This is a genomic window from Devosia sp. Root413D1 (assembly GCF_001425235.1).
GTDB lineage: Bacteria > Pseudomonadota > Alphaproteobacteria > Rhizobiales > Devosiaceae > Devosia_A.
In genome coordinates this window covers 276,038-333,044 of the sequence record NZ_LMEA01000011.1, presented here as the reverse complement: position 1 = coordinate 333,044, position 57,007 = coordinate 276,038, and the positions used below count along the sequence as shown (strand labels likewise).

Sequence of the window (57,007 nt, the reverse complement as noted above, 5' to 3'; positions counted from 1 at the left end):
CGCCGATCGACGGCGTGACGCACGAAGAGCTGGTCGCCCGCATCCGGGCCCGCGGTCACCGCGATGCGCGGGTCATCGACCGGCCGGAAGCCCTGGCGCCGCTGATCGCTTCGCGCGCCGCCGAGGGCGACTATGTCGTGCTGCTCGGCGCCGGAAACATCACGCAGTGGGCGGCCTCGCTGCCCGCCGAACTTGGCGCCCTGATCGGCAAGGAGCCTGAGCTCACATGAACGTTCATGTCCCCCAGTGGCCTGACCTGCTTCCGACGCTCGGCAGCTGGACCTCCGAGGTCCGCGGCCAGCTGATCGCCAACCAGCCGCTCGACGAGATGACGACACTCAGGGTAGGGGGGCCGGCGCAGCTGTTCTTCCGCCCGGTCGATGAAGCCGACCTGGCGTTCTTCCTCAAGCACCTGCCGGCGGAAATCCGCGTCACCGTGGTCGGGCTCGGCTCGAACCTCCTGATCCGCGATGGCGGTCTCGATGGCGTGGTGATCCGGCTGCCGGCCAAGGGCTTTGGCGCCATCGATATCCTCGATGGCCACCGGGTGCGGGCCGGCGCCGCGGTGCCGGACGTGAAGGTCGCGACCGCTTCGGCCGAGGCCGGCATTGACGGGCTGTGGTTTTATCGCGGCATTCCCGGCGGCATCGGCGGGGCGCTCTACATGAATGCCGGCTGCTATGGCACCGAGACGCGCAACCGCATGGTCGAGCTGCGTGCCGTGACCCGGCAGGGCGAGATCATCACGCTCAGCAACGAGCAGATGGGCTACCTCTACCGCAAGTCGAACGGCCCGCGCGGCGCGGTGTTCACCTCGGCCACCTACCAGGGCTTTGCCGGCGACTCGGAGAAGATCCTCACCGAGATGCGCACCGTCACCGAGCGGCGCGAGAGCACGCAGCCGACCCGTGCCAAGACCGCCGGCTCGACCTTCAAGAACCCCGAGGGGCACTCGAGCTGGAAGGTGATCGACGAGGCCGGTGGCCGCGGCTTCACTTTCGGGCGAGCGCAGATGAGCGAGATGCACTCCAACTTCCTCATCAACATGGGCGAAGCCGATGCGTTCGAGGTCGAAACCGTCGGCGAGTCGATCCGCCAGAAGGTGCGCGACAAGCACGGCATCGAGCTCAAATGGGAAGTTCGCCGCATGGGGCATTTCGTGCCCGGGCGCGAAGTGCGCGAGTTCATGGACGGGGCGCCGTTCAGGGGAGCGGTTTAGTGACCGCCGTTCTGCCGGTGCTCGCTGACCCCCACCCCTGTCCCCTCCCCGCAAGGGGGAGGGAGATGCTCCCGACCAATCATCATCGCCTCACCTACGGAGCATGCGGCTCCATCGTCCCCCTCCCCCTTGCGGGGAGGGGACAGGGGTGGGGGTCCACAGTCACCGGCGTCCGAGAGATCACTCCATGACCAAGCACGTCGCCGTCCTGATGGGCGGCATTTCGAATGAGCGGCCGGTGTCGATCGCCTCGGGCACCGGGTGCGCTCAGGCGCTGCGGAACGGGGGCTACCAGGTCACCGAGGTCGATGTCGGCTACGATATCGCCGAGGTCCTGCGCGAGCTGAAACCCGATGTCGCCTTCAACGCGCTGCACGGGCGCTACGGCGAGGATGGCACCATCCAGGGCGTGCTGGAGTTCCTGCGCATCCCCTACACGCACTCGGGCGTCCTAGCTTCGGCACTGGCGATGGATAAGCACCAGGCCAAGATCATGTTCAAGGCGGCCGGCATCCCGGTCACCGATCACACCATTGCCAGCCGGGCGGAAGTCGCGCGCGCCCACGTCATGGCGCCACCCTATGTGGTGAAGCCGATCGCTGACGGTTCGAGTCTGGGCATCTTCATCGTCAAGGCCGACCAGTCGCACCCGCCGCAGGAGCTGCTGCGCGAGGACTGGAACTCGGGCGAAGAGGTGATGGTCGAGCGCTACATTCCCGGCCGCGAGCTCACCTGCGCGGTGATGGGCGACGTGGCGCTGGGGGTGACCGAGATCGTTACCGACCTCAGCTTCTACAATTATGAGGCAAAGTACGCCCATGGCGGCTCGCGGCACGTCATTCCGGCTGAAATTCAACCGAAAATTTACGACAAAGTGCAGAAGATGGCGCTTAAGGCGCATGCTGCGCTTGGGTGCCGGGGCGTGTCGCGGAGTGACTTCCGCTACAACGACCAGGCAGGGCCGGACGGCGAGCTCGTCTGCCTCGAGATCAACACCCAACCAGGCATGACCGAAACGTCACTGGTTCCCGAACAGGCCCGCCATGCCGGCCACTCGTTCGAGGAGCTGGTTGCCTGGATGGTGGAGGATGCGAGTTGCAACAGGTAGGGGCTAAGAGTTTCGCCAACGCCCAGCCTGTCGATCCCCGTCATTTTCCTGTTCCACTGCCCCGCACCGGCCGGCGTGCCTTGGTCAAGGCCAGCCATGTCTGGGTGCTGCACAAGCAGGTCATTACCCGCATCGTCGGGGCAGTCCTCGCGCTGCTCGTGGCGTTCGGCCTCTATGAAGCGCGCGATGTCATCGGCTCGGCCGGTCTCACCGCCTACCGGTTCGTGCAGGGCGAGTTCGCCCAGGCCGGCTTCGGCATCGATGCGATCGAGATCACCGGGCAGACGCTGACCGACGACAAGGACATCATCACGCTGTTGACCGTCGGCACCGGCAATTCGACGCTGACCTTCGATGCGCAGAAGGCGCAAGCGCGGCTCGAATGGCTCCGCGCGGTGAAATCCGCCACCGTTCGCAAGGTCTATCCCAACCGGGTCATCGTCTCGATCGTCGAGAAGGTGCCGGTGGCGCGCTGGCGCATCGGCGACACCACCTGGCTGATCGACGAGACCGGCAAGAAGATCGGCACCGATATCAGCTCCTATACCGACCTGCCGCTGCTGATCGGGGAGGGGGCCGGCGATGACGGCGTCGCCATGGTGCGGGTGCTCGCCCGCCATGCAGGGCTCGACGACCAGTTGGCCGCGCTCAGCCGCATCGGCGATCGGCGCTGGGACCTGATCTATCGCAATGGCCTCCGCGTGCAGCTGCCCGAGAGCGGCGTGGCGCAGGCGCTCGACCAGCTCGAAATGTACCAGACCGACTATGCGCTGCTCGAGCGCGACGTGTCGGTGATCGACCTGCGCGTGCCCGGCCTCGTCACCCTGAAGCCCGGCGAAATCGCTGCGGCGCAGATCGCCGAAGCGAAGGGCAGCAAGGGCAAGAAGCCCGCCAAGAAACCCGCGAGCGCCCCGGCGGCGACCGCTCCCGTTGCGGCGCCTCAGGCCGCGGCTCCCGTCGTGCCTGTAACTCGGACTCAGTAAGACCATGATGACCGATGCCCTGACCGCGCGGCTCAAGCCCGTACAGCCCGGCCGCACTTCGCTGGTGACGGTGCTCGATATCGGTTCGACCAAGATCTGCTGCGTCATCGCCCGGCTGGTGCCGCGCCCCGAGGGCAAGTCGCTCAGGGGCCGGACTCATAATGTCGAAGTGATCGGCTTCGGCTATGGCCCCTCGTCCGGCATCAAGAGTGGTGTCATCACCGATCTCGACAAGGCCGAGCAGGCCGTGCGCACTGTGGTCGGCATCGCCGAACGCGCTGCCGGTGTCACCGTGCAGTCGGTGATCGTCAACGTCACCGCCGGCCGTCTCGGCTCGGAAACCTTCTCGGCGGGCGTCAATCTTGGCGGCCAGGAAGTGGAACGCGCCGATATCCAGCGGGTGCTGCGCGCGGTCAACGAGCGGTCGGTCCGCCCCGAGCGCTCGATCGTCCACGCGCTGCCGATCGGCTATGCGCTCGATGGCCAGAAGGGCATCAAGGATCCCAAGAACATGGTCGGCGAGAAGCTGTCGATCGATGTCGCGGTGATCTCGGCCGAAACCCTCGCCATGCGCAATATCGAGCTGGTGCTGCACCGCTGCCATCTGCAGATCGAAGCGCTGATGGCGACCCCGTATGCCTCCGGCCTTGCGACCCTCGTCGATGACGAGAGCTCGCTGGGCGTTGCCTGTATCGACTTCGGTGGCGCCACCACCACCGTTTCGGTGTTCTCCGAGGGGCAGCTCGTCTATGCCGACGCCATCGCCATTGGCGGGCATCACCTGACGCTCGATATCGCGCGCCAGCTCTCGGTCGGCATCGCCGACGCGGAGCGACTCAAAACCATGTACGGCTCGGTGCTGCCGGGCCAGACCGACGAGCGCGACATGATCGCCATCACCCCGGTCGGTGCGACTCGCGACGAGGCGCCGGGGCAGATTCCGCGTTCGCACATCACCCGCATCATCCGTCCGCGGGTCGAGGAAGTGCTCACCGCCATCAAGGATCGCATGCAGGCGACCGGCATGATGGATATCTGCGGCCGCCGATTCGTCCTGACCGGTGGCGCCAGCGAGCTCACCGGCCTGCCGGAAGTGGCGCGCCGGGTGCTGGCCCGTAACGTCCGCAATGGCCGCCCGATGGGGATTTCCGGCCTGCCCGAAATGGCCAAGGGCCCGGGATTCGCGACGGTTGCAGGGATGCTGATCTATCCGCAGGTATGCGCCCAGGAGTTCGTCGAGCCGCATCGCGCCGCCCGGCTTACCGGCACCGACGGCTATTTCGCCCGGGTCGGCAACTGGCTCCGCACCAGCTTCTGAGTCTCGGGGCGCTCCCGGCCGCGACGCCGCCGGGCGCCCCTCACCTTCATGCTTAACGTAACGTATCCAAACGTTTAGCCTGGCTTGCAAATTGCCATCACGTTAACGGTTTTGAGGGCATTGTTAGGGTCTGGTTAACGAATTGGCGACTAATACTGGTCTCACACGCCACGCATGGGGCCATTCATGACCATCAACCTCACCATCCCGGACATTCAAGAACTGAAGCCGCGCATCACCGTGTTCGGTGTGGGCGGGGCTGGCGGCAACGCGGTCAACAACATGATCGCGTCGGGCCTTTCCGGAGTGGACTTCGTCTGCGCCAATACCGACGCACAAGCCCTGGCGCTCTCGAGCGCGCAGCGGATCATCCAGCTAGGCGTCTCGGTCACCGAGGGTCTCGGCGCCGGCTCCCATCCGGAAGTGGGCAGGGCGGCCGCTGAAGAGAGCTACGACGAGATCAACGATCACCTGAGCGGCGCGCATATGGTGTTCATCACCGCGGGCATGGGTGGCGGCACCGGCACCGGCGCTGCTCCCGTGGTGGCTCGCGCAGCCCGCGAGCAGGGGATCCTGACCGTCGGTGTGGTGACCAAGCCGTTCCAGTTCGAAGGCAACCGTCGTTCACGTCTGGCCGAAGACGGCATCGACGAGCTGCACCGGCATGTCGATACGCTGATCGTCATCCCGAACCAGAATCTCTTCCGCGTTGCCAACGAGAAGACCACCTTCGCCGACGCCTTCAAGATGGCGGACCAGGTGCTCTACTCCGGCGTCGCCTGCATCACCGACCTGATGGTCAAGGAAGGTCTGATCAACCTCGACTTCGCCGACGTGCGCGCCGTGATGCGCGGCATGGGCAAGGCGATGATGGGGACGGGCGAGGCTTCCGGCGAGGATCGGGCGCGGCACGCCGCCGAGGCGGCGATCGCCAACCCGCTGCTCGACGATGTGTCGATGCAGGGGGCGCGTGGCCTCCTGATCTCGATCACCGGTGGTCCGGACCTCACCCTTTACGAAGTCGACGAGGCGGCAAGCCGCATACGCGAGGAAGTCGACTCGGATGCCAACATCATCCTCGGCGCCACGTTCGATCCGGATATGACCGGCACGATCCGTGTCTCGGTCGTCGCCACCGGCACCGACGCGACGATGGTCCAGGCGCTCGAGCCGATGAAGGCCAACCCGGCGCGCGTGCCGCTGCAGGCCGCGGTGATGCGCCAGGCCATGCCGGAGCGGGTAGCGATCGCCGAAGCTCCGCCGGAGCCCGAGTTCGAGACTCAGGTGGAGCAGGCCGTCGCCGAGGCGATCTCCTACGCCGAGCCGGCTTACCAGGAGTACCAGGAAGACGACGGCATCACCGTCGAGCCGTACATCCCGCAGGCCAGCCACACGCACCTCGAAGAAGCGCCGCGACTCATCGAGGCGCCGATTCCCAGCGCCTATGTGCCCTCCAGTGCCGAGCGTCCCGACGGTCAGCGTCGGATGCCGCGCACTGAGGAGTTCCCGGCTGTTGCAAGGCAGTCACTCGCGGCGCAAGAAAAGCAGGAACCGGAGCCGCGCAATGCGCGTGCGCTGTTCAAGCGGCTGGCCTCCAATGTCGGCATTAGCCTTAAGTCGAACGAGCCGGCGCGGGCTGAACCGGCGGTCGAGCCGAGTGCCGACGACGCCGCTGCCCGCAGCGCCATCGAGGCCGGAGGCGCCCGGAATTCGCGGGTTTCCGGTGGTGCCGAAGGCGCCCGCGGCAATGCCGACCAGTACGGTCGCGTACAGTCGCAGCCGGCTCAGAAAGAGCACATCGAGATCCCTGCCTTCCTCCGCAAACACGGCTAATAGCCGCGGGGGAAAGCCCGAATACACGCCCCCGGCGCGGCTTCCGCGCCGGGATTTTATTGTCTATGACTGCACCGGGTCGCAGACGGGGCTGGAGTCCTTAGAGCATGCATAAACTTTCGGCGCGGCAGCGGACTTTGGCCGATGCGCTCGAATTCAGCGGTTTCGGTGTTCATTCCGGCGCCCCTGTTACCCTCACTCTCGAGCCTGCTGCGCCCGATAGCGGTTATACCATCACGCGCCTGCTCGATGACGGCCGCCGTCACGGGCCCGTGCCGGTGCACTTTTCCCGCGTGACGCGGACGACGCTGTGCACCACGCTCGACCTTGGCGACAGCGTGTCGGTGGCGACCGTCGAGCATGTGGTTTCGGCGCTTTCCGGTATGGGCGTCGACAATGCCCACATGGTGCTGACCGGCGGCGAATGCCCGATCCTCGATGGCAGCGCCTGGCCGTTCGTCGAGGCCATCCAGCAGGTCGGCCTGATGGTGCAGCCGGCGCCGCGCCGCTACATCAAGATCATGCGCCAGGTGCTGGTGCGCAACAACGAGGCCTCGGCCGCGCTCGAGCCCTATAACGGCCGGCTGCTGGACCTCGAGATCGACTTCGACAGCCGCGTCATCGGCCGCCAGCGGATGATCTTCGACTGGACGCCGCGCAAGTATTTCGAGGACGTGTCGCGGGCCCGCACCTTCGGGTTCGTGCGCGATGCCAAGATTCTCCGCCAGGCCGGCTATGCGCTCGGCTCCTCGATGGAAAATTCGATCACCGTGCACGAGGATCGGATTCTCAATCCGGGTGGCCTGCGCTACGAGGACGAGTTCGTCCGCCACAAGCTGCTCGACGCCATCGGCGACCTGGCGCTGTGCGGGCTGCCCATCTACGGTCGGTTCCGTTCCTACAAGGGTGGCCACGCCCTCAATGCCCTGGTGCTGCATGGGCTGTTCGCCAGCGAAGCCAACTATGAGATCGTCACGGCGGACCAGCTGCCGGCGGCGTTCGACGCGCTGGATGACATGCCCGAAGGGCTCAATGTACAATCGTACCTGCGGTCGGTCGGCTGACAGCCAGCGCCACAGTTTTGATTTCTTTTGTCAGTAGTTCGCCTGCCGTCTTAGGGTAGTGCGTTAAGGGATGGGGCAGGTCGTGACGATCTCTCAGCATGCAGGTATTTCGAGCCGGTTCGCACGTTTCGTGCTGATGGGCGCTGTCGTGGTGCTGCTCACCGGCTGCAACCTGTTTGGCCAGCCCAAGATCAAGGAAGAGGCTATCGTCCCGCCCGAGACCCTGTACCAGCAGGCGCTCTCCGAAATGGATGCTCAGCGCTACGTCACTGCCGTCAAGACGCTGGAGAAGCTCGAGCGTCAGCACCCGTTCTCGGAGTTCAACGAGAAGGCCAAGCTGATGCAGGTCTACGGCAACTATCGCATCGGCAAGTTCGAGGAGGCGATTCTCGCAGCCGACCGCTATGTCGCGCTCTACCCGGGCTCCAAGGAGCTGCCTTACGTGCTCTACCTCAAGGGCAACTCGTATTTCGGGCAGATCAAGGACATCACCCGCGATCAGCAGATATCGAAGAACGCCATCGAGACCTACTCGATGATCATCGCCAACTATCCTGACAGCAAGTACGCCAAGGACGCGCAGGAGAAGATGGTGGTCGGCGTCGACCAGCTTGCCGGCAAGGAGATGTCGGTCGGCCGCTACTACCTGGGCAACGGCAACTATCCGGCCGCGATCAACCGCTTCCGCGTGGTGGCCGAGCAGTTCCAGACCTCGACCCATATCGAAGAGGCGCTGTTCCGCCTGACCGAAGCTAACCTGGCGCTCGGCCTGATCTCCGAGGCGCAGACCGCGGCGGCCGTGCTTGGCCACAACTATCCGCAGAGCAGCTGGTACAAGCAGGCATTCGACCTGCTCGCCAAGCAGGGCATCTCGCCACAGGTGAACGCCGGCAGCAGCCTCGCGCAACTGAAGAAGAGCTAAGGCGAAAAACAAGCCTGTTGCCTGTTTGTTCCCCTTTGAGCTAAGCTGCAAAGCGCGAGTTTGTTCGGCCCCATCAGGCCGGTCGACCACCGAGGGGCCACTCCCGAATGCTCAATGCGCTTTCGGTTCGAAACATCGTACTGATCGACCAGCTCGATCTCACGCTCGAAGACGGCCTCACCGCGCTTACCGGTGAGACCGGTGCGGGCAAATCCATCCTGCTCGATGCGCTGACGCTGGCGCTTGGCGGCCGCGGCGATGCTTCGCTGGTGAGAGCTGGGGCCGAGAGCGGGCAGGTGGTGGCGGTGCTGCAGCTGCCGCGCAACCACCCGGCACGCGAGGCGCTGCGCGAGAACGCCATCGCCGACGACGAGGATATCATCCTGCGTCGCGTGCAGCTGGCCGACGGCCGCACCCGCGCCTTCATCAACGACCAGCCGGTCTCCGCCGGGCTGCTGCAGGCCGTCGGACGGCTGATCGTCGAAATCCATGGCCAGCATGACGATCGGGCGCTGATCGACGTTGCGACGCACCGCTCGGCCCTCGATGCGTTCGGCGGCCACGAATCGATGGTCAGCTCCGTATGGAGCACCTACGAAGCCCTGGTCGAGGCGGATGCCGCCGTCGCCGGGCAGCGCGCGGTGATTGCCGACGCGATGGCGCGCGAGGAATATGCCCGTCACGTCGTTACGGAACTGGGCGAGATGCATCTCGAGGCGGGCGAGGAGGAAGTCCTCGCCGAGCGCCGGCAGCGGCTGATGACGCTGGAAAAGGCCGCCGAGGAAGTCCGCGACGCCGATGAAATCCTCAACGGTCCGACCGCCCCCGGTCCGGTGCTGGCCGGGCTGATGCGGCGGCTGGTGCGCAAGGCCGATGCCGGCGCGGCGGTGTTCCAGCCGATCGTCGAGGCGCTCGATACGGCTCTGGTGTCGCTCGACGCCACCTCCGACGCGCTCGAGGTGCTGAAGCGCGACATGGCGTTCGATCCCGCCGATCTTGAAAAGGTCGAGGAGCGGCTGTTCGCGCTGCGCGCCGCCGCCCGCAAGCACCACACGACCTGTGACGGGCTGAGTGAGGTGCTGGCCAAGTACCAGAACGATCTCGACATGCTGCAGAGCGGCGAGCAGTCGCTGAAGGCGCTCGAGATCGCCGCAGAGGCCGCGCGTGGCGCCTATTCCGCCGCCGCGTCTGCGCTCAGCACGGCGCGCGAAACGGCCGCTGGCGCCCTCACCAAGGCCGTGGAAGCCGAGTTGCCGGACCTGAAGCTCGGCGCCGCGAGGTTCATCGTCGACCGGCAGGTCGATCCGGCCCGGGTCGCCGCTTCCGGCCACGACCAGATCGCCTTCCACGTGCAGACCAATCCGGGCACCCAGCCGGGGCCGATCCTCAAGGTCGCCTCGGGCGGCGAGCTCAGCCGGTTCCTGCTGGCGCTCAAGGTGGTGCTGGCCGATCGCGGCTCGGCGCCGGTGCTGATCTTCGACGAAATCGACACCGGGGTGGGCGGCGCGGTCGCCGACGCTATCGGTCGTCGGCTGGCGCGACTCGCCGGCAAGGTGCAGGTGCTGACCGTCACCCACGCCCCGCAGGTTGCGGCGCGGGCGCAGAGCCACCTGCTGATCGAGAAGCAGGCCATCGAAGAGGGGGCGTTCGTACGCACCCACGTGCGCCGCCTCGACGGCAAGGCGCGGCAGGAAGAAGTGGCGCGCATGCTGGCGGGCGCCAAAGTCACCGACGAGGCGCGCGCCGCGGCCGGGAAGTTGATTTCGGAGGTATCGTGAGCGAGGCGGAACGTGAGATCGAGAGCTTCTCCGAGGCGGAGGCCAAGGCGGAGCTCGACCGGCTGCACGAGGTGCTGAGCGAAGCGGACCGCGCCTACTTCGAGAACGATGCCCCCGAGATCACCGACGCCGAGTATGACGGGCTGAAGCGCCGTTACCAGGCGTTCGAGATCGCCTTTCCGCAATTGAAGCGCGCCGACAGTCTCAGCGATAAGGTCGCCGGCGCGCCGGTCGAGGGTTTCTCCAAGGTCCGGCATGCTGTGCCGATGCTCAGCCTCGCCAAGGCCTATACCGATGAGGACGTGGTCGATTTCATCGAACGTGGCCGGCGGTTCTTCGAGCGCGACAAGGACTTGCAGCTGGTGTTCACCGCCGAGCCCAAGATCGACGGGCTATCGGCATCGCTGCGCTACGAGAACGGCGTGTTCGTGCAGGGCGCCACCCGCGGCGACGGCACAGTGGGTGAGGATATCACCGCCAATTTGAGGACCATCTCCGACATCCCGCATAAGCTCAAGGGCTCGGGCTGGCCTCAGACCATCGAGATCCGTGGCGAGGTCTATATGACCATGGCCGAGTTCGAGGCGCTGAAGGCGCGCTCGGCAGCGGTCGGCGGGCAGGAATATGTCAACCCGCGCAACACCGCGGCCGGTTCGCTCCGGCAGAAAGATCCATCGGTCACTGCCAGCCGCAACCTGAAATTCTTTGCCTATGCCTGGGGCGCCAGCTCGGCGGAGCCGGCGGCGACGCAATATGAGGCGGTGCAGAAGTTCGGCGAATGGGGCTTTGCCATCAGCCCGCTGATGGTGCGCGCCAGCTCGATCGAAGAGCTGATCGCCCAGTACAAGAAGATCGAGGAACTGCGCTCTTCGCTCGGCTACGACATCGACGGCGTCGTCTACAAGGTCGACAACCTCGAGCTGCAGCGCCGCTGGGGCTTTTCGAGCGGCGAGCCGCGCTGGGCCGTGGCCCACAAGTTCGCCGCCGAGCAGGCCTTCACCACCATCCGGGCCATCGACATCCAGGTCGGCCGCACCGGCACGCTGGCGCCGGTGGCGCGCCTCGCCCCGGTCGGCGTCGGCGGCGTGGTGGTGGAGAACGTCACGCTGCACAATGAGGACTATATCGCCGGCATCGACTCGACCGGCGCGCCGATCCGCGGCGACGAACCGATCGACGTGCGCATCGGCGATACGGTGGTGATCCAGCGGGCCGGCGACGTGATCCCGCAGATTGTCCGGGTAGTGCTGGAAAAGCGCCCGGCGGACGCCGTGCCCTATGTGTTCCCGCATGTTTGCCCGGTCTGCGGTTCGCCCGCGACGCGTGAGCTCAACGAGAAGACCGGCAAGGAAGATTCGCGCCGCCGCTGCACCGGCGAGCTGATCTGCGCGGCGCAGGCGGTCGAGCGGCTCCGGCATTTCGTGTCGCGTGGCGCCATGGATATCGAAGGGCTCGGCTCGGAGAATATCGACCTGTTCTTCAACTCGGGCCTGGTCAAGACCGCCGCAGACATCTTCACTTTGCGCGATCGCCGGCCGGAAGTGCAGCAGGCGTTTGCGGCGCGGCGTGACGAGCAGGCGCGACTCCGCGAAGAAGCGTCGGGCAAAACGCGCAAGAATGCCCGCAGTGTCGAAGACCGGAGCTTTGAAGGCCTCGAAAAGCTGTTCGCCGCCATCGACGCCAGGCGCGAGCCCGAGCTCGATCGGTTCATCTTCGCGCTCGGCATCCGCCATATCGGCGAGACCACGGCAGCGGTGCTGGCCAAGACCTTCTCGAGCATCGAGGAACTGATCCGCGTCGGCAAGGAAACGGCTGCTCATGCAGACGACCCGCATTCGGTATTTCCGTCGGTCGATGGCATCGGCGACACCGTCATCGAGGCACTGATCGATTTCTTCGGCAACGAGCGCAACGACGACGTGCTGGAGGCGCTGCTGCGGCAGGTGCGACCCAAGCCCTATGTGGTCACCGTCTCGGCCACCAGCGAAGTGGCGGGCAAGACTATCGTGTTCACCGGCAGCCTCGAGAAGCTGACGCGCGGTGAAGCCAAGGCGATGGCGGAGCGGCTCGGCGCCAAGGTGGCGGGCTCGGTGTCCAAGAACACCGACATCCTCGTTGCCGGTCCGGGCGCCGGTTCCAAGCTCAAGGATGCGCAGGCGCTCGGCATCCTTATTCTCGACGAAGATCAATGGCTTGAGTTGGCCGCAAAATAGCCAGCGGCCAAATAGCCAACTGTTTGGGAGTACCGGGATGCTGAAACTGGCGACTGTCGTGTTGTGCGCGGCGCTGTCGTTCCCGGCGCTGTCCGGTCCGGTACTCGCCGATGAGGCCGGGGATCTGGCGCGCAAGCACCTTTATGAAGGAACGATCGGGCAGGGGCTCACCGAGCTGAAGCCGTTCTACGAACGGCAGGACCTTGAGGGCCGCTTCGGCGTCGGGCTGCTGAGCTTCATCCAGGGCGTCGAGCACTTTGCGCAAGGGCTCTATCGGCACGGCTTCGCTTCGCCCGATGCCGGCCCGATCATGGGCGCGCCACTGGCCATGCCGGTGCCGGTCAACCCGAACCCCGAGCCACTGGACTACGACAAGTTCCGCGCCATCCTGCAACTGCTGGTCGATGACATGGACGCGGCGCGCGATGCACTGCTGACAGCGGGCGAGACCGGCGACTACGTTGTCCCGGTCGAAGTGCTGAAAGTGCGGATCGATCTCGACGGCGACGGCAAGGGCAGCGAAACCGAGACCATCGGCAACGTGCTCAACGCCATGTTCGGCGCGGCAACCGTGCCCGGCCCGACCGACCCCGGCGCTCCGGCGCCGACACCGCCAACGCCGCCAGACTCCACCATCGGCTTCGACCGGGCCGATGCGATCTGGCTTGCCGGTTATTCGCAGGTGCTCGCGGCGCAGGCGGATTTCCTCCTCGCCCACGATTTCCGGGCGCTGTTCGACACCACCTTCCACCGGCTGTTCCCGCGCGCCGGCCTGCCGATGCAGGAGTACACCCGTTCCACCGGCACGCTGATGCTCGATCCGGAATCGGACAATGCTATCGCCGATGCGCTGGCGGCGATCCACCATCTCAACTGGCCGGTCGCCGATGCCGACCGGCTGAAGCGTGTGCTGGCGCGCTTCAAGGCGATTACCGGGCTTTCCCGTCGCAACTGGGAGGCGATCCTCGCCGAGACCGACGACAATCGCGAGCTGCTGCCGAGCCCGAAACAGACCGGCATCACGCCCGAAGCCAAGATCACCGACGCGCAGGTGAAGGCCTGGATGGCGACGCTCGACACCGCCGACCTGATCCTCGACGGCAAGCTGCTGCTGCCGCACTGGCGCTTCCAGAAAGGCTTCGATCTCAAGGCCTATTTCGAGACGGCCAAGAAGACCGACCTGGTGATGCTGATCACCGGCTATGACGCGCTGCCGTTCCTCAAGGACGGCCCGATCGCCAGCGCCGAGTCGTTCGCCGAGGCCAATGCGGTGTTCGGCGATGCGCTGATCGGCTATGCGTTCTGGTTCAACTGAGGGGGTGGCCATGCGCCTGTTGATCGCCGCCGCTGCGCTGTTGCTGCTGGGGCAGCCGGCCTTCGCGCAATCATTCGCCGATCCCAAGGCGCTGCTCGAAGCGCTCTATGCCGGCTACATGCCGCCCAATGACTATCCTCCCGACGAGACGGGGCTGCAGAGCGAGCGGCTAAATGGGCTGTTCGAAAAGGACCAGCAGGAAGCGAATGGCGAGATCGGCCGCATCGATTTCGCTCCCTACATCAACGGGCAGGATTACCAGATCAGCGACCTCGCCATCGGCGAGCCCTACCTGGCCGGTGGCAAGGCCGTGGTAAAGGTCACCTTCCGCAACTTCGACACGCCGCAGGAGCTGGGTTTCCTGCTGGTCAATGAGGATGGGTGGAAGATCGACGACGTGTGGGGCGGCAGCGCCGACTACAGCTACGACCTGCTCGATATCCTGCAGTCGCCGCTGCCTTGATTGCGGCACGGCGCAGCCCTCAATGCGCCCAAACGCCTTGCTAGTGGCGGATTGCGTTTCGTCGAAACGCACTCCACCACCGGGCCTTTGTTGGTCACGGGATCGAACCGGAAAAGTCTGCAACTTTTCCTGATCTCGCTCCGGCCGGGTGTAATCGAAACCGGGCACGACGGGGCGGTTATGCGTCGCATCATAGCAAGTCTTCTGCTGATCATCGGCTTTACCGGCGCGGCGAGCGCCTATGACAATCCCAAGGCGCTGGTCGAGGCGATCTACCAGCCTTACGGCGCCGGCGAGAAGCATGAGGGCGGGCTCGAGCAGTTCTACTCGGCGCGGCTCAAGGATCTTTATGCGGCCAACCTCGAGCGGCAGAGCGTCGACCAGAAGGGCGCCGCCGTCGATCCGGATGCGCCCGACATGCTGGCGTTCGACCCATTCATCGAGGGACAGAACTCGCTGCTGCTCGATGTGGTGATCAGGGAGCCGGTGCTGAACGGCGACCGGGCCGTCGCCACCGTCAGCTTCCACAATTTCGACCACCTGAGCCTGATCAGCGTCGCCATGGTGCGTGAGGCCGATGGCTGGAAGGTCGACGACGTCGCGTCCCTCGCCGGCAGCCAGAACTGGCTGCTGTCCTGGCTGCTGCAATATGATCCGTTCGGGGTGAACTGAGGGCGGTGCCGGACAACTCGCGCACCGGTGCGGGCTGACCCCACCCCTGTCCCCTCCCCGCAAGGGGACGACAAGATGTCGCCCCGAGGGGGAGGGAGAGCCTCACACCAGCATCGCGGTTCCTTCGTCTCCCTCCCCATTGCGGGGAGGGAGCAAGGGTGGGGTCCACAGCTACTGCGTCGAGGATCAGATCTCCCGTGTCGCTTCCTTCAGCCAAGCCTTGGCCTCGCCCTTCAGCTGCGGGCCGATCTCCTTGAAGACGCGCTTGTGATAGGCGTTGAGCCAGGCCTTCTCGGGGCCGCTGAGCTGCTTTTCGTCGATCAGCCGCAGGTCGATCGGGGCGAGCGTCAGGGTTTCGAACTCGAGGAACTTGCCCTCGCCGCCAACGCTGCTCTCCTGCACGACGAGCAGGTTCTCGATGCGGATGCCATAGGCGCCGGCCTTGTAGTAGCCCGGCTCGTTGGAGGTGATCATTCCCGGCTCGAACGGCACTGAGTAGCGGGACGAAATGCCGATCGGCCCTTCATGCACCGAGAGGAAGGCGCCGACGCCATGGCCGGTGCCGTGGTTGTAGTTGACCCCGTCCTCCCACAGGAACTGCCGCGCCAGCACATCGAGCTGGGCGCCCGTGGTGCCCTTGGGAAAGCGGGTCATCGAGATCGCCATCATGCCGCGCAGCACGCGGGTGAAGCGGTCCTTCTGCTCGGCGGTGGCCTTGCCGGTGAACATGGTGCGGGTGATGTCGGTGGTGCCCGACAGGTACTGCGCGCCGGAATCGACCAGCATCAGTTCGCCGGGCTTCAGCTGCCGGTTGGTCTTTTCGTCGACGCGGTAGTGGATCACCGCGCCGTTCGGGCCGGCGCCGGAGATGGTGTCGAAGCTGACATCGACCAGCCCCGATTCCTCGCGCCGGAAACTCTCGAGCGCGGTGGCGATGCCGATTTCGTCGAGCTTGCCCTTGGGCGCTTCCTCATCGAACCAGTGGAGGAAGCGGGCCATCGCCACGCCGTCGATCTTGTGCGCTTCGCGCATACCGGCGAGCTCGGCCTCGTTCTTTCGCGCCTTGGGCAGCAGCACCGGGTCGCGCCGCTCGATCAACTTGGCCTCGCTGACCCCGCTGATTGCGTTGGCCACTGCGACCGGTACGGTCGCCGGGTCGAGCATCACCCGCTTGTCGCCGGCGCCGAGCTTGCGCAGCGCGGCGACCATGGTGGCGACATCGGCGACCTTGGCCAGGCCCTCGAGGCCGTGGCGCAGCTCGGGGGTGATCTTCTCCTTGTTGAAGAACAGCGTCGGCATGCCGGATTTCGGCACCAGCGCGAAGCACAGCACCACCGGGACATGCGGCACGTCGCGACCACGCAGGTTGAACAGCCAGTTGATCGATTCCGGCACCGTCAGCACCAGGGCGTCGGCATTGTCCTCGCCCATGGTGGCGCGAATCTCGGCGAGCTTGTCGGGCGCGGTCTTGCCGGCGCGGTTATGGCCGAGGAACTCGATGGCGGCATTGGGCGGGGCGGGGCGATCGGTCCAGGTCTGGTCGACGAGGTTGGCGACCGGCACCAGCGTCGCCTTGCCGGCCAGCTTCTTTTCGAGGTCGGCGAGTTCGCTGGGCGTATGCAGCCAGGGGTCGAACCCAAGCTTGCCGCCCTTGGGCACGAAATCAGCGAGTTTTGGCGACAGCCCGCCCTGACTGGCCTCCAGCACGGTGATCAGCTTGGTATCGGTTTCGGCCGGCGCCTGCAGGGTGTAGCGGCCATCGACGAACAGCGCGGCTTTCTTGGTGCCGACAATGGCGAGGCCGGCCGAGCCGGTGAAGCTCGTGACATAGGCGAGGCGCGCCTCGCTGTCGGGCACCATCTCGCCGCGATGCGCGTCGGTACGCGGCACCAGGAACGCATCGACCCCGGCCTCCCGCATTGCCGCGCGCAGCGCCTTGAGGCGCGGCGCCACGGTCTTGGGATCGGTGCGGATATCGAAGCTCTGGTAGACGGTCGGGGCGAAGTCGCTGTCGGTCATGATGATTTGCCGGAAAATGGAATGGCGCGGACCCTAACAGAGGCGGGTGGGGCGCAAAAGCCGCACCAGACCATTCATTCCTGGTTCAGCGGCCGGGTGGCATTGGCACGCCGGGGCTCCCGCAGGGAGAACAAAATGACTGAACGAAAGACCCTGTTCCGCCGGGTGTTCGAATCGATGATCGAAGGCCGCACCAGACAGGCGCAGCGTCACATCACCGAATACCTCCGGGCGAACCCGGTGCGGAACGAGTGGCGGCCTTGAGCCGATTCACCCGTTGTTAAGCCGCCCTGCACAATTGGCATGGCTGCCTTTCGCAACAATGACTTACCAGCGGGCTCTGTCCGCACTACATACCGAACGTCGAGAGAAGCTCGACCAAGTGAAGGAACCGGGAGAACAAGATGCCCGAGAGCAAGAACGATTTCCGCAAGGCGCTCGGCAGCGTCATCGAAGCGCGGGGCCGCGAGGCCACCCGCAGCGTCGGTCGCAGCCGTGAACACCTGCTGCTCGGCGCGCTGACCAAGCGCCCGAACTAAAACCGACGCGCGTCAGCGCGGGGTTTGGACTATCTGTTTTGACGAGTCCCCGGATCGTGAGGTCCGGGGACTTTGCTTTGCGTGGTGCCTGGACGCTGGTGGCTCCGCACCCCCACCCTCATTCCCTCCCCACAAGGGGGAGGGAGGCCGATCGAGGTCGCTGCACTGCCGCAGTTCTTGCGTCTCCCTCCCCCTTGTGGGGAGGGATCAAGGGTGGGGGTGGGGAGCCAGTGATGCTTCGGCCTAGACCCGCTCCAGCACCAGCGTCGTCCATTCCTTCTTGACGATGCGCTGGCGCAGCACGATGCCCTGCTGTGAATAGGCTGATATCACCCGGTTGGCCTGGGTGTTGAGGATGCCCGAGAGGATCACCGTGGCGCCGATGGCGGTGACCTTGCGCATGCCGGGCGCCAGCGCAACCAGCGGACCGGCGAGGATGTTGGCGACGATCATGTCATAGGGCGCGCCGGCGGCGATCTGCCGGTGGTCGAGCCCGGTCGCCTCGAAGGCGATGATGTAGCGGCCGACGCCGTTGTCGCGGGCGTTCTCCACCGTGGTGGTCACGGCGATCGGGTCGATGTCGCTGGCCAGCACCGGCAGGTGGGTGCGTTTGGCCAGGGCGATCGCCAGCACGCCCGTGCCGGTGCCCACATCGAGCATCGAGCGATAACGCTTGCGCTTCAGCGCCCGGTCGATGGCTTCGAGGCAGCCGGTGGTGGTCTCGTGATGGCCGGTGCCGAAGGCCTGGGCGGCGTCGATGCGGATGGCGGTGAGGCCGGCCGGGGGCGGGCTCTCCTCGTGGCTGCCATGCACGTAGAAGCCGCCGGCGACCACCGGCTGCAGGCCCTCAAGGGACTTCGCCACCCAGTTGACCGTCGGGTCGATCGCCTCGACGGCAAAGCTTACATTGCCGCCCAGCGTCTCGCGGGCAATCTGGTTGAAGGCCTCGACATCGGGTTCGCTGTCGCAGGTCGCTTCGAACACCCATTCGCCGGTGTCCTCGTTCTCGTGCGCCGAGGCGGTGATGGCGATATCCTCACGCGCCATCACGGCGTCGACCAGCGCATAGGCCTGATCCTTGGTCAGCGGGACGGAGAGTTGCGAGAGCGTCATGCGAAATGTCCTGTTCGCCGCTGTTTCGGGGCAGCGGCGCGCTAAGTCAATGGTCAGCCGTGACCAGCGTTAAGCGGCGGCTTCGGCGCGATCGAGCGACAGGCTGGCCCAGACCGGCAGGTGATCGGAGCCGGTGCGGGCCAAAGCGGAGCGATGCACCCCCGCCGATTCGAGCTTGAAATCGCGGCTGGTGATGATGCGGTCGAGCTGCAGCATGGGGCGGCGCGAGTGGAAGCTCGGCCCCAGCGGGATCACGTCGTGGTGCCTCGCAAAGGCGATGAGGCACTTGCCGTCCTCGGCCCATTGGTTGAGGTCGCCCATGATCACGGTCGGCATATGCTGCTCGAGCTTTTCAAGATGGGCGACGATGGCGTCGGCCTGCTTCATCCGCGAATTGCCGAGCAGCCCCAGGTGCATGCCGACGACGCGCATGGCGATGCCGCCGATCACCACATCGGCCATCACGGCGCCGCGCGGCTCGAACGCCGGGAGTTCGATGCGCTGCGGGTTGCGTACTTCGATGCCCTTTTTCACCAGCAGCACGTTGCCGTGCCAGCCGAGGCTCTGCTCGCGGATGCCGAAGCGCACCGGCATGTAGTTGGTATTGTCGACGATCAGGTCGGGCGACAGCGTGGTGGCGCGCTCGCCGAAGCGCCGGTCGACCTCCTGCAGCGCCACGATGTCGGCATCGATCTCGGCGAGGATCTTCATGATGCGCTCGGGCTGCCGGCGCCGGTCGGTGCCGATGCTCTTGCGGATATTGTATGAGGCGACTTTGATCATTGGTTCCTGAGGCGCACGGCTAAAGGATGGGCGAGAACAGGCGGGCGGCCTGCGAGATGAAGCGGGAGATCGGGTGGCGCTTGAGCACCTCTTCCTTGGTCATCTTGCGGCAGTTGGCGAAGTCGGCTTTCAGCATCTTCTCCACGGCGTCAACCACGCTGCGGTCGGGCATCCACACTGTCATCTCGAAGTTGATGGCGAACGAGCGGTTGTCGAAGTTGACCGTGCCGACAGTCGCGATCTTGTCGTCCATCAGCAGCACTTTCTGGTGCAGAAAGCCCTTCTGGTAGCGGTAGATGGCGATATCGTGTTCCACCATGGCGTCGGCATGGGCGTTGCTGGCGAGCCAGACCAGCAGGTGGTCGGGCTTGGCCGGCAGCATGACGCGCACATCGACGCCGCGCAGGATCGCCGCATAAAGTGCGGTGCGCATGTCGGTATCGGGCACGAAATAGGGGCTGACGATCCAGAGCCGTTGCTGCGCCTGGCCGATCACGTCGGCAAAGGCAATTGCACAGGCCTCGAGCTTGTCGGCGGGACCGGTCGCCATCACCAGCGCCGAGACGTGACCCGGCTCGTCCACCGGATCGGGCGGCGGCAGGTTGAGCACTTCGCCGGTGGCCCAGAGCCAATCTTCCTGGAAGATCAGCGCCACCGACGAGGCGGCCGGACCTTCGAGCTTCAGCTGCGTATCACGCCAGTGGCCGAAGCGCTCGTCCTCGCCCAGATACTCGACCCCGATATTGGCGCCGCCAGTCCAGGCGACCTTACCGTCCACCACCACGGATTTCCGGTGGTTGCGGTAGTTGATCCGCATCGGACCGAACAGCCTGAGGAACTTGTGCCGGTGATTGAAGCCGAAGATCCTGATGCCCTCGGCCCACATCCGGTCCTTGTACTCGCGGGAGAGGCCGCTGCTGCCGACATCGTCATAGAGCATGTAGACGGCCACCCCGGCGCGCGCCCGCTCCATCAGTGCGGCGGCCAGCCGTTGGCCCAGCGCATCGGCCTTCAGAATGTAGAACTGCACGAGGATGTAGGTTTTGGCAGCGGCGATGCCCTCGAAGATCGATTCGAACGTCGCATCGCCATCGACCAGCAGCTCCGCCGTGTTGCCGGCGAGGAACGGCATGCCGGCGGCGCGGCGCTGCACCGGCCAGCTTGCGCCGGCGTCGCGGTCGATCACCGCCAGGTCTTCGCTGCGGATCAGGCGGGAGGCGCGCACCTGCATGCGGGTCTGGGCGTAACTGTCAAAGTGCTTCCAGCCGAACACCAGGTAGATGATCGTGGTGGGGAAGGGGAGGAAGGCCAGCGACACCAGCCAGGCGATCGAACCCTGCGAGGTCCGCGACGCGCTGATCTCGCGCACTGCGCATATGAGTGCGAGCGCGTAGAAGCCGGCGAGCACCATCGCAATGATGGGGATGCTCTCGACGACGGTCTCGACCGCTCCAGTCATGTCGACGACGTCGTTCATTGTCGCTCCGCTGGTCTGAGCTAAGACTAATATCCGATGCGCCGGGAACGGCCACAGCCGAGTTCGGCGCGCAAGGAGGTTGCGCGTCGCGGCGAACCTCGCGAGACTAGCAGCCGGACCTTTCCGGTCCGTCTTCCCGTCTTCGAAAGTCCTGCCAGTGTCGCCGCAACCGCCAATGCTCCGTCAGAACGCCATGACGGGAATTGCGTTCAAGCTGAGCTCGGTCTGCGTTTTCCTGGGGATGTCGAGCCTGCTCAAGGCCTCCGAGGGCATACCGGCCGGGCAACTGGTGTTCTTCCGATCCTTTTTCGCCATCCTGCCGATCATTGCCTACCTGATCTGGAAGGGTGAGCTCGGCGTCGGCCTCACGACGAAGCACCCGCTGAGCCATTTGCTGCGTGGCCTTGTCGGCACCGGCGGCATGATGACCGGGTTCTTCGCGCTCACCCAGTTGCCGCTCGCCGAAGCGATCACCATCAGCTACGCCACGCCGCTGCTGATCGTGGTGTTCAGCGCCGTATTCTACCACGAACAGGTGCGGCTCTACCGCTGGAGCGCCGTGCTCGTCGGCCTCGTTGGTGTCATCATCATCATCTGGCCGCGCCTCACGGTGTTTTCGGGCGGCATCGCCGATATGAGCGGGGCGACACTGGGCGCCGCTTCGGCGCTGGTCGCGGCGGGTTTCGCCGCAACGGCGATGGTGCTGGTCCGCAAGCTCGTCGAAACCGAGCGCTCGGCCACCATCGTGCTCTACTTCTCGCTGACCTCGTCGGTGTTCGGCCTCGCCACCCTGCCATTCGGCTGGGTGATGCCGACAACCGAGCAGTTCGCCCTGTTGATCGGCGCGGGCATTTTCGGTGGGATCGGGCAGATCCTGCTCACCGAATCCTATCGCCATGCCGACATGTCGGTGGTCGCCCCGTTCGAATATGCCTCGCTGATCCTCTCGGTTTTGATCGGCTACGTGATCTTCCACGATGTCCCGAGCATCGAGATGCTGCTGGGAGGCGCGATCGTCGTCGGCTCCGGTCTGTTCATCATCTATCGCGAGCACAAGCTGGGCCTCGAGCGCAAGCGGGCGAGCGAAGTCAGCCCGCCGCAATAAGGAGCCGGAAATGGACATCGTCGCGCTCGATCGCTTCATCGTGCTGGCCAAGCGCCAGACCTATGTCGGCGACGGCGTGAAGGCCGCGGCAAGCCGCACTGGTGCGCACGACCTCACCTTTGCCGCTGGCGACTGGTCCTATCGTGACAGCTATTTCGGCGGCACCGACTTCCTCGGACAGGAAGCCGTGTGGTTACGCGATGAGCCGGTGTGGGCGATGAACTATTATGGCTACATCCTGCGGGCGGAGCTGATCGACGCCGGCCGCGCCGGTGCGACGATCAAGGCAGCGCTCTCCGCCATGTATGCCGAAGGCCGCTTCCTCGGTGGTTTCGAGTGGAGCGGTCCGCACGGTATCTATCGCGACACTTCGACGGGCGACGCGGCGCATTTTCACGGACGAGAAGCGATCGAGGTCGACGGGGTCGAGGCGTACGCGCTCGACTATTTCGGCGGACTGGTGAAGCCCTAGCGGCCGCCAACGGCAACACCATATCATCGGCAGACAGGAGAGCGCCGATGTACCATGCAATCGTTCGACGGGTTGTCGCCGGGCTGTTCGACGCCGTCAATCGTGGCGATGCCCAGCCCGTTCTCGATGGCTTCGCGCCGCGCTTCGAGCACATCTTCCTCGGCGCGAGCGCACTCGGCGGACGCCGCACGACGCTCGGCCAGACCAGCAGCTGGTACGCGCGGCTCTATCGGCTGTTGCCCGACATCCACTTCGATATCGATCGCATCACTGTCAGCGGCACGCCATGGAATACCCTCGCGGTGGTCGAGTGGCGGGAGCGCAACTCCGGCACCGACGGCGTGGTGACCACCAATCAGGGGATCCATGCCGTCCACATCCGTTGGGGCAAGATGACTCGCCTGATCATCTGCCCGGATACGACGCTGCTCGTCGCCACGCTCGACCGGCTCGCCCGTGCGGGCGTCGAAGGGGCCCATGCGCCGATGATCGAAGGCTAGGCTCTCGCGCTTGGGCTATGCCGGCCAGTGGTGGGCTCCACCTAGCCCGACTCACCGGTGTCATCCCAGCGAAAGCTGGGACCCAACCAGCAGCTGGCGCGGGCCGCGAAATGGGTCCCAGCTTTCGCTGGGATGACATCGTGGGTGGGGTGGTCGCAGTGGGCCAGCTCGAACAGCGCCTGCCGACCAGCCACATCTGTGAAGCGCTCTAGCTACAAGCGGTTCAGATCTGCACTGCGAAGTCCGACATCAGCCACTGGCCGCTGCTGAGCGTCAGGGTGATGACCAGGCTCGCCTCGCCGCTCGCGAACACGGCCGGACACTTCCAGCGGCTCCAGCCGCTCCAGTTCTCGATCTGCATGCCCTCCATCACGCAGGCCCGAGTGGACTGCATCGCGCCGAGGACCTGCAGGTAGCGGGTGCTGTCGTACTGCCCCTTGGCATGGGCGGTGACGAACTCGGTGGTCGCCAGCGGGTCGAATGTCGCGCGGCCCCAGTCTGCCGATACCGCAGCCACAACCTTGTCAGCCGCCGCGCGGGACTGGCCGACTTGCTGGTCCATGGAGGTGAAGAGGCTGACCGCCGCCCAGATGAGACCGACGATCACGACAGCGGCGACGACGATGATGATCGTCCTGAGGCCGCTCGAGGTCTTGGTTTTCATTGGTCCAGCCCACGGCATCGCCTACGCCCCCTGTAGCGAAACTCACCATCTGCTTAGCCGCCTTCTGCTCCAACGGCTAGGCGAGGAAGCGGTCGCGTTCGTCGGGCGCCGGCAGGTGGCAGGTATCGCGCCGGCCGAAGAGCTTCATGCGGTGGCGGGCGATCCAGAAATAGAGGCCATCGCGAACGGAGCGGGGCAGGGCCCCGGCTGCCGCGCCCATCGACCACGGCAAGCCAAGCCGACGCCCGATCTCGATCATCGCATCGGATGCGAAACGTGGCAGGCCGTCGGCAAGCACGATGAAGGTCTCGTAGTTTTGCGGGTCGAGGCCATAGTGCCGGTAGATCGAGGTGCCCAGCTCGCTCTGGGCCGCCATGAAGCAAAACACCCGGCTGCGGTCATGGCGAAGCACGAACTGCACGGCGCTTGAACAGAGCCCGCAATAGCCATCGTAGATCATCACCGGATGATCGTCAGCGAACGCGGCGACACCAGCGTCGTGCCGATAGCTGTAGGCCGCGTGCCCGCTGCTCACGGCTTCTGTACGAAGCTTTCGAGTACTTTCTTGCGGCCGGCCTTCTCGAACTCGATGGTCAGCTTGTTGCCTTCGATCTGATCGATCCGGCCATACCCGAACTTCAGATGGAAGACGCGCTCGCCGACATCGTATTTCGAGCCGCGGCCGTCATCGACCGAGCGGGCGACGAGGTCGCCATCGATGGTCACCGGGCCGGCCGATTTGCGCGACGAGGCCTGGGCGCGGGCGCGCTGCCAGCCGGGGGTCTCGTAAAGCGAGTCGAACGGGTCGTGGGTGTCGAAGCGCCCGCCCGCCGTGCGGCCGCCATAGCCATAACCGCCATAGGCCGAGCCGGTGTCCTTCACCTCAACCGCCGCTGCCGGCAGTTCGTCGAGGAAGCGCGACGGGATCGCCGATTGCCACAGGCCATGCGTCAGCCGGTTCTGCGCCACGGAGACGCGCAGGCGCTTACGGGCCCGGGTCAGGCCGACATAGGCGAGCCGGCGCTCCTCCTCGAGCCCGGCGCGGCCGCTCTCATCGAGGGTGCGCTGGCTGGGGAACAGGCCTTCCTCCCAGCCGGGGAGGAACACGGTTTCGAACTCCAGCCCCTTGGCGGAGTGGAGCGTCATGATCGACACGGCGTCGTCGGCTTCGCCGGTGTCGCGGTCCATCACCAGCGAGACGTGCTCGAGGAAGCCGCCGAGCGAGTCGAACTCCTCCATGGAGTTGACCAGTTCCTTCAGGTTTTCCAGCCGGCCCTCGGCCTCGGCGGATTTGTCGTTCTGCCACATCTCGGTGTAGCCGGACTCGTCGAGCACCTGGCGGGCGAGATCGGCATGCGAGGTGTGGCGGCGGACGATGCCGGGCGCCAGCTCTTCGGTCTCGACGGCGTCTTCCGGGGGCACGGCTTGCGCCCGCTGCGCCCAGTCGTCGAACTGATCCATCAGCTGACGCAGCGTGGTGCGCTGCTTGGGCTTCAGCTCCTCAGTCTCTACGAGCGTGCGCACAGCGGTGGTCAGCGAAGTGCCCTGGCGGCGCGCCGCGTCGTAGAGGATCTGCAGGGTGGAATCGCCCAGCCCGCGCTTCGGCGTATTGACGATGCGCTCGAAGGCGAGGTCGTCGTTGGGATTAGACACCAGCCGCAGATAGGCCAGCGCGTCGCGGATTTCCTTGCGCTCATAAAAGCGCGGGCCGCCGATGACGCGGTAGTTGAGGCCGAGCGTGATGAAGCGCTCTTCGAAGGCGCGCATCTGGTGCGAAGCCCGCACCAGGATGGCCATCGAGTTCAACGCGTCGCCCTGGCGCTGGAACTGCTCGATTTCTTCCCCGACCTGCCGGGCCTCCTCGTCGGAGTCCCATACCGAGGTGACCATCACCAGCTCGCCCGGCTCGCCGACATCGGTCTGCAGGGTCTTGCCCAGCCGGCTCTCATTGTTGGCGATGAGGTGCGAGGCGGCCTTCAGGATGTTGGAGGTCGAGCGGTAGTTGCGCTCGAGCCGGATTACCTTGGCGCCCGGAAAATCCTTCTCGAAGCGCAGGATGTTGTCGACCTCGGCGCCGCGCCAGCCATAGATCGACTGGTCGTCGTCACCGACGACGCAAAGGTTGGCCTCCGACGCCGGCTTGCCCTGCGCCAAGAGGCGCAGCCATAGGTACTGGGCGACGTTCGAATCCTGGTACTCGTCGACGAGGATGTATTTGAAGCGCCGGTGATACTCGGCCAGCACGTCGGGGTTTTCGCGGAACAGCTTGATGCAGAGCAGCAGCAGGTCACCGAAATCGGTGGCGTTCAGCGTCTTCAGTCGATCCTGGTACTGCTGGTAGAGTTCGGGGATCCGGCCATTGGCGAAGGCCGAGCGGTCGGCCATCGATACGTCGCCGGGCAACTGGCCGCGGTTCTTCCAGTTGTCCATCATCCCGGCGAACTGCCGGGCCGGCCAGCGCTTTTCGTCGATGTTGGCGGCTTCCAGCAGCTGCTTGATCAGCCGGATCTGGTCGTCGGTATCGAGAATGGTGAAATCCGAGCGCAACCCGACCAGTTCAGCGTGCCGGCGCAGCAGCCGCGCACCGATCGAGTGGAAAGTGCCGAGCCACGGCATGCCTTCGACACCCGCGCCGACCAAGGCGCCGATGCGCTCCTTCATCTCGCGGGCGGCCTTGTTGGTGAAGGTCACCGACAGGATCTCGGACGGCCAGGCCTTCTTGGAATTGAGGATGTGGGCGATGCGGGTGGTCAGCACCCGGGTCTTGCCGGTGCCGGCGCCGGCGAGCACCAGCAGCGGGCCCTCGGTGGTCAGCACGGCGTCGCGCTGCTCCTCGTTGAGGCCCTTCAGGTAGTCGGGCGCCGCCGCTCCCCGGCCAAACTGGCTGGTGATCGAGCCCGCCTGCGGGCGGTCGAGGCGCTGCGGTTCTGCTGCCATCAGGGAAACGACGAATCCTGTTTCGTTCTCATCGCTAGATATAGGCAGTACAGGGCCCGATGTATATGCGGCGGGGCCTGTCACAGATCTGTCACCCCATTGTCATGTCGCCGTTGCGCGGCGTGCCTAAGCCGAAGCCCTCGATTTTCAGGGGCGCCAGCAATGCAGTTCAAATCCATTCTCCTCGGCCTCACCGCCGGCCTTCTCGCCACCTCGGCCTATGCCGCGCCGGTATTCAACCGGATCGCCAGCTTCCCGGTCGAACTGAACAACCCCGAAGCCAAGGCGACCTCGTCCGAAATCATCACTGCCTCGGAAGACGGCCTGACGCTGGTCTATTCCGACAGCCCGGCCGGCGGTATCGGCTTCATCGACATCACCGACGCCAAGGCCCCGAAGGCCGCCGGCTTCCTGTCGCTCGAGGGCGAGCCGACCTCGGTCACCATCATCGGCAACAAGGTCTATGCCGCGGTCAACACGTCGGAGAGCAAGGTCAACCCGTCGGGCAAGCTGGTGGTCGTCGACCTCGCCAGCAAGGCGATCGAGGCGAGCGTCGATCTCGGCGGCCAGCCGGACTCGATCACCCACAACGCCGCCGGCACGCTGATCGCCATCGCGATCGAGAACGAGCGCGATGAAGAGATCAACGACGGCGCCATCCCGCAGCTGCCGTCGGGCTACCTCGTGCTCCTCTCGCTCACCGGTGGGGCGCTCGATCCGGAAAGCCTCGCCAAGGTCGAGCTGGCCGGCCTTGCCGGCATCGCGCCGGAAGATGCCGAGGCCGAGTTCGTCTCGATCAACGGTCTCGATGAAGTCGCGGTGACGCTGCAGGAAAACAACGAGATCGTCATCATCGACGGCAAGACCGGGGCGGTGAAGTCGCACTTCTCGGCCGGCGCCGTCAGCCTCGAAGGCATCGATACCAAGAAGGACGGCGCGCTCAAGTTCACCGGCAAGCTGGAAGACGTGGCCCGTGAGCCCGACGCGGTGAAGTGGCTCGACGACAACCGCCTGGTCGTTGCCAACGAAGGCGATTGGAACGGCGGCTCGCGCAGCTTCACCATCTTCAACAAGGATGGCAGCGTCGCCTACGAGAGCGGGCCGTCGATGGAACTCGAAGCCGTCCGCATCGGCCACTATCCCGACGCACGCAACAAGAAGGGCGTCGAGCCCGAGGGCCTCGAGGCCGCGACGTTCGGCGAGGACAAGCTGTTCTTCGTCGCCCAGGAACGTTCCTCGCTCGTGGCCGTCTACAAGGATGCTGGCGCTGGCGCCGAGCCCGAGTATCTGCAGTCGCTGCCGTCCGGCATTTCCCCTGAGGGCCTAGTCGCCATCCCCTCGCGTAACCTCCTGGCTACGGCCAACGAGGTCGACCTGCGTGAAGATGGGCTCGCCGGTTCGCACGTCATGCTCTACGAGCGCACCGAAGGCGAAGCCGCCTATCCGCAGCTGATCTCCGACCTGGACGCGGACGGCCACCCGATCGGCTGGGCCGCCATCTCGGGCGCCGTGGGCGATGCCGAAAAGCCGGGGATCCTCTACGCCGTCAGCGACAGCGTGCTTTCGGCGCAGCCGGCGATCTACGAAATCGACGCCACTGCCAAGCCGGCCAGGATCGTCAAGAAGACCGTCATCACCCGTGGTGGCGACGCGGCACAGAAGCTGGATCTCGAGGGCATCACGCTCGATGGCGAAGGCGGCTTCTGGGTGGCCTCGGAAGGCCGCAGCGACCGCCTGACGCCGCATGCGCTCTATCGCGTCGATGCCGATGGCAAGATCACCGAGGAGGTGGCGTTCCCCGAGGCGCTGCTGCCCAATGAGATCCGCTATGGCGCCGAGGGCGTCACCAAGGTTGGAGACACCCTGTGGGTGGCGATCCAGCGCGAGTGGAAGGATGATCCGGCGGGGCAGGTGAAGCTCCTCGGCTACAACACCAAGGAGAAGACCTGGTCGGCGGTCCGTTACCCGCTCGAAGCCGCGGCTGAAGGCGCCTGGAATGGCCTCTCGGAAATCACCGCACACGGCGACTACGTCTACATCGTCGAGCGCGACAACCAGATCGCGCTGAAGGCGGCGCTGAAGAAGCTCTACCGCGTGCCGGTCTCGGCTCTCGTCGGCGCCGAAATCGGTGGCGAGCTGCCGGTGGTCACCAAGGAGGAAGTCCGCGACTTCATTCCCGACCTCGCGTCCAACAACGGCTATGTCGTCGACAAGGTCGAGAGCTTCGCCATCGGCGCCGACGGCACCGGCTATGTCATCTCCGACAATGACGGGGTCGCCGACTCCTCGGGCGAGACCTTCTTCTGGTCGGTTGGCACCATCCAGTAACCAGACAGCCTCCTGCTTGCGGGGCTCAGGGGCCGGTCCGAAAGGGCCGGCCGCGCTTGGTCTTGGGGGGGAACGTACTCCACACAGCTAACGCCAGTGCGCGGGGCACCTCCACCCTTGATCCCTCCCCACAAGGGGGAGGGAGACGCAAGAGCTGAGACGGTGCAGCTATCGCCTCCCTCCCCCTTGTGGGGAGGGAATAAGGGTGGGGGTGGCCGTAGCTACGATGCCCGCCTTGCCACCATCCTGAACGCCCGCTGAATCGTTCGTGACGTTTTTGCAACAGCAAGGTTGAATCCCGATTTCGCCGCTTAGCGGTCAACGTTTTGCTGAGGATCGCCGCCACAATGTGACCCTAAAAGAAGCAGAGGACAAATCTCGGACGGGCAGCGACGAATGCGGAAGCCATTTGCTTTCGTACCGAACCATTCGCGTGCTCCCCGCCCTTGTGCCTTGTCAGGCCGAACCGCATAAACGGCGCCTTCTGAGGGGCGCCGGAGAACACCGGCCGGACAAGCGGGACCAGGAAATGGCATCGAACTACGTCGATAAATCGCGTCTTCCCAGCAGGCATGTGACAGAGGGTCCGGAGCGCGCTCCGCACCGCTCCTATCTTTACGCCATGGGCTTGACCACCGAGCAGATTCACCAGCCGCTCGTCGGCGTGGCGACGGCCTGGAACGAGGCGGCGCCGTGCAATATTTCGCTTGGTCGCCAGGCGCAGGCCGTCAAGAAGGGCGTCGCCGCCAACCACGGCACGCCGCGTGAATTCACCACCATCACCGTCACCGACGGCATCGCCATGGGCCATGCCGGCATGAAGTCGTCGCTGGCCTCGCGCGATGTCATCGCCGACTCGGTCGAATTGACGATGCGCGGCCATTCCTATGACGCACTGGTCGCCATGGCCGGCTGCGACAAGTCGTTGCCCGGCATGATGATGGCGATGATCCGGCTCAACGTGCCGTCGATCTTCATCTATGGCGGCTCGATCCTGCCGGGCCGCTTCCGCGGCCGCGACGTCGTGGTGCAGGACCTGTTCGAGGCGGTCGGCCTCCACTCGGTCGGCAAGATGGACGACGAAACCCTCGACGAGCTCGAGCGCGTCGCCTGTCCGTCGGCCGGCTCCTGCGGCGGCCAGTATACGGCCAACACCATGGCCATGGTGGCCGAAGCAATCGGGCTTGCATTGCCGTATAGTTGCGGCGCTCCGGCCCCGTACGAAATTCGTGATGCGCTCTGCGCGGTGGCTGGCGAGCAGGTGATGGAACTGCTCAAGGTGCAGCTCCGTCCGCGCGACATCGTCACCCGCAAGGCATTCGAGAACGCCGCCATGACTGTCGCCGCCACTGGCGGTTCGACCAATGCCGCGCTGCATCTGCCGGCAATGGCGCACGAAGCGGGCATCGACTTCGACCTGTTCGACGTCGGCGAGATCTTCAAGAAGACCCCCTATATCGGCGACCTGAAGCCGGGCGGCAAATACGTCGCCAAGGACCTGTTCGAAGCCGGCGGCATCCCGCTGGTGATGAAGGCGCTGCTCGAAGGCGGGTACCTGCATGGCGACTGCATGACAGTCACCGGCAAGACCATTGCCGAGAACCTCGAGAAGGTGAAGTTCAACACCGAGCAGGACGTGATCCGTTCGACCTCGAACCCGATCTCGCCCACCGGCGGTGTGGTGTCGTTGCGCGGCAACCTCGCTCCGGATGGCGCCATTGTGAAGGTCGCCGGCCTCAAGAACCTGCGTTTCGTCGGCCCGGCGCGCGTCTTCGACACCGAAGAGAAGTGCTTCGAGGCGGTCGAGAAGCGGACCTACAAGGAAGGCGACGTGCTCGTCATCCGCTACGAAGGTCCGAAGGGCGGCCCCGGCATGCGTGAAATGCTGTCGACCACGGCAGCGCTCTACGGCCAGGGCATGGGCGACAAGGTTGCGCTCATCACCGATGGTCGCTTCTCCGGCGCCACCCGCGGCTTCTGCATCGGCCATGTCGGCCCGGAAGCAGCGATCGGCGGCCCCATCGCCCACATTCAGGATGGTGACATCATCACCCTCGACGCCACGACCGGCGAAATCTCGGTCAACGTGTCGGAGGAAGAGTTTGCCCGGCGCAAGACGAGCTGGGCCCCGCGCGAGACCGAGTATGGCTCGGGCGCGATCTGGAAGTATGCCCAGCTGGTGGGACCGGCGCGTTACGGCGCGCTGACCAACCCCGGCGCCAAGGGCGAAAAGGAGCAGTATGCGGACATTTAGGGCAGGAGCCCTTGTTTCCGTTGCGTTTTGGGCTGCGCTCGCGATTGCGGGCGTAGCCACCCCGGCTGCCGCCCAGGTGAGTGGCGTGCTGCCCTCGCTGCCGGCTGCCCCCGAGACGGCCGCCGATGCGGCGCTGGCCATGGCCAACCAGCTCGACGGGGCAGGGGGCGGCATCTCCAGCGCCGACCTGATCGCCGCGCTCGAGGATGCGGCGCTGGCCGGCCAGCCGATGGCGCTGTTCCAGCTCGGGCTGATGTATGAAAGCGGCGAAGGCGTCGACAAGGATCCGGTGAAGGCCTTCGGCTATTTCAGCCAGATCGCCGACGAGCATGCCGATACCGCCCCCAAGGGCGTCGAAGCCGATATCGTGGCGCAGTCGTTCCTCAAGATCGGTGAGTATTACCGCCAGGGCCTGCCGGAAGCCGGCATCCCGAAGAACGAAGCCTATTCCAACAAGCTGATCATGCACGCTGCGTCCTACTTCGGCGACGCCGATGCGCAGTACAAGGTCGGCGAGCTCTATCTTGACGACGCCGAGCTCGGCGACAACCCGCTGCAGAGCGCCCGCTGGCTCAACCTCGCGGCCCGCAAGGGCCATGCCGGGGCGCAGGCCAAGCTCGGGAGCATGCTGTTCAACGGCCAGGGCATCGATGCCGATCCGGTCGAGGGCCTGATGTGGCTCACCGTCGCCTCGCGCCGCGCCGCGGGCACGGTCGATGACGGCTGGATCCATGACCTGCTCACCAACGCGATGTCCGTCGCGACGCCCGAGCAGCGGAAGCATGCCGTCGAGCTCGCCGACTCGCTCGGCACCCGCTTCGGCGGGCTGTAAGCCATCACGGCGTGAGGGGAGTGGGCCTCACGGCCTAGCTGACAGCCCCGTTCAGCAGCAGTTCAGCCGCAAACTGGCAACCATCGGGACAGTTAGCCCGTTGGTGTCCATCATGCGTTTGCCGATCATTCTCGCCCTCATCGTCGTCATCACGCTGCCCAAGGATGTCCGCGGGTTCGTGGATGATGTTTCGGCCCAGGCCCGCGTCGCGACGGCCTCGATCAGCCACTTCCTCGATCGCAACAGGGATGATGGCACCGTCAAGGTTGCCGAGGCGAGCATCAGCAACGTGCTGAAGACCAAGCACGACACGGCCAAGAACTCGGTCGGCAATATCCGCTAGTTTGATGCAACCGCGTGGAGGTTGGGCTGGATCTGACCCTGCCCACCGGCTGTCATCCCAGCGAAAGCTGGGACCCCATGGCGAGGGCTTTGCCCTCGTCCGGCATCCACTTGCACTGCGGCGAGTTGGGTCCCTGCTTTCGCTGGGATGACATCGAGTGGGCGGAGCAAACTGTACCCAATCGCGAGAGGGCTAGTTTGCATCCTCACCAGCGAACTTCACCAGCATCAGCGCCGATGCCTTTGCCAGCGCCAGGTCACGCCGATCGCTGAGATCGACCTCGAACCGCTCGCAGAGTCGCTGATACACCGGAAAGAGCGGGTCGGCCCGATAGCGCGCCTCCATCCTGCTGACGGTGGCTTCGATCTCCGCCAGACCCGGTACGCTCGCCATGGCTCAGAACGCGAAGTAGCCTACCACCGGCACATGGTCGCTCGGCTTGTCCTTGCCGCGCTCGGCGGCATGCACCACTGCGTCCTCCAGCCGATCCGCAGCCTGCGGTGAGAGCAGCAGGTGGTCGATGCGGATGCCGTCCTTGCGCTCCCAGCCGAACGTACGGAAATCCCAGAAGGTCAGGGATGGCTCGTCGGTGATGGCGCGCACCGCATCGGTGAGCCCGAGATTGAGCAAAGCCCGCCACCTCTCGGCGCTCTCGGGGCGGAACGCGGCATCGCCTACCCACTTTTCGGGCACGGTCGCGTCGACATTGGCTGGGATGATGTTGAAGTCACCAAGCAGGATGAACGGCTCTTCGAGGGCCAGGCGGGATTCGACGAAGGTGTGCAGCCGATCCATCCAACTGAGCTTATAGGTAAACTTGTCGGTGCCGACGGGATTGCCGTTGGGCAGGTAGATGCAGCACACCCGCACCACTCCGCCTTCGACCGAAAACAGCCCCTCGATAAGGCGCGACTGCTCGTCGCCGTCATCGCCGGGCAGGCCGCGCGTCACTTCGTCGAAGCGATGCTTGGAGAGGATGGCGACGCCGTTCCAGCTCTTTTGTCCAAACGTCTCGACATTGTAGCCCATCGCCTCGATCTCCATGCGAGGGAAGGCCTCGTCGACCGATTTGATCTCCTGGAGGCAGACGATATCGGGCGATTCGTCTTCAAGCCATTTGAGAAGAGCGCCTTGCCGAGCCTTGACGCCATTGATGTTCCAGGTCGCTATGCGCATGAGTAGGCTCCCGTTCGAGACGGGAGGTTAGAGCAATTCGCCGTTTCGTTGAAACGCGGAATTGCTCCGGTCCCTCCCTTGGTCGCGCTTCCGGATCGGAAAAGTCTGCAACTTTTCCTGGAAGCGCTCCGCTAGCTCAGAGCGCCGCGTAAACCGCGTCGCGGATGTCCTCGCGGAACGGCCCGTTGCAGCCCTCGGGCGCGACGTTGGTGCAGACCACGATCGACAGCTTGTTGGTGCGGTCGATGATCCAGTTGTGCCCCCAGGCGCCGCCCCAGTCGAGCGTGCCGACCGGGCAGGGGCTGCGCGCCGCCTGTGGGTCGTCGATAATGGCGCCGAGCACCGTGAAGCGCTTGCCGGCATCGCCCTCGCGACGCGGCAGGTTGCCGATCTGGTTGGTGAAGGCCTCTTCGACGCTCGCCGGCCTAAGGAAACTACCGCCGTTATAGACCTCGAGCATCTTCATCGCGTCGTCGGCAGTGCCGCAGGAGCCGCCACCGCCCGATTGCGGGGCATCGGCGCGGAAGATGCGGCCGGTATCCCAAGGCGAGTTGTCTGGGCTGATGAGCACCGGCGGCACGATCGATGGCGCCGGCAGATCGCCATTGTGGTAGTTGGCCGTTACGCGCTTGGGGTCGGTTGGCGTGAAGCCCCAGTCGGCCATGCCCAGCGGATCGGCAGCGTATTTCTTCACCGCCGCTTCGAGGCTCGAGCCATTGATGGCCGCGAGCACGCCACCCACCACGTCGATGCTGGTGCCATAGGCCCAGCCGGTCCCCGGGGCGAACACCAGCGGCGCCCTGGCGAGCCGCCGCAGGTTTTCCTCAAGCGTAATGTAGGGGCCGGACATGCCGGGGGCGACGTCACTCGGCGTCGTCTCGTAGGACAGACCCGCGGTGTGCGACAGCAACTGGCGGATGGTGATCGGCCGGACCACCCCATCGGGGCTCGCCGGAGTGAAATAGGGCAGGTACTTGCTGACCGGATCGTCGAGCTCAAGCAGGCCGGCTTCCATCATCTTGAGCGCGGCGGTGGCGACGATCGGCTTGGTTACCGAGGCGAGGCGGAAGATGGCGTTGCGCTCGAGCTTGCGGTTGGCCTCGCGATCGGCCAGCCCGGCGGTGCGGGCGTAAATCTCCTTGCCATCCTGGTTGACCAGGACGACGCAACCGACAATGCGGCTCACCAGCGCGGCGTCGATCGCCGCGTCGATATTCTTCTCAAGGCTCATGGAATCCTCCCAGACTTAGCAAGGACGCTAACGGTTCCCTGACAAGAAAGGCAAGCCGCCGAAAGGCTCAACCGACCAGCGGATCAGACGGGAGTGTCGCCGTAAACGGCATGCAGAATATCGTCGCGGAACCGGCCGTCCGATCCCTCGAGCCCGGTATTGCTCATGGAAACGACGCTGAGGCCGGCAGCGGGATCGATGAACCAGTTGTGCCCATAGATGCCGCCCCACCGCACCGTGCCGCGGGGAGCCGGCACGCCGGCGGCCGCGGGATCGTCGAGCCAGGCGCCAAACAGGCAGAATTGCCAGCCGGGCGAGACGGCCTGGCTCAACTGCGGCGTCTGGTTGGAAAGAGCAAGCTTTGCTGTCTCGGGCTCCAGGATCGACCCGCCAGTGCGCAATGCCTCCAGCAGACGCATGAAGTCGGGACCGCTGCCGGCCGCGCCGCCACCGCCCGATTGAAACGCAGCGGCATCGAAGATGCGCTCGGGGTCGTAGGTCGTGGTGCTGCCCCAGGGGTTCGGGATGGTGTGCACCGCGCCCATCAGCTCCGGGCCATTGGCGCCGTCGGCATAGGGGGCCGCCAGACGCGATGGGTCACGCACGGTGAAACCCGTGTCGGTCATGCCCAGCGGGCCGGTCACATAGTGCCGGATTGCGTCCTCCAGCCGGCCGCCGACCAGCCGCCCGGCGATATGCCCGAGAACGTCGATGGACGGCCCGTAAGTCCAGCCGGCGCCGGGCGCAAACAGCAGGGGCAGCGCGCCGACGCGCGCGATGCTGGCGTCGTCGCCAAGCCGCCAGCGATTTACGCCTGCCGTTGCTTCGGCTGGGGTGAGTATCGACGCAGTGGAAAGGCCGGAGGTGTGGGTGAGCAGTTGCCGGATGGTGATGGTCGGCTGGGCGCCGTCGGCCATGCGCGGACGAAACTCCGGCAGGTAGTCGGTGACCGCCGCATCGAGACCGAGCTTTCCGTCCTCGATCAGGGCGAGGATGGTTGCCGCGACGATCGGCTTGGTGAGGGAGGAGAGACGAAAGATCGCGTCGAGGGTCATCGGACGGCGGTTTTCCCGGTCGGCGAGGCCGTGCGGGGCCTCGTAGACGAGTTCACCGTGCCGGCGGACGATGATGACCGAGCCGACGATGCGCCCTTCATCGATCGCACGCATCGCCGCAGCGTCGAGCCGCTCAGCCAAGTTCATGCTCTGCCTACCCAATTCGGGGCGGACGCTAGCCTTGCGATGCTAGCGAGGCAAGGCTGGCAACAGCTCGAACGACGGGCTCAGGCGACGGCGAAGCTGGTGCCGCAGCCGCAGCCGGCGACCGCGTTGGGGTTCTTGATCTGGAAGCTCTGGCCGATCAGGTCATCGACATAGTCGATCTCGGCGCCGCCCATGAACTCGAGGCTGAGGGAATCGATCAGCACGGTGGCATTGTCCTTGGTCAGCACCAGGTCGTCGTTAGCAGGCGTTTCCTTGCCCAGCTTGTACTCGTACTGGAAGCCGGAACAGCCGCCGCCCGCCACCACGATGCGCAGCACCGTGCCTTCGCCCTGTTTGGCGAGGATGCGGCCAATCTTCTTGGCGGCGCGGTCTGTCAAAATGACATTGTTCGGTGCTAGAGCAGCTTCAGACATAAGGTACCTTTCGGCCGCCCGGCATGGGGCAGCGCTGGAAACCAAATCTAATATCGTTAGACGACGATGAAAAGGGTCTTGGCTGCATAATGGGTGAACGCGCCGCCTATGCTTCCGATCCCTCCGAGAGCCGCGGCCGGCTGTTTGCGCCGGGTTCGAGCCCAACACGCTCGGAATTTCAGAGGGATCGCGACCGGATCGTCCACTCCGCGGCGTTCCGCCGGCTGCAGCACAAGACCCAGGTGTTCCTGCACCACGAGGGCCAGCACTACCGCACCCGGCTGACCCACACGCTGGAAGTCAGCCAGATGGCGCGCTCGATCGCCCGCGCCCTGGCGCTGGATGAGGATCTGGCCGAAGCGGTGGCGCTGGCGCATGACCTTGGCCACACCCCGTTCGGCCATGCCGGCGAGCGCGTGCTGCATGACAAGATGGCCGAGTGGGGCGGGTTCGACCACAATATGCAGGCGATCCGAGTCGTCACCCGGCTGGAGAACCGCTATGCCGAGCATGACGGGCTGAACCTCAGTTGGGAGGCGCTCGAGGGTATCCTCAAGCATAATGGTCCGCTCACCGATCGGCAGGGCCGGCCGCTGCGCGCCGACAAGCCGCTGCCGCCTGGCCTGAACGATATCCCGGCCAGCGCCGACCTGATGACCTGGAGCTATGCCAGCCTCGAGGCCCAGTCCGCCGCCATCGCCGACGACATCGCCTACAACTCGCACGACATCGACGATGCGCTGCGGGCCGGGCTGATCCGGCTGGCGGACCTCACGGATGTGCCGCTGGTCGGCCCGCTGGTGCGCGAGGTGCTGGAGCGCTGGCCCGAGATCGAGCGCAGCCGGCAGGCGCATGAGGTGCAGCGGCGGCTGATCACAGTGCAGATCGAGGATGTGATCGCCGAAAGCAGCCGCGCCATCACGGAGGTTGCCCCGCAATCGGCCGACGATATCCGCAATGCCGGACGCACGCTGATCCGCTTCTCGCGACCGGTGCACGATGCCGAGCAGGGGCTGAAGCGCTTCCTGTTCGAGCGGGTCTATCGCAGCGAAGAGGTGATGGGCCCGGTGCGCCACAGCCAGACGGTGGTGGGCATGCTGTTCGACCACTATCTGGTCACCGGCGCCATGCCGGGGCGGTGGGGCGATGCAGTCCGCCACGCCGCCGATCGCGCCGCCCGGGCCCGTGTGGTTGCCGACTTCATCGCCGGGATGACCGACCCCTATGCGCTCGAGCAGCACGCCCGGCTGTTTGACGGTGCGGGCCAGTTGCGGTAGGGGCAGCGCAGCCCGCCCTAAGCGCCGGGTCATTCCCGCGAAAGCGGGAACCTCCGTTTCGGCTGTTGCCGAGCCGCCGCAAACAGAGAGTCCCGCTTTCGCGGGAATGACCTGGTGGGTAAGCCGACCCTGCCAATCATGGCACCCAAGAGACCAACATGAACGTCTTCGCGTTGTTTGCCGCCCGTGTCGCCGACGCCCTTACGGGGCTCTATCCCTCGATCACCGAGGAAGCTCTGTCGCGCATCGTGGTCGAGCCGCCGCGAGATGCGGCGCATGGAGACCTCTCCACCAACGCCGCGATGGTGGTGGCCAAGCCGCTGGGCAAGAACCCGCGCGAGGTGGCGACGGCGCTGGCCGAGCACTTCAAGGCCGACAAAGACGTGACCTCGGTGGAGGTCGCGGGGCCCGGCTTCATCAATTTCCGGCTGGCCACCCCGGTGTGGCACGAGGTGCTGAAGTCGATCGGCGCGCAGCGGGGCGACTTCGGCAAGTCGAACGTCGGCGGCGGCGAGCGGGTGAATGTCGAGTACGTCTCGGCCAACCCGACCGGGCCGATGCATGTGGGCCATACCCGTGGCGCCGTGTTCGGCGACGCGCTGGCCTCGCTGATGGCCTATTCGGGCTATGAGGTGACGCGCGAGTATTACATCAACGACGCCGGCAGCCAGATCGATACGCTGGCCAAATCCACCATGCTGCGCTACCGCGAGGCGTTGGGCGAAAGCATCGAGATCCCGTCCGGCTTCTATCCTGGCGATTACCTGGTCCCGGTGGGCGAGGCGCTGAAGGCCGAGTTCGGCGACAGCCTGCTCAAGACGCCGGAGCCCGAAGCGCTGGCACTGGTCAAAGATCGGGTGCTGGCGGCGATGATGGACCTGATCCGGGCCGACCTCGCCCAGCTCAACATCCACCACGACGTGTTCTTTTCGGAACGCCAGCTGCACGGGCAGGGCGGCGATATCGACACCACGCTCGACTGGCTGCGCTCGGAAGACATGATCTACCAGGGCCGGCTCGAGCCTCCCAAGGGCAAGACGCCCGAGGACTGGGAGGATCGCGAGCAGACGCTGTTCCGCGCCACCAATTATGGCGACGATGTCGATCGGCCGCTGGTCAAGTCGAACGGCGCCTACACCTATTTCGCCGCCGACATTGCCTACCACCGCAACAAGTACCTGCGCGGCTTCAAGCACATGGTCAACGTGCTGGGCGCCGACCACTCGGGCTATGTGTCGCGGCTGAAGGCGGCGGTGAAGGCGGTGTCGCATGGCGAGGCCGATATCGACGTGCGCATCTGCCAGCTGGTGCGGCTGATGAAGAACGGCGAGCCGTTCAAGATGTCGAAGCGCTCGGGCGACCTGGTGCTGCTGTCGGACGTGGTGGAGGAGGTGGGCTCGGACGCAACGCGCTTCATGCTGCTCTATCGGCGCAACGACGCGGCGATGGATTTCGATTTCGCGGTGGTCAAGGAACAGACGCGCGATAACCCGGTGTTCTACGTGCAGTACGCGCACGCCCGGACGTACTCGGTGTTCCGCAAGGTTGCCGAGGAAATGCCTGACCTCGATATTTCGGTCGAAGCGCTGGCCAAGGCAGATATTTCGCTCTTGGCTTCAGAGGCTGATCTCGAACTGATCAAAGCTCTGGCGCAGTGGCCGCGTATCGTTGCTTCGGCCGCAAGTGCCCATGAGCCGCACCGCGTGGCGTTCTACCTCTATGAACTTGCGGCGGCGTTTCACGGCTTCTGGGCGAGGGGTAACCAGGATGTTGCCTTACGCTTTGTTAACGCCGATGATTCAATGCTGACTTCGGCCCGACTCGCCCTTGTCGGTGCCGTGCGTCAGGTGCTCGTTAACGGCTTGACCCTGCTTGGTGTTAGTGCGCCGGAGGAGCTTTCATAATTCCGGCGCATTGGTTGCTAGAGTTGCCGGCTTGCTCGGCGGGGGTCAAGGCGAGCACCGGGACCACGAGTTTAGGGGGCGCTGCTTTCAATGACAGCGAGACCGCAGCAGATGCCTGATGGCCAGGATAAATCCGACGACCTGATCGCCGAGCTCGCCAAACTTATGGCGAACAACGCTCAGGGCGCCGAGCCGGAGGCCAAATCTGCGCCCAAGCTCGTCACGCTTGCCGATGCGCCCAAGCCCGAAGGGCAGGGGCCCGCAATGGTCCGCATCCCCGGTATGGATGCGCCGGTTGCCGCAACGCCGGCGCCCGCGCCGGCCGTCAGCACACCAGTGCCGCCGCCGGCCGATCGGCCCGCGCCGGTCGCCCCGGGTGTGCTGCGCATTCCCGGCATGGATCAACCCGTAGCCGCCACGCCGGCGCCTGCCGTGACGTCGCCGGTCCCTTCGGTGGAGCCCAAGCCTGCCGCGTCGTTCGATTTCGGTACGCTTCCCGCGGCTTCGACCAGCTTCAAGCCCGAGCCGATGGCCAACTGGCAGGATCGCGAGATCCCCAAGCCGGTGCCGATGCGGCCGGCGGCTACCGTTGAGACCTCCGCGCCGGTAGCGCGCCCGGTCGTAGCCGAGGTGCTGCCGCCGGCGCGCCCGGCGCCGTTCGAGCCCGCCAAGCCCACGCCATCGCAGCCTGATCCGATGGCTGAGCTCGAAGCCGAGCTGGCGCCCGCCGTGAGTGCAGACGCAACGGTCGAGCCGGAAGTAAAGGCGCCCGCGCCGCGGGTCGAGCCGAGCTTTGCCGCGCCGCGTCCGGCTGCGCCGGCGTCCGCGCCCGCATCTGCACCTGCGGCATCGCCGATGGTTGCTGCCGCCAAGGCGTCGGCTACCGATGACAGCTTCGATTTCGATTTCGGCTTTGCGTCCGAGCCGCCGGCGCCGATTGCGGCAGCCGAGTCGCGCCCGCAGGTCCGCCCCGCGGTCTCGTCGCCGGCAGCTGCCGCTCCGGCCCCTGCGGTTGCTCCGGTGATTCCTGCGGCATCGACCGGCGACCCGATCGCCGATCTGATCGCGGCGGAACTGGATTCCGTCGAAGCCGAGGTCGTCGAGGAGGCGAAGGTCGAGCAGCGGCCCGCGCCGGTGCAGCCGGCCGCCCGCAGTTTCCCGCTGCCCGCATCGCGCCCTGCCTCGGGCCCTTCGCAGTTCCGTCCGCAGTCGACGCCGCTTTCCGCTGCGCCGGCCAGCCCCGCACCGGTCTCGCGTCCCGAGGACCGCTTTGGTGTCGCCCCGGTGTTCGGGCCGACCAGCAAGGTGCAGGCGCCGCGCCCGCAGCCGCAGCCGGCCGCCGAGCGCGACCCGATGGACGAGATCGAGAGCCTGATCGGCGAAGCCGTTCGGGTGGAGCTTACCAGCGACAAGCCTGCCGCCCCGCCGCCACAAGCGGCCGTGCCGCAGTCCGCTCCGATCGTGCCGCCGCTCACCACCGGGTTTGCCCCGCGTCGCGCCGCGATCAAGGATGCTGAACCGCAGGTGCCGTCGGCCGAGGCCGCCATTCTTGCGGCCGCCGCTGCCAGCGGCGCCGAGGTTGGCCGTATCGATGGTGGTATGTCCGCCGAACAGCGGCAGAGCCCGTATAAGCGTCCGAAGGCCAAACCCGAGCGCCGCTCGGGTGGGATGCGCCAATATGTCGGCATGGCCGTCGCCGGCACGCTGCTGCTGGCAGCCGGTTTCGGCCTCTACTGGGTGCTCGGCATGGGCCGTGGCACCGACGCCGATGCGCCGGTGCTGCAGGCTGATGCGACCCCGGTAAAGCAGACACCGCCGCCGACCACCAGCACGACCAACCAGCAGGGTTCGGTGGTGTTCAATGAGCTCGACGGCAAATCCGCCGCGGCCGCTGCCAACGAGCAGTTGGTTTCGCGCGACGATACCGCCGAAACCAGCGTTGCCGACGTGGCGCGCACGGTGGGCGAGGGCGATGATGCGGCCAGCGAGAGCGAACTCGCCAACCGCAAGGTTCGCACCGTGACGGTTCGCCCAGATGGCACGATCGTTTCGGGCGACGAGGCGGTGGCCGGCAATGAAGAACTGCCGGTCGATCGGCCGGCCGTTCCGGATCTGCCGGGCGCCGACGTGCAGCCCTCCGAACTGCTGGCAGCCGTTCCCGACGCTGCGACCGATCCGATTGCCGCGGCGATCGACACCGGCACCGATCCGGCGGTCGATCCGACCCAGGTCTCGGCGCTGGCGCCGACCGGCCCGGCGCCGACCATCGATCCCAACATCGTGGCGCCGGTCCCGGTGGCCCGCCCGACGGATCGCTCGGTCCTTGGCGGTGGCTCGAACCAGCAGGTTGCTGCTACCCAGCCGTCGCAGCCGGTTGACCTGGTCGAGGCCCCCGCGGCCCAGGCGCCGCAGGCCAGTGGCAGCGGTCCTTATGTGCAGCTCAGCTCGCAGCCGACCGAAGGCGACGCGGCGTCGTCGCTGCGTTCGACGCAGAACCGGCTCTCCGGCCTGCTGAATGGGCGCAGCCTTGCCGTGCGGCAGGTCAACCTCGGCGCCAAGGGCACCTGGTACCGCGTGGTGCTGCCGGTCGATTCCTTCCAGGAAGCGACGCAGACCTGCGCCAGCCTCAAGGCCAACGGCGTCGATTGCGTGCCGATCGGCGGTTGATCGGCACCCGCAGTTCCTTGACCTCGGTCTCGGTTAGGGACCAAGCTCGCGCGAGCTGGAGCGTGTTACCGTTTCGTTGAACGACAACATGCTCCAGCCTTGATTTGTCGCGCTATCGAAGCGGAAAAGTCTGCAATCCCGCCTTGGCGAGGGCAGGTATTTCCTGATAGCGCTCTGGCGGGCAGGCGACTGTATGAGCGACACTTCCACCGACTGGTTCGCGGCTCCCGACGCGCCGCGCGACGATGAAGTGATGTATGTCGACGTTGCCGGCTATGAAGGCCCGCTCGACCTGCTGCTCGACCTGGCGCGCCGCCAGAAGGTCGACCTCTCCCGCATCTCCGTGCTGGCGCTGGCCGAGCAGTATCTCGGCTTCATCGAGACGGTGCGCGAGAAGCGCATCGAGATCGCCGCCGATTACCTGGTGATGGCGGCGTGGCTGGCCTATCTCAAGAGCCGGCTGATGGTGCCACAGGCACCCAGCGACGATGAGCCCTCCGGCGAGATGATGGCGGCCCTGCTGCAGTTCCGGCTGAAGCGGCTCGAAGCCATGCGCAAGGCGGCGATGCAGCTGATCAACCGGCCGCGGCTCGGGCGGCAGGTGCATGCGCGGGGCCAGCCCGAACCGGTGCTGGTGGAGCGACGCAACCTCTGGGAAGCCTCGCTCTACGATCTGCTCAAGGCCTATGCCACCGGCCGCGAACGCAACGTGCCGCAGGACTATCACCTGTTCGAGCGCAGCGTCTGGTCGCTGCAGGAGGCGCGCGAGATATTGACGCGGCTGATTGGCGACAGCATGGACTGGGTGCCGCTCGATGCGTATCTCGACCAGTATCTGAGCAACCCCGAGCAGCGGAAGACCGCGACGGCGTCGAGCTTCGCCTCGAGCCTTGAACTCGCCCGGCAGGGGCAAATAGAACTGCGCCAGACCTTGACCTTCGGCCCGCTGTTCATGCGACGGCGCCAGGATCCAAAGACACCCGGCGACGGAAAGAAGACCGAATGACGGATGAAGTTCCGGACGACCAGTTCGACGAGCATGGCGAGATCGCCGAGCGGAACCTCAGGGTGCTCGAAGCGATCCTGTTTGCCTCGGCCGAGCCGCTGTCACCGGCCGACATCGCGCCGTATCTGGGGGAGGGCGCCGACGTTCCCGAGCTGCTCGAACGGCTGGCGCTGCGCTATGCCGGCCACGGCGTGCAACTGGTGCATCGCGGTGACAAGTGGGCCTTCCGTACGGCGGACGACCTGTCGTTCCTGTTGCGCCGCGAGGAGACTGAGAGCCGGCAGCTGTCGCGCGCCGCACTCGAAACCCTCGCCATCATCGCCTACCACCAGCCGGCCACCCGAGCCGAGGTGGAGGAGGTGCGCGGCGTTGCCAGCGGCGGCGGTACGTTCGACGTGCTGATGCAAACTGGCTGGGTGCGCATGCGTGGCCGCCGGCGCACGCCGGGGCGACCGGTGACCTATGGCACGACCGAAGCCTTCCTCGACCATTTCGGCCTTGAGAGCCTTGCCGACCTGCCGGGGCTCGAAGAGCTGAAGGGCTCGGGGCTGCTGTCGAGCCGGTTGCCGCCGGCCTTCCAGGTGCCGTTGCCCTTTGATGGGCCGCTGCGCGATGACGAGGATCCGCTGGAGCCGGACGACCAGGGCGAGAGCGACCCGATCCAATGACCGATATCGAAGCAGTCGAGGACTGGGGCCCGCGCGGCACCGCCGGCGTCGCCTTTGCGGCGGCGCTGCGGTTCGACGCCGTCGACGTGACGCTGGGTGGGCGGCCGGTGCTCAGGAACTTCTCGCTGGCGCTGGTGCCGGGCGAGATCGTGTGCCTCCTCGGGGAGAGCGGCTCGGGCAAATCGACCATCCTCAGGGTGGCCGCCGGCATCCAGCGCATCGACGGCGGCACGGTGAAGATCAACGACCAGGTCGTGTCCGGTCCTGGCGTTCATGCCAAGCCGGACCGGCGCGGCATCGGCCTGATGTTCCAGGATTTCGCCCTGTTTCCGCACCTGACGCTGTTGCAGAACGTAACCTTCGGGCTACGCAAGCTGGGGCGGACCGCCGCGCTGGCGCAGGCGCGGCAGGCGCTGAAGCGCGTGGGTCTCGACGACCGCGAAGCGGACTATCCGCATCGGCTCTCCGGCGGCCAGCAGCAGCGATTGGCGCTGGCTCGCTCGATCGCGCCGCGCCCGGGCATCCTGATGCTCGACGAACCGTTCTCGAGCCTCGATGCGCGGTTGCGCGAGACGGTGCGCAACGAAACGCTGGCGGTGCTGCGGGAAACCCACGCCACGACCATCATCGTGACGCACGATCCGGAGGAGGCAATGCTGCTGGGCGACCGCATTGCGCTGCTCCGCCACGGCAAATTGGCGCAGATCGATACGGCGTCGGAGATCTACAACCGGCCGGTCGACCTCAACGCCGCCCGCTTCTTTTCGCCGCTGAGCGAGATCGAGGCACGGGTGCAAGCGGGCAGGGTGGAGACCCCGCTCGGGCCCGTTCCGGCGCCGAAGTATGCCGACGGCACCGCGGTGACGGTGGCGATCCGGCCGATCGGATCGCTCGACGTGGCAACCGAAGGGCCCGGCGTTCCCGGCCGTGTGCTGGCCAAGCGCGATGCCATCGGCATCGATCTGTGCGAAGTGAGCGTGACTGGCCTCGACCGCCCGATCCAGATCCGTCGCCGCGCCGATCGTAACCTTGTTGTCGGATCGGACGTATTCCTGACCCTCAACCCGGAACACGTCCTTGTGTTCGCCAAGGATTGAACCTATTTCTCTGCGCTAGTGTAAGCGTAGAGCATTCTTTCGGAGACCATCCATGCACGCGCCAGGGATTTGGGGCATCATCGTCGTCGCCATCGTGGTGATCCTGCTGTTCGGACGCGGCAAGATTGCCGGGCTGATGGGCGAAGTAGCCTCCGGCATCAAGTCCTTCCAGAAGGGCATGCGCGACGAAGAGCAGAAGCCTGCTGCGCAGATCGACGCTTCGACCACCGTCGAGCCGGCCCGCGAGACCGAAAAGGCCAAGGACGCCTGATCGTCTGACGGCCGCTCCCAGGAGCCAAAACTATGCTCGGCGTCGGCTGGACCGAAATGCTTGTGATCGGGGTCGTGGCCCTGATCGTCATCGGACCCAAAGAGCTTCCCGCTCTGATGCATCGGGTCGGCAAGTTTGCCGGCACGATCCGTCGCATGGGCTCGGACTTTCAGCGTGAGCTGAACAAGACCACTGGTCTCAACGAGATCACCAATCTCCGCCAGTCGGTGACGCAGCCGCTGAAGGCGACTGCCGATGCGATCCGCAAGGAATTCAACACGACGACGGCAACCGGTGAGGTGAAGCCCTCAGGGGCGATCAAGCCGGCCGATCCCAAGGTCGAAAGCGTGGTCGACGAGATCAAGGCCGCCGCCGGCATTGCCACTCCTGCAGCGGCCGCGGCGCCGGTGATGACCCCGATCGTGCAGCCAGCCGAGACGCCCAAGGCACCGGTGAAGGCCGCCCGTCCGGTCAAGATCAAGGCGCCGACCGAGAGCAAGGTGGCAGCTGCCGACATCGCTCCGGCAAAAAAGGCTGCACCGAAAGCGAAGAAGCCGATCGACTCGCCGGCTCCGGTCGAAGCCATCGCACCAGCCAAGGCCGCGCCTGCCAAGCAGGCGAAGGTCGAGGCCATCGCGCCGGCCAAGGCCTCGTCCGCCAAAAAGGCTACCGTCAAGGCCGCCAAGCCTGTCGCCAAGGCCGAGAGCGTCGCCGTCAAGCCGGCCGCGAACGCCGCGCCGGCCAAGACCGTCAAGGCCGCCGTCGCTGAACCCGCCGCGGCCAAGAAACCCGCAGCCAAGAAACCGGCTGCTGCCGCCAAGAAGCCGTGACCATGGCCGAACAGACCAAGCTCGAAGCCCCCAAGGACGCCGCCGCGGTTGAACAGGATGAGCTCGCCGGCAGCGAAGCGCCGCTGCTCGACCACCTGATCGAACTGCGCAAGCGACTGATCCGCTCGGTGCTGGTGATCTTCGCGCTGCTGATCGTCTGCTTCTTTTTTGCCGGCACCATTTTCGATGTGCTGGTGCAGCCCTATCGCGAGGCGGTAGCGCCGGCGCCGGTGGAACTGATCTACACCGCGCCGCAGGAATTCTTCTTCACCCAGCTCAGCCTCGCCTTCTTCGGGGCGCTGTTCCTGGGTTTCCCGTATCTGGCCACCGAGGTTTACGGCTTCGTGGCGCCGGGGCTCTACAAGAAGGAGCGTCGGGCCTTCATCCCGTACCTGGTGGCGACGCCGGTGTTCTTCGTTCTGGGCGCGGCGATGGTGTATTTCGCGGTGCTGCCGCTCGCCATGCGCTTCTTCCACGCCATGGAGACCACCGAGATCACCATGCTGGTGAAGGTCTCGGAATATCTGGGCCTCGCCATGACGCTGATCCTCGCCTTCGGCATCTGCTTCCAGCTGCCGGTGGTGTTGACGCTGCTGGCGCAGATCGACCTTGTCTCCTCGGCGACGCTGAAGAAGGGCCGCCGCTACGCCATTGTCGGTATCCTGGTGTTCGCCGCGTTCATCACGCCGCCCGATCCAATCTCGCAGATCGGCCTCGCGCTGCCGATGTACCTGCTCTATGAGATTTCGATCCTCTCGGTTCGCTGGATCGAGAAACGCCGGGCTGCGGCGCTCGCGGCCGAGGGGGCCGAAGGTACCGACGTCGAGAAGGCCGAGTAGGCTCCAAAGCATCTTACGGACGAACTGACCACCCTGAGCGGGTGGTCGAGCCGACCCACGGCAATCACCCCATCTACGATGACACCGGTGAGTGGGTCGGGTCGGAGCCCACTCAGCATCGCCGGTGCTGGTCACTCGCGAAACGATCGGGCAGGGCGTCCCGTCAGGGACTTGCGCTGGCACCCCAATCCGGTAAAGCAGAGCCCTTCTCCCGCCGCAGGTCTCTCCATGCTCGATATCAACTGGATCAAAGCCAATCCCGCCGCGTTCGACGCTGCGCTCAGCGAGCGCAAGAACGTGCCGTTCAAGGCCTCCGAGCTGATCGCCATGGACGATTCCCGCCGCAGCGCCATCGCCGCGGTCGAGGACGCGCAGGCCAAGCGCAATGCGCTGTCGAAGCTGATCGGGCAGGCCAAGGCGCAGAAAGACGAGGCCAAGGCCAACGAGCTGATGGCCGAAGTCGCGAGCCTGAAGGACGCGATCCAGGCGGGTGAAGCCACCCGCAAGGAAGCGGAGGAGGGGCTGCGCAACGCGCTGCTGGTGATCCCCAACCTGCCGCTCGACGAGGTGCCGCGTGGCGCCGACGAGGCCGACAACAAGGAGTATTTTGGCCTCAACGGCTCGCCGGCTACCGCGGCCAAGGCGCGACCGGCGAAGCCGAGCTTCAGCTACAAGCCGAAGGAGCATTTCGAGACCGGCGAGGCCATGGGCCAGATGGATTTCGAAGTCGCCGCCAAGATCAGCGGCAGCCGCTTCGTCGTCTTGAAGAGCCATCTGGCGCGGCTCGAGCGTTCGATCGGCCAGTTCATGCTCGATCTGCATGTCGACCAGCATGGTTACACCGAGGTGCAGCCGCCGCTGCTGGTGAAGGACGACGCGCTCTACGGCACCAACCAGCTGCCGAAGTTCGCCGATGATCTGTTCTTCACCCCGCATGGCGAGAGCCGGCTGGCGCTGATCCCGACGGCCGAAGTGCCGCTGACCAACTTCGTGCGCGAGACGATCCTCTCTGAGGACGAGCTGCCGCTGCGAATGACGGCGCTGACCCCGTGCTTCCGCTCGGAGGCCGGGTCGGCTGGACGCGATACCCGCGGCATGCTGCGCCAGCATCAGTTCAACAAGGTCGAGATGGTGGCGATCACCACGCCGGAAACCTCGGGCGATGAGCATGAGAAGATGCTGTCGGATGCCGAGGATGTGCTGAAGCAGCTCGGGATCCACTACCGGGTGATGATGCTGTCGACCGGCGACATGGGCTTTGGGGCGCAGAAGACCTACGACCTCGAGGCCTGGCTGCCGGGGCAGGACACCTATCGCGAGATCTCGTCGGTCTCGGTGTGCGGGGATTTCCAGGCGCGCCGCATGGATGCGCGGGTGAAGGGCAAGGACGGAAAAATCCGTCATGTTCATACGCTGAACGGCTCGGGTGTTGCCGTGGGCCGGGCGTTGATCGCCGTGATGGAAAACTATCAGCAGGAGGATGGCTCGATCGCCATCCCCGACGCGCTGCAGCCCTATATGAAGGGCCTCAAGTCGATCGGTGCGCGCTCGTGAGAATTCTCATCACCAACGATGACGGCGTGGACGCTCCCGGCATCGCGGTGATGCGCGAGATTGCGCTGACGCTCAGCGACGACGTGTGGGTGGTGGCGCCGGATGGCAACCAGTCAGGAGCGGCGCATCGCTTCACCTTCGGCCGCGAGCTCGGGGTGGACAAGCGCGAGGATCGGGTGTTCTCGATCGTCGGCGGCTCGCCGGCCGACTGCGTCGTCGCCGGGATGACGCATATCTGTAAGGATCTGACGCCCGACCTGGTGCTGTCCGGCATCAATAACGGACAGAACCTGGGCGATATCCTCAACTGCTCGGGCACGGTCGCCGGGGCGCGCGAGGGAGCGCTGCATGGCGCGCTCGGCATCGGCATCAGCCAGGGCGTCGACTACGAGCGCGGCACCGAGATCGACTGGACCAACTCGCGCACTTATGCGGCGCGCGTGGTGAGCCAGCTGCTGCAGCAGGTGAAGGGCCGGGGCGAGGTCTATTTCAACGTCAACATCCCGTTCTGCGCCCCCGAGTATGTGGCCGGCATCCGGGTGGTGCCGTTCCAGCGCTTTGCCCGCTCGCCGATGGCCTATTACCCGAGCGACAATGCCGGAAAGTTCTTCATCGCCATCCCCGAGACGCCGAAGCCACTCGATGAAGAACACGATTTCCGCCTCGCCATGCACGGCAACGCCATCACAGTGACCCCGCTGCTGCTGCAGCACACGCATTATGAGATGGCTGGTCAGTTGGATGGGAAGCTGGGGCTTTAGGGCACCGCTCCTCGCTCCGCTCGGATCGCGCAACCTGCGGTTGCGATACCCCTCATCCGGCCTTCGGCCACCTTCTCCCACAAGGGGAGAAGGCCCGACTGAGCCGTCTGCTGATGGGTCTACCGCGCTACCATTTTTGGGGGGTGGCCTTCTCCCATGATGGGAGAAGGTAGCCGAAGGCCGGATGAGGGTGGGGCAGCACGCTGGTAGCGTTACGAGCGTCCGCGAGGAGCGTCACTAGCCGCCCGCCTCCTTAACCCTACCGACTCCTGAATCTCCCGCCGAACGATTTGAGCAAATTGCTTCGCATTTAAATCACTCTTTACCTTAACGCCCTAATCTCACGTCCATTGAGTACCTGCGTAGAGTGGACTGATGAGTAACCGCGTGACCGGTAAGACGTTTAGAACCGCCGCGATTGTGGGCCTGTTCGCGGGCGCCACTGCGCTCTCGGGGTGCAGCTCGCTGGGTGGCCTTGGCTTCGACAGGACGGCGACCGGCTCGGTCAACGCCGCTGCGCCGATGAACACAGCGCAGGCCATGCCCAAGACGCTCGTTCCTCCAGAAAACATTGGCGGTGGGTCCGGTCCTATGCTGGTCGGCTCCAACAGCATGGGCACTCAGCCCATGGCCAGCCAGCCGCTTGGCTCAGTATCGACCGAAGACTTGCCTGTGCTCACTTCATCAGCCAACGGAAGCAATCAGATGATGCCCGCTGCCCAGCCCCTGAGCCCGGTTCCGGCCACTACCACTCTGGCGTCCGCCCCGGCTTCGAACTCCCTCGTCTCCGTTCCCTCCGATGCCTATGTCCACGTGATCGAAAGCGGCGAGAGCCTCTACACGGTGGCCCGCCGCTACAACGTCACGGCGCAGGCGATCATCCAGGCCAATGGTTTCTCGTCGCCCGACAAGATCTATGTCGGCCAGAAGATCGTCATTCCCGGCAAGGCCTCGACGCTGATGGCGCTGGGCCCCAAGGGCGGCGCCAAGCCGGAAACGACGCTCGGCGCGCCGCCGTCGAACCTCGCTGCACCCAAGCCCGTTGCCGTCGCTTCGATCGAGCCCGAGACCAAGATTCCGGCCGCGACCGTCAAGCCGCTGGCGCCGACCAGTGCAGCTCCGGCCGCCGTGGCTGAAGCACAGCCGCTGCAGCAGCCCAAGACCGAACCGGTGCTCTCCGGTGCTGACAAGTTCCGCTGGCCGATCTCGGGCCGGGTGATCACCGACTTCGCCAATTCCAAGGGCACCGGCATCAATATCGAAGCGCCGGAAGGCGCGGCGGTCCGCTCGGCCGAGAATGGCCAGGTGATCTATGCCGGCTCGGGCGTCGAGGGTTACGGCAACCTGATCCTGATCCGCCACCCGAACGGCTATGTGTCGGCTTACGCCCACCTCAAGGACATGAACGTCGCCAAAGGGACCGTGGTGAACCGCGGCGACAATATCGGCACCGCCGGCAAGACCGGCTCGGTGTCGAAGTCCCAGCTGCACTTCGAGCTGCGCAAGGGCGCGACGCCGGTGGATCCGCTGCCGCTGCTGGCGAGCTGAGGCTAAGCACAGATTTGAGAAAGGCCCCGGAGCGATCCGGGGCCTTTTTGGCTTTCGGGGGACCTAGAAAGCTGGCGCGTGCTGACCCCCGCCCCTGTCCCCTCCCCGCAAGGGGGAGGGAGACCCTCACACTGGCATCGCGGCTCGGTCGGCTTGAGCGGGCGCTTTCAGTCAGACCGCAAACGCCCTGACCGAGTGCCTGATCTCCAGCGGTTTGGCCGGGTCGAGATCCACCCAGGTCTTGATGCCGCGCTGGTTGATCGGGTTGGGGCCGGTGGCGACGTCGGTGTGGAGGTCGAAGGCGGAGGCGAGGGGTTCGAGGCCGACGGCGCGGAACTGGCCGTTCCAGGGCTCGCCCTTGATGCCGCCATCGGTGTGCCAGATCATCAGCGTCGGCAACAGTTCGCGGTCCCAGTCGAGCTCGAAGCCCATGCCTTCGTCGAGATAGGTGCCGGTGAGGGGGCCGCGGGCGCCGCAGAGCTGCACGTTCTTGTCGGTGCGGGGCGACAGCGGGATATGGGACATATCCACCCGGGCGCCGTTTTTCGGCACTGAGCTCAGGCTCTCGAACTCCTGCGGGTCGCCCTCGGCGGTCTGGCCGGGGTGCGTGAGGCCGAAGTCGAAATCGAGCTTCAGTTCGAGCCGGCCGGGATTTTCCGGCAGGCGGAAATTGGGGTGGAGGCCAGCCGAGATCGGCGCCTTGTGGCGGGCGAAGATGCGCATGACGAAATCCAGCGCCGGCGCGTCCTTGCGGGCGGTGATGACGCGCTCGACCTTGCGCACGACGGAATCCGGATCGTAGTCGAGCGACAGCGTCACGCTCTCATCGTCGCCGCCGACGATAGTCCACTCGCGATGCGCGACAGGGCCATGAATGGTGCCCGTGGCCGGCTGGCCGAGCAGGCTGCCCCATTCGGGCAGGTTCGGGCCGGCAGTGCGCCCACCAGTGCCGAAAGGCAGACCGACGAAATCGCCGGCCAGCACGCGCAGATGCCCGACGATTGCGGGATCGTCGACGGTACCAAGCCACGGCGCGCGGGCGAACGGCTTGAAGGGCTTACCGTCAACCAGGAAGGTGGCGTCGGCCAGCATGGCAGCCGTACTCAGGATGGTCGCCTCGCCATGCGACCATCTCAACTTATGCGACCGGCTCATTATTCCCCTCAGTCCTCGTCGTCGAAACGCGGGCGCATTCGTTGCAGCTACGAGGCTGCGCCGCAAGCCGCGGGGCTATTGATAAATGGTCTAGAGCGCTTCGCGATCTGCTCCACCGGCCTAGTGGCTGGGCTCGGCGGTGTGGCCTACCACCGGCCGTCATCCCAGCGAAAGCTGGGACCCATTTCACAGCCCGCGCCGAAGGAGAGTTGGGTCCCTGCTTTCGCAGGGATGACATCGCAGGTGGGGTAATCGCCGTGGGTCAGCCCGACCTCCGCCCATCACGAGCATAGATTAGCCGACCAGCACGGGACGGCTGCAGGTGACGCTGTAGACCCGCACGTCGGCCTCGCCGATGCCGACGCCAAGGACGTCGAGAACGCCGAAAATGGTGCTGTCGAGGACCGGCGCCAGCGGCGCCACCAGCGTGCGCACGGCGGCCTCGATGACGGCGTCGGTGGACAGGCCGATCCCCAGCACGTCGACATCGATATCGAGCTCGTCGAGCAGCGATTTCGACAGGCTGCCGACGATGGTGTGGTTGGTGGCGGTCCTGATGGTTCCCTGTGTCACATCCTCGCTCGAGAAATTGAGCAGGATCGGCGAGGTCTCTCCGATGACGATGGCGGCGCGCGCCTTGATCTTCAGCAGCAGGGCAGAAAGGATGGTCGCCTGGTTGACCACCGGGAAAGCGCTGAAATCGGTGAAGCTGGCGCCCGCGAGGTTGCCGATAGCGAGCCGTGCGACGCCGGGCAGCACCTCGACCACGGCGGTGCCGGCTTGCCTACCCAAGCCAGGGCAGGCGAGCGAGCGGATCCGCGCTTCGGCGTAGGCGACTTCGATATAGATCGGCAGGGTGACGCCGGCGCCGAGCAAGATCGGGCCGCCGAGCAGCTTGACCGTCAGCTTGAGCCGGGTCTGCGCGGTGCGGGCGACAGCGCCTTTCTCACCAACCCGATACCAGGCATGCTGCGGCGGCTCGCCGATGGCGACGCTGAGGGCGATGCTGGTGAGGCCGGGCAGGGTGGCGCCGACGGCGAGATCGATCTGCTTGCCGTTGCCGGCGATTACCGCAGCAGCGTTGAGCAGCTCGAGCGCCGAGAGGCCGGCGAAATAGCCGGATTCACTGCCCACCGGCAGGGTGGAGAGCGAGCCGATATCGAGCAGCTTGAGCAGCGGGATCGTGCCGGTGTCGGCAATGGTGGTAGAGAGCGTGGTGGCGGCGGTCTTGGCGGTGCCGGTGAGGACGCTCGCCATGGCGGCGGCGATGGCGCCGCGGCTGGCCGAGGCCTTCAGCACGTCGCCATAGGTGGCGGCCGAGAGGTGGAGCTGCTGGTTCAATGCATCGAGGAAATCGAGCAGATCGACCCTGGCGTCGAGCAAGGCGTTGTAGCTCATCACATCGAGCGTGGCCGAGGTGCCGAGCAGGCTTTTGAGCAGGGCGTTGGCGACGCCGCCGTTCAGCGAGGCGAGGCGGGAGCCCACCGAGAAGGCCGCCTCTGGGTTAGCCGTCGCCAGCGCCGCGACGGAGATCTCGGGCGGCGCCTGCCAGGGTCGGGCAAGCAGCAGTGTGCCGGTCTTGCGGTAAGTCACCTGCACGGCGTTGGGCGGCGAGCCGCCGGGCGAGAAGCGCGCCGCCACCGACAGCTCCGGCACCGCCTTGTAGTGGCCGGTCACCACCTGCACCGGGTGTGAGGAGCGGACCTGGATCGAGGGATCGTCGATGCTGAGGGTGCTGCCGATCAGCCCGTTCGCCTGAAAGGTCCTGAAGGCGGTATCGAGTGCCTTGCTGGGGTCGGTCACCGCCGCAATAGCGGCGAGATCCGTTACCGATTGCGCCTGCCGCCGCTCGAGATAGAGCGAGCCTTCGTCCACGGCGAAGGCCCCGGCGAGCATCGCGACCGGCAGCAGCAGCGCGAACATCACCGCGATGTTGCCCAGTTCCTCGCCTCGGAAGCGGCGGAAGCCTTTCATATGCCGCCGAGCCGGATGGTCGAAGTGTAGCTGATGATCTTGTCCGGCAGCGGCACCGGCAGCACCCAGATCGGCAATTGCGAGGCGTCGTAGGTGATGGTGACCTTGTACTGGTTGGGATCGCTGGCATCGTCGCCGATGGTGAAATCCACCTCGTCAGGATCGATGAAGACGTAGCCGCCGGCATTGTTCTCGATGAATGCTGTAACCAGCGTGTTGCGTTCGGTGGGGCTGAGGCCGGCGATCGAGGTGCGGGCAGCGTCGGCAGCGATCTGCTGCACCGAGCTGGCGGCGCCGAAATAGATGCCGTAGGCGAGGACGCCGACAATCATCAGGATGAAGACCGGGGCGATGATGGCGAACTCGACCGCCGATGCGCCTTCGTGGGCGCCGGCGAAACGGCGCAGGCCACGAAGTGGCGGCACGCTGGGCGGCTGGCAGTCTCGGTGCCTCAGCATACGAGTACCCCACAAAATGGCCGCCACCCTCCTGGGTGGGATGCTCGGCCGGTCGTTTCAGGCGCCGGAAGACTGGGCGCCCGAAACGACGGAATACGAGATTAGTCAAATAGAGATAAGTATAGGCAAGATAAGTGGAATTCCCGTGAGCAATGCGGAAACACCGTACTGGCAACATCTGCGCGGAGGGCGGCGCGGAGTCGCTTATGGAAGTACGTGGTAGTACTTATGAGGTCGGAGTTTGGAATCGGCACGGCGGTGCCGGTTCCAGACTGCAGGAGCTAAATTGCTTTGCCCTGCTCGCCGGCGAGCGCGCGGACGAACTGGATGGCGACGCGGCCGGAGCGGGCGCCACGGGTCATCGACCATTCGACAGCGCGGGCGCGCAGCGTTTCGTCGTCGATCACGAGGCCATACTCGTCGCAATAGCCGCGGATCATCGCCAGGTAAGTCGGCTGGTCGCAGTTGTGGAAGCCGAGCCAGAGCCCGAAGCGATCCGACAGCGACACCTTTTCGTCGACCGCTTCGCCCGGGGTGATGGCCGTGGAGCGCTCATTTTCCACCATGTCGCGCGGCATCAGGTGGCGGCGGTTGGAGGTTGCGTAGAACAGCACGTTCTCCGGGCGGCCTTCGAGCCCGCCATCGAGGATGGTCTTCAGCGATTTGTAGCTGGTCTCGTCCTTGTCGAAGCTCAGGTCGTCGCAGAACACGATGAAGCGGGCGCTCTCCTCTTTCGAGATGAGCCGCATCAGCCGGGGCAGTGCCTCGATGTCTTCGCGGGCGATCTCGATCAGGATCAGCCGCTTGATACCGGGTTCGCCAGAGGTATTGATGTGGGCGTGCACGGCCTTGACCAGCGAGCTCTTGCCCATGCCGCGGGCGCCCCAGAGCAGCGCGTTGTTGGCGGCGAAGCCCTGCGCAAACTGCAGGCTGTTCTGCAGCAGGATCTCGCGCACGTCGTCGATGCCCTTGAGCATGGCGAGCGGCACCCGCGACACCCTTGGTACCGGGATGAGCGCATCTGCCGCGGCGTCCCAGTGGTAGGCGTTGGCATCGGTCAGGGCAGGGGCCGAAATGCCGGCGCCGGGCTTCATGGCTTCAAGCGTATCGGCGATGCGGGCGAGGGCCGCCGCGATGTCGGCGGAATAGTCGGTGGTCATATGGGCGAACTCCCGGGTACGCCCCCGTTTTGACGCAGCCCGATTGGCTTTGCAATCCTTGTGCACGGCCTCTATATTCCGGCCGATTTTTGCCGGGTTGGACTGTCCAGCGCCGGAGACCAGCCCTATATGGGTCAACAACGGCCATCCGACGTGCCGACAGCCACTATGCAAGGAGCTTCTTAATGTTCGTGACCCCCGCCTTCGCGCAAGCCGCAGGCGCTGCCCCCTCGATGGGCGCCGGTGATCTGCTGATCCAGTTCGCCCCGATCCTGCTGCTGGTCGTGATCTTCTGGCTGCTGATCTTCCGTCCGCAGCAGAAGCGCATGAAGGCGCACCAGGCGATGCTGACGTCGATTAGCCGCGGCGACACCGTGGTCACCTCGGGCGGCCTGGTGGGCAAAGTCACCAAGGCAGTCGATGGCGAAGACCTCGAGGTCGAGATTGCCCAGGGTACCCGCGTCAAGGTCACGCGCGCCGGTATCTCGGACGTCCGCTCCAAGTCGACGCCGGTCAACGACAACAAGGCTTCCTGAGCCATCTCCATTCCAGCCGGCCCAGCAAGTGGGCCGGCTGACGCATTTCTGACATAGACGCGGAGCCACTGGGCTCCGTTTGCTCCGGGGCGGCCTGCTGTCCCCAGGAGCACCATACAGGACCCAAGTTCCGACCATGCAGTCATCGCCATTCCGGTCAGCCATCATCGTCATCGTTGCGATACTTGGCATCCTGTTCACCATCCCGAGCTTCCTGCCCAAGGATATCCTCGCCAGCTGGCCGGGCTTCCTGCCCAAGCAGACCGTGGTCCTCGGCCTCGACCTGCAGGGCGGCTCGCACCTGTTGCTGCAGGTCAACCGAGAGTCGATCATCACCGAGCGGATCAAGTCGCTGCGCCGCGATGTGCGCTCGGCGCTGGCCAATGACAACGGCATCGGCAACCTGATCACCACCGGCCCGGATTCGATCACCATCGAGCTGACCGACCCCTCGCAGAAAGCTGCCGCGATGACGGCGGTGCAGAAGCTGCAGAACAACGTGTCGAGCAGTTTCGGTGTCGGTGGCGTGCCGGAGCTGGCCTTCTCCGAGACGACCGACGGCAAGATCGTGGTGTCGCTGACGCCCGACGGCGTCAAGGAACGGATGTCGTCGCTGGTCGCGCAGTCGATGGAAGTGATCCGCAACCGCGTCGACGAGGTGGGCACCACCGAGCCGACGATCCAGCGCCAGGGGCAGGACCGCGTCCTGCTGCAGGTGCCGGGTTTTGAGGATTCCGAGCGGCTGAAGGACCTCGTCCAGCAGACGGCGCGCCTCACCTTCCACCTGGTTCACCCCTCGATGACCGCGGCGCAGGCCGAAGCGCAGGGTATCCCGTCGGGCTACTTCATCCTGCCGAGCGCCGATGGCGGCAGCGAGCTGCTGAACGAGAACATCGAGCTCGGCGGTGAATCGCTGACCAACGCGCAGCCCGGCTTCGACCAGCAGACCTCGCGTTCGGTGGTGAGCTTCCAGTTCGACACCCGCGGCGCCATCACCTTCGGCGA

52 protein-coding genes (2 of these 52 cut by a window edge) are annotated in these 57,007 nt (G+C 65.6%); 36 read left to right on the top strand and 16 right to left on the bottom strand.

Annotation, left to right across the window (positions count from 1 at the left end):
• The 13 genes from murC to ASC89_RS18870 form a co-directional block, all read left to right on the top strand.
• Positions 1-230, top strand: the end of a protein-coding gene (gene murC, locus ASC89_RS18930) for a UDP-N-acetylmuramate--L-alanine ligase (RefSeq protein ID WP_055880127.1). 1,195 nt of this gene lie to the left of the window's left edge; the window shows 230 of its 1,425 coding nt (coding positions 1,196-1,425); the start codon falls outside the window, past its left edge; its stop codon occupies positions 228-230.
• Positions 227-1,219, top strand: coding sequence for a UDP-N-acetylmuramate dehydrogenase (gene murB / locus ASC89_RS18925; RefSeq protein ID WP_056000619.1), 993 nt, complete (start codon positions 227-229; stop codon positions 1,217-1,219). Before murC ends, murB begins: the two co-directional genes overlap by 4 nt.
• 187 nt (positions 1,220-1,406) lie before the next feature.
• Positions 1,407-2,327, top strand: coding sequence for a D-alanine--D-alanine ligase (locus ASC89_RS18920; protein WP_056000616.1), 921 nt, complete (start codon positions 1,407-1,409; stop codon positions 2,325-2,327).
• 80 nt (positions 2,328-2,407) lie between these two features.
• Positions 2,408-3,310 (top strand): cell division protein FtsQ/DivIB, encoded by a 903-nt coding sequence (locus ASC89_RS18915; RefSeq protein WP_056000614.1) that lies wholly within the window; start codon positions 2,408-2,410, stop codon positions 3,308-3,310.
• A gap of 4 nt (positions 3,311-3,314) precedes the next feature.
• A complete protein-coding gene (gene ftsA / locus ASC89_RS18910) occupies positions 3,315-4,628 on the top strand; it encodes a cell division protein FtsA (protein ID WP_056000611.1) in 1,314 nt (437 codons plus the stop codon).
• A gap of 186 nt (positions 4,629-4,814) precedes the next feature.
• The gene (ftsZ, locus tag ASC89_RS18905) at positions 4,815-6,461 is read left to right on the top strand and encodes a cell division protein FtsZ (RefSeq protein ID WP_056001924.1); all 1,647 of its coding nucleotides are present in this window, start codon (positions 4,815-4,817) and stop codon (positions 6,459-6,461) included.
• Between the two features lie 107 nt (positions 6,462-6,568).
• Positions 6,569-7,525, top strand: a complete 957-nt coding sequence (gene lpxC / locus ASC89_RS18900; RefSeq protein ID WP_055880114.1) for a UDP-3-O-acyl-N-acetylglucosamine deacetylase — start codon at positions 6,569-6,571, stop codon at positions 7,523-7,525.
• Between the two features lie 82 nt (positions 7,526-7,607).
• Positions 7,608-8,447 carry an outer membrane protein assembly factor BamD gene (locus ASC89_RS18895; protein WP_162247965.1) on the top strand — a complete coding sequence of 280 codons (840 nt, stop codon included), beginning with the start codon at positions 7,608-7,610 and terminating at the stop codon, positions 8,445-8,447.
• 107 nt (positions 8,448-8,554) lie between these two features.
• Complete coding sequence (recN, locus tag ASC89_RS18890; protein WP_056000600.1) at positions 8,555-10,225, top strand: DNA repair protein RecN; 1,671 nt, start codon at positions 8,555-8,557, stop codon at positions 10,223-10,225.
• On the top strand, positions 10,222-12,438 hold the full coding sequence (gene ligA, locus ASC89_RS18885) for an NAD-dependent DNA ligase LigA (protein WP_056000597.1): 2,217 nt from the start codon (positions 10,222-10,224) through the stop codon (positions 12,436-12,438). The genes recN and ligA overlap by 4 nt, the downstream gene beginning before the upstream one ends.
• A 37-nt stretch (positions 12,439-12,475) precedes the next feature.
• Positions 12,476-13,753: a hypothetical protein gene (locus ASC89_RS18880; RefSeq protein ID WP_055880104.1), complete on the top strand. Its 1,278-nt coding sequence runs from the start codon at positions 12,476-12,478 to the stop codon at positions 13,751-13,753.
• Positions 13,754-13,763: 10 nt separating this feature from the next.
• Positions 13,764-14,216 carry a DUF3828 domain-containing protein gene (locus ASC89_RS18875; RefSeq protein ID WP_055880101.1) on the top strand — a complete coding sequence of 151 codons (453 nt, stop codon included), beginning with the start codon at positions 13,764-13,766 and terminating at the stop codon, positions 14,214-14,216.
• Positions 14,217-14,396: 180 nt separating this feature from the next.
• Positions 14,397-14,888: a DUF3828 domain-containing protein gene (locus ASC89_RS18870; RefSeq protein ID WP_056000593.1), complete on the top strand. Its 492-nt coding sequence runs from the start codon at positions 14,397-14,399 to the stop codon at positions 14,886-14,888.
• A gap of 186 nt (positions 14,889-15,074) precedes the next feature.
• On the opposite strand, the gene ASC89_RS18865 is transcribed toward ASC89_RS18870, so the two are convergent.
• Positions 15,075-16,907 carry an aminopeptidase P family protein gene (locus ASC89_RS18865; RefSeq protein ID WP_055880097.1) on the bottom strand — a complete coding sequence of 611 codons (1,833 nt, stop codon included), beginning with the start codon at positions 16,905-16,907 and terminating at the stop codon, positions 15,075-15,077.
• 135 nt (positions 16,908-17,042) lie between these two features.
• Between ASC89_RS18865 and ASC89_RS29135 the strand changes: the two genes are divergently transcribed.
• Both ASC89_RS29135 and ASC89_RS29130 read left to right on the top strand, forming a co-directional pair.
• On the top strand, positions 17,043-17,171 hold the full coding sequence (locus ASC89_RS29135; protein ID WP_274532716.1) for a hypothetical protein: 129 nt from the start codon (positions 17,043-17,045) through the stop codon (positions 17,169-17,171).
• A gap of 140 nt (positions 17,172-17,311) precedes the next feature.
• A complete protein-coding gene (locus ASC89_RS29130; RefSeq protein WP_257720968.1) occupies positions 17,312-17,446 on the top strand; it encodes a hypothetical protein in 135 nt (44 codons plus the stop codon).
• Positions 17,447-17,689: 243 nt separating this feature from the next.
• Here ASC89_RS29130 and ASC89_RS18860 read toward each other — a convergent pair whose 3' ends face one another.
• The 3 genes from ASC89_RS18860 to cls form a co-directional block, all read right to left on the bottom strand.
• Entirely contained in the window at positions 17,690-18,559 is an 870-nt protein-coding gene (locus ASC89_RS18860; RefSeq protein ID WP_055880094.1) for a 50S ribosomal protein L11 methyltransferase, read from the bottom strand.
• Positions 18,560-18,628: 69 nt separating this feature from the next.
• Entirely contained in the window at positions 18,629-19,342 is a 714-nt protein-coding gene (locus ASC89_RS18855; protein ID WP_055880091.1) for an endonuclease/exonuclease/phosphatase family protein, read from the bottom strand.
• A gap of 19 nt (positions 19,343-19,361) precedes the next feature.
• On the bottom strand, positions 19,362-20,819 hold the full coding sequence (cls, locus tag ASC89_RS18850) for a cardiolipin synthase (RefSeq protein ID WP_055880089.1): 1,458 nt from the start codon (positions 20,817-20,819) through the stop codon (positions 19,362-19,364).
• Between the two features lie 175 nt (positions 20,820-20,994).
• Between cls and ASC89_RS18845 the strand changes: the two genes are divergently transcribed.
• From ASC89_RS18845 to ASC89_RS18835, 3 genes are read left to right on the top strand one after another with little or no spacing between them, the layout of a single operon-like run.
• Positions 20,995-21,924 carry a DMT family transporter gene (locus ASC89_RS18845; RefSeq protein ID WP_055880086.1) on the top strand — a complete coding sequence of 310 codons (930 nt, stop codon included), beginning with the start codon at positions 20,995-20,997 and terminating at the stop codon, positions 21,922-21,924.
• A gap of 10 nt (positions 21,925-21,934) precedes the next feature.
• Positions 21,935-22,396: a DUF5680 domain-containing protein gene (locus tag ASC89_RS18840; protein ID WP_055880084.1), complete on the top strand. Its 462-nt coding sequence runs from the start codon at positions 21,935-21,937 to the stop codon at positions 22,394-22,396.
• 47 nt (positions 22,397-22,443) lie between these two features.
• Positions 22,444-22,896 carry a nuclear transport factor 2 family protein gene (locus ASC89_RS18835; RefSeq protein WP_056000590.1) on the top strand — a complete coding sequence of 151 codons (453 nt, stop codon included), beginning with the start codon at positions 22,444-22,446 and terminating at the stop codon, positions 22,894-22,896.
• A gap of 223 nt (positions 22,897-23,119) precedes the next feature.
• Here ASC89_RS18835 and ASC89_RS18830 read toward each other — a convergent pair whose 3' ends face one another.
• The 3 genes from ASC89_RS18830 to ASC89_RS18820 all read right to left on the bottom strand — a co-directional run bounded on the left by ASC89_RS18830 (position 23,120) and on the right by ASC89_RS18820 (position 26,497).
• Positions 23,120-23,560 (bottom strand): hypothetical protein, encoded by a 441-nt coding sequence (locus ASC89_RS18830; RefSeq protein WP_056000587.1) that lies wholly within the window; start codon positions 23,558-23,560, stop codon positions 23,120-23,122.
• Positions 23,561-23,636: 76 nt separating this feature from the next.
• Complete coding sequence (locus ASC89_RS18825; RefSeq protein WP_056000584.1) at positions 23,637-24,095, bottom strand: thiol-disulfide oxidoreductase DCC family protein; 459 nt, start codon at positions 24,093-24,095, stop codon at positions 23,637-23,639.
• Complete coding sequence (locus ASC89_RS18820) at positions 24,092-26,497, bottom strand: ATP-dependent helicase (RefSeq protein ID WP_056000581.1); 2,406 nt, start codon at positions 26,495-26,497, stop codon at positions 24,092-24,094. Before ASC89_RS18820 ends, ASC89_RS18825 begins: the two co-directional genes overlap by 4 nt.
• Before the next feature lie 162 nt (positions 26,498-26,659).
• On the opposite strand from ASC89_RS18820, the gene ASC89_RS18815 reads away from it, so the two are divergent.
• From ASC89_RS18815 to ASC89_RS18800, 4 genes are all read left to right on the top strand, one after another.
• Positions 26,660-28,825, top strand: coding sequence for an esterase-like activity of phytase family protein (locus tag ASC89_RS18815; RefSeq protein WP_056000576.1), 2,166 nt, complete (start codon positions 26,660-26,662; stop codon positions 28,823-28,825).
• Between the two features lie 529 nt (positions 28,826-29,354).
• The gene (ilvD, locus tag ASC89_RS18810; RefSeq protein WP_055880066.1) at positions 29,355-31,079 is read left to right on the top strand and encodes a dihydroxy-acid dehydratase; all 1,725 of its coding nucleotides are present in this window, start codon (positions 29,355-29,357) and stop codon (positions 31,077-31,079) included.
• An 85-nt stretch (positions 31,080-31,164) separates the two neighbouring features.
• Positions 31,165-31,911 carry a tetratricopeptide repeat protein gene (locus ASC89_RS18805; protein ID WP_055880063.1) on the top strand — a complete coding sequence of 249 codons (747 nt, stop codon included), beginning with the start codon at positions 31,165-31,167 and terminating at the stop codon, positions 31,909-31,911.
• A gap of 112 nt (positions 31,912-32,023) precedes the next feature.
• On the top strand, positions 32,024-32,254 hold the full coding sequence (locus tag ASC89_RS18800; protein ID WP_156384684.1) for a hypothetical protein: 231 nt from the start codon (positions 32,024-32,026) through the stop codon (positions 32,252-32,254).
• A 192-nt stretch (positions 32,255-32,446) separates the two neighbouring features.
• Here ASC89_RS18800 and ASC89_RS18795 read toward each other — a convergent pair whose 3' ends face one another.
• From ASC89_RS18795 to ASC89_RS18775, 5 genes are all read right to left on the bottom strand, one after another.
• A complete protein-coding gene (locus tag ASC89_RS18795; protein ID WP_055880054.1) occupies positions 32,447-32,647 on the bottom strand; it encodes a hypothetical protein in 201 nt (66 codons plus the stop codon).
• Positions 32,648-32,650: 3 nt separating this feature from the next.
• The gene (gene xth / locus ASC89_RS18790) at positions 32,651-33,430 is read right to left on the bottom strand and encodes an exodeoxyribonuclease III (protein ID WP_055880053.1); all 780 of its coding nucleotides are present in this window, start codon (positions 33,428-33,430) and stop codon (positions 32,651-32,653) included.
• A gap of 136 nt (positions 33,431-33,566) precedes the next feature.
• Entirely contained in the window at positions 33,567-34,661 is a 1,095-nt protein-coding gene (locus ASC89_RS18785) for a serine hydrolase (protein WP_056000573.1), read from the bottom strand.
• A gap of 83 nt (positions 34,662-34,744) precedes the next feature.
• The gene (locus ASC89_RS18780; RefSeq protein WP_056000570.1) at positions 34,745-35,863 is read right to left on the bottom strand and encodes a serine hydrolase; all 1,119 of its coding nucleotides are present in this window, start codon (positions 35,861-35,863) and stop codon (positions 34,745-34,747) included.
• Positions 35,864-35,943: 80 nt separating this feature from the next.
• On the bottom strand, positions 35,944-36,297 hold the full coding sequence (locus tag ASC89_RS18775) for an iron-sulfur cluster assembly accessory protein (protein WP_055880047.1): 354 nt from the start codon (positions 36,295-36,297) through the stop codon (positions 35,944-35,946).
• Positions 36,298-36,320: 23 nt separating this feature from the next.
• On the opposite strand from ASC89_RS18775, the gene ASC89_RS18770 reads away from it, so the two are divergent.
• The 12 genes from ASC89_RS18770 to ASC89_RS18715 all read left to right on the top strand — a co-directional run bounded on the left by ASC89_RS18770 (position 36,321) and on the right by ASC89_RS18715 (position 50,719).
• The gene (locus tag ASC89_RS18770; RefSeq protein ID WP_082533457.1) at positions 36,321-37,574 is read left to right on the top strand and encodes a deoxyguanosinetriphosphate triphosphohydrolase; all 1,254 of its coding nucleotides are present in this window, start codon (positions 36,321-36,323) and stop codon (positions 37,572-37,574) included.
• A 158-nt stretch (positions 37,575-37,732) separates the two neighbouring features.
• On the top strand, positions 37,733-39,478 hold the full coding sequence (gene argS, locus ASC89_RS18765; RefSeq protein WP_056000564.1) for an arginine--tRNA ligase: 1,746 nt from the start codon (positions 37,733-37,735) through the stop codon (positions 39,476-39,478).
• A 90-nt stretch (positions 39,479-39,568) separates the two neighbouring features.
• Positions 39,569-42,145, top strand: a complete 2,577-nt coding sequence (locus tag ASC89_RS18760; protein ID WP_156384683.1) for an SPOR domain-containing protein — start codon at positions 39,569-39,571, stop codon at positions 42,143-42,145.
• 193 nt (positions 42,146-42,338) lie between these two features.
• Positions 42,339-43,151: a ScpA family protein gene (locus ASC89_RS18755; protein WP_055880036.1), complete on the top strand. Its 813-nt coding sequence runs from the start codon at positions 42,339-42,341 to the stop codon at positions 43,149-43,151.
• Positions 43,148-43,819, top strand: a complete 672-nt coding sequence (scpB, locus tag ASC89_RS18750) for an SMC-Scp complex subunit ScpB (protein WP_056000558.1) — start codon at positions 43,148-43,150, stop codon at positions 43,817-43,819. The genes ASC89_RS18755 and scpB overlap by 4 nt, the downstream gene beginning before the upstream one ends.
• Positions 43,816-44,916 (top strand): ABC transporter ATP-binding protein, encoded by a 1,101-nt coding sequence (locus tag ASC89_RS18745; RefSeq protein ID WP_055880032.1) that lies wholly within the window; start codon positions 43,816-43,818, stop codon positions 44,914-44,916. Before scpB ends, ASC89_RS18745 begins: the two co-directional genes overlap by 4 nt.
• 52 nt (positions 44,917-44,968) lie before the next feature.
• Positions 44,969-45,187, top strand: a complete 219-nt coding sequence (gene tatA, locus ASC89_RS18740) for a twin-arginine translocase TatA/TatE family subunit (RefSeq protein WP_055048811.1) — start codon at positions 44,969-44,971, stop codon at positions 45,185-45,187.
• A 32-nt stretch (positions 45,188-45,219) separates the two neighbouring features.
• Positions 45,220-46,017, top strand: coding sequence for a Sec-independent protein translocase protein TatB (gene tatB, locus ASC89_RS18735; RefSeq protein ID WP_056000555.1), 798 nt, complete (start codon positions 45,220-45,222; stop codon positions 46,015-46,017).
• A 2-nt stretch (positions 46,018-46,019) separates the two neighbouring features.
• Entirely contained in the window at positions 46,020-46,856 is an 837-nt protein-coding gene (tatC, locus tag ASC89_RS18730) for a twin-arginine translocase subunit TatC (protein WP_055880027.1), read from the top strand.
• Between the two features lie 228 nt (positions 46,857-47,084).
• Positions 47,085-48,410, top strand: coding sequence for a serine--tRNA ligase (gene serS / locus ASC89_RS18725; RefSeq protein ID WP_056000552.1), 1,326 nt, complete (start codon positions 47,085-47,087; stop codon positions 48,408-48,410).
• Entirely contained in the window at positions 48,407-49,171 is a 765-nt protein-coding gene (gene surE, locus ASC89_RS18720) for a 5'/3'-nucleotidase SurE (RefSeq protein WP_056000549.1), read from the top strand. The genes serS and surE overlap by 4 nt, the downstream gene beginning before the upstream one ends.
• Before the next feature lie 375 nt (positions 49,172-49,546).
• Positions 49,547-50,719: a M23 family metallopeptidase gene (locus tag ASC89_RS18715; protein ID WP_056000546.1), complete on the top strand. Its 1,173-nt coding sequence runs from the start codon at positions 49,547-49,549 to the stop codon at positions 50,717-50,719.
• Positions 50,720-50,890: 171 nt separating this feature from the next.
• Here ASC89_RS18715 and ASC89_RS18710 read toward each other — a convergent pair whose 3' ends face one another.
• From ASC89_RS18710 to ASC89_RS18695, 4 genes are all read right to left on the bottom strand, one after another.
• Complete coding sequence (locus tag ASC89_RS18710; protein WP_156384682.1) at positions 50,891-51,874, bottom strand: hypothetical protein; 984 nt, start codon at positions 51,872-51,874, stop codon at positions 50,891-50,893.
• A gap of 294 nt (positions 51,875-52,168) precedes the next feature.
• Positions 52,169-53,848 (bottom strand): pilus assembly protein TadG-related protein, encoded by a 1,680-nt coding sequence (locus ASC89_RS18705; RefSeq protein WP_056000538.1) that lies wholly within the window; start codon positions 53,846-53,848, stop codon positions 52,169-52,171.
• Positions 53,845-54,306 (bottom strand): TadE/TadG family type IV pilus assembly protein, encoded by a 462-nt coding sequence (locus ASC89_RS18700; protein WP_082533456.1) that lies wholly within the window; start codon positions 54,304-54,306, stop codon positions 53,845-53,847. The genes ASC89_RS18705 and ASC89_RS18700 overlap by 4 nt, the downstream gene beginning before the upstream one ends.
• A 281-nt stretch (positions 54,307-54,587) precedes the next feature.
• Positions 54,588-55,466, bottom strand: a complete 879-nt coding sequence (locus tag ASC89_RS18695) for an ATP-binding protein (protein ID WP_056000535.1) — start codon at positions 55,464-55,466, stop codon at positions 54,588-54,590.
• 185 nt (positions 55,467-55,651) lie between these two features.
• Between ASC89_RS18695 and yajC the strand changes: the two genes are divergently transcribed.
• Both yajC and secD read left to right on the top strand, forming a co-directional pair.
• Entirely contained in the window at positions 55,652-56,002 is a 351-nt protein-coding gene (gene yajC, locus ASC89_RS18690; RefSeq protein ID WP_055880006.1) for a preprotein translocase subunit YajC, read from the top strand.
• Between the two features lie 136 nt (positions 56,003-56,138).
• Positions 56,139-57,007, top strand: partial view of a protein translocase subunit SecD gene (gene secD / locus ASC89_RS18685; RefSeq protein WP_056000532.1) — the 5' portion only. Its footprint extends 1,687 nt past the window's final position; the window shows 869 of its 2,556 coding nt (coding positions 1-869); its start codon is at positions 56,139-56,141; its stop codon lies off the right edge, out of view.

Excerpts from the sequence above, each read along its gene's own strand:
- tatB (WP_056000555.1), top strand. The coding sequence starts at position 45,220 with ATGCTCGGCGTCGGCTGGACCGAAATGCTTGTGATCGGGGTCGTGGCC.
- ASC89_RS18800 (WP_156384684.1), top strand. The coding sequence starts at position 32,024 with ATGCGTTTGCCGATCATTCTCGCCCTCATCGTCGTCATCACGCTGCCC.
- ASC89_RS18695 (WP_056000535.1), bottom strand. The coding sequence starts at position 55,466 with ATGACCACCGACTATTCCGCCGACATCGCGGCGGCCCTCGCCCGCATC.
- ASC89_RS18745 (WP_055880032.1), top strand. The coding sequence starts at position 43,816 with ATGACCGATATCGAAGCAGTCGAGGACTGGGGCCCGCGCGGCACCGCC.
- ASC89_RS29135 (WP_274532716.1), top strand. The coding sequence starts at position 17,043 with ATGACTGAACGAAAGACCCTGTTCCGCCGGGTGTTCGAATCGATGATC.
- ASC89_RS18880 (WP_055880104.1), top strand. The coding sequence starts at position 12,476 with ATGCTGAAACTGGCGACTGTCGTGTTGTGCGCGGCGCTGTCGTTCCCG.
- recN (WP_056000600.1), top strand. The coding sequence starts at position 8,555 with ATGCTCAATGCGCTTTCGGTTCGAAACATCGTACTGATCGACCAGCTC.
- murB (WP_056000619.1), top strand. The coding sequence starts at position 227 with ATGAACGTTCATGTCCCCCAGTGGCCTGACCTGCTTCCGACGCTCGGC.
- ASC89_RS18815 (WP_056000576.1), top strand. The coding sequence starts at position 26,660 with ATGCAGTTCAAATCCATTCTCCTCGGCCTCACCGCCGGCCTTCTCGCC.
- ilvD (WP_055880066.1), top strand. The coding sequence starts at position 29,355 with ATGGCATCGAACTACGTCGATAAATCGCGTCTTCCCAGCAGGCATGTG.
- ASC89_RS18845 (WP_055880086.1), top strand. The coding sequence starts at position 20,995 with ATGCTCCGTCAGAACGCCATGACGGGAATTGCGTTCAAGCTGAGCTCG.
- ASC89_RS18920 (WP_056000616.1), top strand. The coding sequence starts at position 1,407 with ATGACCAAGCACGTCGCCGTCCTGATGGGCGGCATTTCGAATGAGCGG.
- ASC89_RS18715 (WP_056000546.1), top strand. The coding sequence starts at position 49,547 with ATGAGTAACCGCGTGACCGGTAAGACGTTTAGAACCGCCGCGATTGTG.
- ASC89_RS29130 (WP_257720968.1), top strand. The coding sequence starts at position 17,312 with ATGCCCGAGAGCAAGAACGATTTCCGCAAGGCGCTCGGCAGCGTCATC.
- ASC89_RS18700 (WP_082533456.1), bottom strand. The coding sequence starts at position 54,306 with ATGCTGAGGCACCGAGACTGCCAGCCGCCCAGCGTGCCGCCACTTCGT.
- xth (WP_055880053.1), bottom strand. The coding sequence starts at position 33,430 with ATGCGCATAGCGACCTGGAACATCAATGGCGTCAAGGCTCGGCAAGGC.
- ASC89_RS18775 (WP_055880047.1), bottom strand. The coding sequence starts at position 36,297 with ATGTCTGAAGCTGCTCTAGCACCGAACAATGTCATTTTGACAGACCGC.
- ASC89_RS18760 (WP_156384683.1), top strand. The coding sequence starts at position 39,569 with ATGACAGCGAGACCGCAGCAGATGCCTGATGGCCAGGATAAATCCGAC.
- ASC89_RS18870 (WP_056000593.1), top strand. The coding sequence starts at position 14,397 with ATGCGTCGCATCATAGCAAGTCTTCTGCTGATCATCGGCTTTACCGGC.
- ASC89_RS18770 (WP_082533457.1), top strand. The coding sequence starts at position 36,321 with ATGGGGCAGCGCTGGAAACCAAATCTAATATCGTTAGACGACGATGAA.
- serS (WP_056000552.1), top strand. The coding sequence starts at position 47,085 with ATGCTCGATATCAACTGGATCAAAGCCAATCCCGCCGCGTTCGACGCT.
- tatC (WP_055880027.1), top strand. The coding sequence starts at position 46,020 with ATGGCCGAACAGACCAAGCTCGAAGCCCCCAAGGACGCCGCCGCGGTT.
- ASC89_RS18860 (WP_055880094.1), bottom strand. The coding sequence starts at position 18,559 with ATGACGCTCTCGCAACTCTCCGTCCCGCTGACCAAGGATCAGGCCTAT.
- ftsZ (WP_056001924.1), top strand. The coding sequence starts at position 4,815 with ATGACCATCAACCTCACCATCCCGGACATTCAAGAACTGAAGCCGCGC.
- ASC89_RS18795 (WP_055880054.1), bottom strand. The coding sequence starts at position 32,647 with ATGGCGAGCGTACCGGGTCTGGCGGAGATCGAAGCCACCGTCAGCAGG.
- cls (WP_055880089.1), bottom strand. The coding sequence starts at position 20,819 with ATGAACGACGTCGTCGACATGACTGGAGCGGTCGAGACCGTCGTCGAG.
- ASC89_RS18780 (WP_056000570.1), bottom strand. The coding sequence starts at position 35,863 with ATGAACTTGGCTGAGCGGCTCGACGCTGCGGCGATGCGTGCGATCGAT.
- ASC89_RS18865 (WP_055880097.1), bottom strand. The coding sequence starts at position 16,907 with ATGACCGACAGCGACTTCGCCCCGACCGTCTACCAGAGCTTCGATATC.
- ASC89_RS18705 (WP_056000538.1), bottom strand. The coding sequence starts at position 53,848 with ATGAAAGGCTTCCGCCGCTTCCGAGGCGAGGAACTGGGCAACATCGCG.
- ftsA (WP_056000611.1), top strand. The coding sequence starts at position 3,315 with ATGATGACCGATGCCCTGACCGCGCGGCTCAAGCCCGTACAGCCCGGC.
- scpB (WP_056000558.1), top strand. The coding sequence starts at position 43,148 with ATGACGGATGAAGTTCCGGACGACCAGTTCGACGAGCATGGCGAGATC.
- ASC89_RS18710 (WP_156384682.1), bottom strand. The coding sequence starts at position 51,874 with ATGAGCCGGTCGCATAAGTTGAGATGGTCGCATGGCGAGGCGACCATC.
- ASC89_RS18755 (WP_055880036.1), top strand. The coding sequence starts at position 42,339 with ATGAGCGACACTTCCACCGACTGGTTCGCGGCTCCCGACGCGCCGCGC.
- lpxC (WP_055880114.1), top strand. The coding sequence starts at position 6,569 with ATGCATAAACTTTCGGCGCGGCAGCGGACTTTGGCCGATGCGCTCGAA.
- ASC89_RS18840 (WP_055880084.1), top strand. The coding sequence starts at position 21,935 with ATGGACATCGTCGCGCTCGATCGCTTCATCGTGCTGGCCAAGCGCCAG.
- yajC (WP_055880006.1), top strand. The coding sequence starts at position 55,652 with ATGTTCGTGACCCCCGCCTTCGCGCAAGCCGCAGGCGCTGCCCCCTCG.
- ASC89_RS18830 (WP_056000587.1), bottom strand. The coding sequence starts at position 23,560 with ATGAAAACCAAGACCTCGAGCGGCCTCAGGACGATCATCATCGTCGTC.
- ASC89_RS18855 (WP_055880091.1), bottom strand. The coding sequence starts at position 19,342 with ATGATCAAAGTCGCCTCATACAATATCCGCAAGAGCATCGGCACCGAC.
- argS (WP_056000564.1), top strand. The coding sequence starts at position 37,733 with ATGAACGTCTTCGCGTTGTTTGCCGCCCGTGTCGCCGACGCCCTTACG.
- ASC89_RS18875 (WP_055880101.1), top strand. The coding sequence starts at position 13,764 with ATGCGCCTGTTGATCGCCGCCGCTGCGCTGTTGCTGCTGGGGCAGCCG.
- tatA (WP_055048811.1), top strand. The coding sequence starts at position 44,969 with ATGCACGCGCCAGGGATTTGGGGCATCATCGTCGTCGCCATCGTGGTG.
- ASC89_RS18835 (WP_056000590.1), top strand. The coding sequence starts at position 22,444 with ATGTACCATGCAATCGTTCGACGGGTTGTCGCCGGGCTGTTCGACGCC.
- ASC89_RS18785 (WP_056000573.1), bottom strand. The coding sequence starts at position 34,661 with ATGAGCCTTGAGAAGAATATCGACGCGGCGATCGACGCCGCGCTGGTG.
- ASC89_RS18820 (WP_056000581.1), bottom strand. The coding sequence starts at position 26,497 with ATGGCAGCAGAACCGCAGCGCCTCGACCGCCCGCAGGCGGGCTCGATC.